Origin of the sequence: Chenggangzhangella methanolivorans, from assembly GCF_042648545.1 — a bacterium.
GTDB classification, from domain to species: domain Bacteria; phylum Pseudomonadota; class Alphaproteobacteria; order Rhizobiales; family Methylopilaceae; genus Methylopila; species Methylopila methanolivorans.
This window is the reverse complement of record NZ_JBHRXS010000006.1, coordinates 57,043-110,403: the sequence shown is the minus strand read 5'-3', so window position 1 is coordinate 110,403 and position 53,361 is coordinate 57,043. Positions and strand designations below refer to the sequence as shown.

The following is a 53,361-nucleotide window of genomic DNA, read 5'->3' as shown; positions in this document are numbered from 1 at the left end:
CCCGCCGCAGAGTGGGTCAGCCCTTGGCCCGCGCCTTCAGCGTCGCCTGCGCGGCGGCGAGGCGCGCGATCGGCACGCGGAAGGGCGAGCAGGACACGTAGTCGAGCCCGACCTCCTCGCAGAACTCGATCGAGGCAGGGTCGCCGCCATGCTCGCCGCAGATGCCGAGCTTGATCTTCGGGCGCACCGTATGGGCGCGCTCGATCGCGATCGAGACCAGCTCGCCGACGCCGTCGCGGTCGATCGTGACGAAGGGGTCGTAGGGCAGCAGCTTCTTGTCGACGTAATGCGACAGGAACGGCGCCGCGTCGTCGCGGCTGATGCCGAGGCCCGTCTGGGTCAGGTCGTTGGTGCCGAAGGAGAAGAACTCGGCGGTCTCGGCGATCTCGGCGGCGCGCAGCGCCGCGCGCGGCAGCTCGATCATGGTGCCGACCTGGTAGACGAGCGTCTCGCCGCTTTCCTCCTGCACCGCCTTCGCCATGGCGTCGATGCGCGCTTTCACGAAGTCGAAGTCGGCGCGGCCGACGACGAGCGGCACCATCACTTCGCAGACGACTTTCTCGCCGGTCGACTTGCCGGCCTCGACCGCCGCCTCGAAGATGGCGCGGGCCTGCATCTCGGCGATCTCCGGGAAAGCGATCGCCAGACGACAGCCGCGGAAGCCGAGCATCGGATTGAACTCGGACAGCTCCTGCGCCCGACCTTTCAGCTTCGCGGGCTCGGCGCCCATCGCCTCGGCGACTTCGGCGATGTCCTTGTCGGTGTGCGGCAGGAACTCGTGCAGCGGCGGGTCCAGAAGTCGGATCGTGACCGGCAGCCCCTTCATGATCTCGAACAGCTCGCGGAAATCGTCGCGCTGGAACGGCAGGAGCTTGGCGAGCGCCTTGCGGCGGCCGGCTTCGTCGTCGGCCAAAATCATCTCGCGCACAGCGACGATGCGGGCCTCGTCGAAGAACATGTGCTCGGTGCGGGAGAGACCGATGCCTTCCGCGCCGAAGCTGAGGGCTGCGCGCGCGTCGGCGGGCGTCTCGGCGTTGGCGCGGATCTTCATGCGGCGGATCTCGTCGGCCCAGGCGATCAGTTCGCCGAAGTCGCCCGAGAGCTCAGGCTCGATCATCGCGACCGAGCCCTCGAGAACCTGGCCGGTGGAGCCGTCGATCGTGATGACGTCGCCGGCCCGGTAGGTCTTGCCGCCGACGGTGAGCGTGCCGGCCTTTTCGTCGATGCGCAGCGAGCCTGCGCCCGAAACGCAGGGCTTGCCCATGCCGCGCGCGACCACGGCCGCATGGCTGGTCATGCCGCCGCGCGTCGTCAGAACGCCCGCCGCCGCATGCATGCCCGAGATGTCCTCCGGCGAAGTCTCGACGCGAACGAGGATAACCTGCTTGCGGACCTTGTCCTCGTCGGGCTTGCCGGCGATCTCTTCGGCGGCCTCCGACGAGAACACGATCTCGCCGCGGGCGGCTCCCGGCGAAGCAGGGAGACCGGTCGCGATGATCTTGCGCTCCGCCTTCGGGTCGATGGTCGGGTGCAAGAGCTGGTCGAGCGAGGCCGGATCGATGCGCGCGACCGCCTCCTCCTTGGTCAGCACGCCTTCCTTCACGAGGTCGACCGCGATCTTGATCGCGGCCTTTGCGGTGCGCTTGCCGTTGCGGGCCTGCAGCATCCACAGCTTGCCGCGCTCGACCGTGAATTCGAGGTCCTGCATGTCGCGGTAATGCGCCTCGAGCTTGTCGGCGGTCGCGACGAATTCGGCGAACACCTCCGGCATCTTGGCTTCGAGCGAAGGCGCCTCGACCTTGCCGGCCTTGCGCGCGGCTTCGGTGATCGGTTGCGGCGTGCGGATGCCCGCCACCACGTCCTCGCCTTGCGCGTTCACCAGGAACTCGCCGTAGAGCAGCTTGGCGCCGGTGGACGGATCGCGCGTGAAGGCGACGCCGGTCGCGGAGGTCTCGCCCATGTTGCCGAACACCATGGCCTGGACATTGACCGCCGTGCCCCAGTCCTCGGGGATGCGGTTGAGCTTGCGGTAGGTCACCGCGCGATTGTTCATCCAGGAGGAGAACACCGCGCCGATGGCGCCCCAGAGCTGGGCGAGCGGATCCTCGGGAAAGGGCTCGCCGAGCTCCTCCTCGACCTTCTTCTTGTAGACCTTGACCAGACCCGCGAGGTCGTCGGCGTCGAGGTCGGTGTCCTCATGGACGCCCTTTTGGTCCTTCAGGCTCTCAAGCTGCTCCTCGAAGACATCGTGGTCGAGGCCGAGCACGACGTCGGAATACATCTGAATGAAGCGGCGATAGCTGTCATAGGCGAAGCGTCGGTCGCCGGCGTTGTCGGCGATGGCCTGCGCCGTGCGGTCGTTGAGGCCGAGATTGAGGATCGTGTCCATCATGCCCGGCATCGAGGCGCGCGAGCCGGAGCGCACCGAAACGAGCAGCGGGTTCTCGGCGTCGCCGAACTTGCGGCCGGTGAGCTTCTCGACATGGGCGAGACCGTTCGTGACCTGCGCCTCGAGCTCTGGCGGCAGCTTGCGGCCATTCGCGAAGTAATAGGTGCAGGCCTCGGTGGTGATGGTGAAGCCGGGAGGAACGGGCAGGCCGATATTCGCCATCTCGGCGAGGTTCGCGCCCTTGCCGCCCAGAAGCTCGCGCATCTCGGCGCTCCCTTCCGCCTTGCCGCCGCCGAAGGTCAGCACCCACTTGGTCATCGAGCCGGTCTCCTGAAGTCTCGGCCCGCCTGCGCGTCTGGCGCGCAGCGGACGGCTCGTCACGTGGCACGCTCTGCCGCAACGCACAAGCGCCCGGCAGCGGAGCAGGCGCCTTGGCGACGTGTGGACACGCGGACATGCGCGCATGTTAGAAGGCGGCCTGAGTCCTTTCGGCGGAGAACGACCAGCCGGTGACCGAGCCCGCGGATATCGTCACGACCTCAATTCTCGGAGCGTCGATCCCGAGATCCGGCCACCACCACCTCTCGCGGCTGCTGAAGGGCTATTTCGGCGCGCAGCTGAAATATTGCTCGACCTACGACATCGCCGACTGCTGCCGCGCCGCGCCGTGCGTGAAGACGGAAGGCCGGAAATTCGTCTATCAGAAGAGCCACGACTTCGCGTTCCGCCTGCCGACTGACGTGGCTGGCGCGCTCTATCTGGTGCAGCATCGCTCGCCGGTGGCCAACGCCATTTCCGGCGCCGAACTCCGCCGCAAGCGATCCGGGATGCGCCCAGCCCGGGACGGGATTTCGGCCAGGGCAAGGTTCTACGACTTCCTCGCCCACCGCCTCGCCTACTACAAGCGCTTCCACGACAAGTGGATCGTAAAGCCGCCGGAACGCTCGGTCCTCATCGCCCACGAGGCGCTTGAGAGCGATCCGGCGCACGAACTTCGCAGGATCGTTTCGGCGGCCGGCGTTCTGCTCGACGAGGCGCGGATCGAGGCGACGGCGAACGAGCTGAAGGATCGCGGCAGCCGTCGCTCGACTTACGCGCCGCGCGTGGTCGAGGACAGCGACTTCTTCGACCGCAGCGCGCTCGGAGCCTATGAGGCCGCCGTCATCGACCAGTGCCCAGCCTTCGGCTACGCGCCGACGCTCGGGGGAGGCTACCGCACGCATCCGGTCTGGATCCTGGCGCGCCTCCGCCATGGTTTCGGCCAGCCTTTCCCGCGCGGGCTCGGGGACGAGTTCGAATAGCGCGCGGACCGCGGCTGCACTCCCAAGCTTGAACCGACGACCGCCGGTCCGCCCCCAACCGGGACCGTCGATCCGTCACGCTCCAGTCCCGGCCCCTGCGACGTCTCGAAGCATCCCGCATCGCAAAATCGCTTTTGCGAACCACTTGCAAAAATCTCAGTTGCGAACGAAACTCAGAAGCGATCCAAAACAATTGGGGTTCGATGGCCCGCCCGCTCATGTCCGACGTCGCAGCTTCTCCCTCGTCTCCTTTCTCCGGCTGGCGCGGCCGACCCGGCGAAGCCTCGCTCGCCGAGGTGAACGCCTCCGTGCGCGTCGGGGGCCGCTCGAACCTGCGACGGTTTCTCTCATTCTTCGGGCCCGGCTATCTGGTCGCGGTCGGCTACATGGACCCGGGCAACTGGGCGACCTCCCTCGCGGGCGGCTCGCAGTTCGGCTACGCGCTGATGGCGGTGGTCGCCCTGTCGAGCCTGATGGCGATCCTGCTGCAGGCGCTCTGCGCGCGGCTGGGGATCGCGACGGGCCGCGACCTCGCCCAGGCCTGCCGCGACGCCTTTCCGAAGCCGATCGCCTTCTGCCTCTGGGTGCTGGCCGAGGCCGCGATCTGCGCCACTGACCTCGCCGAGGTGATCGGCACCGCGATCGGCCTCAACCTGCTGTTCGGCATCCCGCTCGAGATCGGCGTGGTCATCACGGCGCTCGACGTCTTCCTCGTGCTGATGCTTCAGCGCGTCGGCTTCCGCTGGATCGAGGCCTTCGTAATCGGCCTCTTATTGGTGATCGCCGCCTGTTTCGCGGTCCAGCTCGCGATGGCCGATCCCGATCTCGGCGCGATCATCAAGGGCCTCGCGCCCACAACTGAACTCGTGAGCAATCCCGCGATGCTCTACATCGCGCTCGGCATCGTCGGCGCGACTGTGATGCCGCACAATCTCTACCTGCATTCGTCTGTTGTGCAGACCCGCGCCTATGGCCGCGACGACGCCGGCAAGCGCGAGGCGATCAAATGGGCGGTGACCGACTCCACCATCGCGCTCGGCTTCGCGTTCCTGATCAACGCCTCGATCCTGATCCTCGCGGCCGCCGCCTTCCACGCCAACGGCAAGACCGAGGTGGCGGAGCTCGGCGAGGCCCATACCCTGCTCGGGCCGCTCCTCGGCGGCGCGATCGCGGCCACAGCCTTCGGCGTCGCGCTGCTGTGCTGCGGCCTGAACTCCACCGTGACCGCGACGCTCGCCGGGCAAGTGGTTATGGAGGGCTTTCTTCGCATCCGCCTCGCGCCATGGCTTCGGCGGCTGATCACCCGCGCGATCGCCATCGTGCCGGCGATCTTCGTCACGCTCTGGTACGGCGAGAGCGGCACCGCGAAGCTGCTCGTCCTGAGCCAGGTGGTTCTGAGCCTTCAGCTTCCCTTCGCGGTGATCCCGCTGGTCTGGTTCACCGCCAGCCGCTCCAAGATGGGCGACTTCGTCGCCCCGCGCTGGATGTCGGCGCTCGCCGCGCTGGTCGCGCTCACGATCGTGGTGCTGAACGTCAAGCTGGTGGTGGATTTCGTCAGCGGCGCGTAAGGCCTCCGCGCTTGTCCCGGACTTGATCCGGGACCGAGAACCGACACGCCCGGAATCAAGAACCTCGACGGCGGCGCCTCTTCCTGAAAGGCCATCGGTTCTGGGTCCCGGATCAAGTCCGGGACAAGGGCGCTTTCGTTTCAGCCGCGCCGCGTCGGGGCCGCGCCCGGCGGGATCTCGGAGCCGGCTGGCTTCGGAGCCGCCGGCTTGCGCCTCGCCACCACGACCGGCGCGCCCTCGTCGCTTTTCGTCTGGACTTCGTCGAGCTTCACGAACCGCGCGCCCGACGCCGCGAGCGCCCGGACGCCGTCGGCGACGCCCTGCCCCGCCGGCCGCCCCGGCTGGTTGATGTGCGCGATGACGACGTCGCCGGACCGCGCCGCCGCCATCCGCCGCGCCACGGACGCCGCAGGAAGCGACGCGCCCATGTCGGCGTTGAGCGAATAGCCTGCGACCTTCATGCCGAGGCTTTGCGAAAGCTCCATCGCGTCGCGGCTGTAGCGGGCGGTGGCGCCGCGATACCAGCTCGGCCGCTTCCCCGTCGCAGTCTCGATCGCCTTCGCGCCGCCCTCGATCTCGGTCCGCACGCCCTCGATCGTCGCGGCGGTCCGGATGCCGAACATCGTCGCGGCGTCGGTCACGGCCGGGACGTGGTCCTTGCCGTGGTTCTCGATCTCGAACAGGTCCGGCCGCGCCTTGATCTCGGCGAGCGCCGCGGCGTTCTTTTTCAGCCAGCGTTCGGTGACGAAGATCGTTGCCCTGGCGTTCGCCGCGATCAGCGCGTCCATCACCCGCCTGTCGAAGCCCCCGGCGCAGGCGTCGAACGTCAGGGCGACGGTCCGCGGGCCGGCCTCCGCCGCGAAGCTCAACCGGGGCTCGAAGTCGCCAGCCGCGGCGGGCGCGGAAGCGAGCGCCAGAAATCCAAGGGCGATCAGCGCTGCGTGCTTCACTGGCGTTCGTCCATAAGTGGGTGCGCGACCGTGAGACGCGCCCGCATTCCGGCCAAAGCATGACATGCGGAACTTTGGTGCGCTTGGCGACGCAGGCCGCGGGCTCTAGCCTGCCGCAGCCATCGACGCCGCACGACGCTTTGCGGCGAGGAGACGCGTTTCGTGGTGAACGCCAGGTTAATTCTCGGTTCCGTGCTGGCGCTCGCGATCTTCGCCTGCGGCGCGGTCGCGGCCGACCGGAGCGAGGATTTCTGGGCGATCGGCCGGCCGAAAACCGAGCACGGCTACCGCCTCGCGCCGGTGTCCGCCTTCCCGGTGCCGACGCCCGCCGACCAGCTTCCGATCGGGAAGCTTCGCGCCCCGGAGGGCTTCAAGGTCGAGGTGTGGGCGAGCGACGTGCTCGACGCCCGCATGATGCGCGAGGGCGCGCGGGGCACGCTGTTCGTCTCGTCGCTGTTCGTCGCCAACAAGGTCTACGCTGTCGTCGACAAGGGCGGCCGCCGAGAGGTGAAGACGGTCCTCGACGACACGCCGCTCGCCAACGGCGTCGAGTTCCGCGACGGCGCGCTCTATGTCGCGACGCCGCGGCGCATCCTCAAATTCGACGACATCGAGAACCGGCTGGATGACCCGGGCGAGCCCAAAGTGGTGTATGACCGCTTCGCCGTCTCCCCGCAGAACGGCTGGAAATCGCTTCGCTTCGGCCCCGACGGCAAGCTCTATGTGCCGGTCGGCGCGCCCTGCAACATCTGCGCGCCCGGCGACCGCTACGCCCGTATCTTCCGGATGAACCCGGACGGCACCGGGCTTGAGACGGTCGCGACCGGGATCCGCAACTCCGTCGGCCTCGACTTCGATCCGCGCACCGGCGATCTCTGGTTCACCGACAACCAGCGGGACTGGATTTCCGACGACATGCCGCTCGACGAGCTCAATCACGTCACCCGGCCCGGCGAGAACTTCGGCTTTCCCTATTGCCACTCGGGGCTGATGGCGGATCCCGAATTCGCCGGCGCGCGGCAATGTTCGGAATTCGCAAGGCCGGCGGCGCTGCTCGGCGCGCACGCCGCCCCGCTCGGCATGCGTTTTTACACGGGCGCGTCGTTTCCCGAGAAGTATCGCGGCGCGATCTTCATCGCCCGGCACGGTCCCTGGAACCGCGCCCGCAAGAACGCCGACGTCGCGGTCGCCTTCCTGAACGATCGCCGCGAGGTCATCACGGTCGAGCCGTTCCTGACCGGCTTCGTGCAGGATGACGACTATGTCGGCCGTCCGGTCGACGTCCATGTGATGCGGGACGGCTCGCTGCTGGTCTCCGACGACCACAACGGCGCGATCTACCGCGTCTCCTACGTCGGCGGCTGATCCCGGAACTTCCGGCCCGCCGTGCGGACCACGATGGTCGGCGTCGCGTCGGGAGCGCCCGCCACGCAATAGCGGTCGCGGCCGCCGTGCTTGGCCTCGTAGAGCGCCTGGTCGGCGAGTTTCATCGTCTCCTCGAGCGAGCGCCCGAAGCGGTGCGTCGCGCAGCCGACGCTGATGGTCAGCCGAAGCTCATGGTCGGCGACGACCGCGCCCGCCTCGCGCATCGCGGCGCACACCGCGGCGGCGGCGGAGGCGCCTCTCGCCTCGTCCGCCCCGACCAGGAACACGCCGAACTCTTCGCCGCCGAGGCGTCCGATCAGCGCGTCGGGACCGAGCGCCGTGCGGAGCGCGCTCGCGACCGCCTTCAGCGCCTCGTCGCCGATGTCATGGCCGTAGGTGTGGTTGATCGATTTGAAGCGGTCCGCGTCCGCCATCAGGAAGACGCCGCCGACCGCCAGCCGTTCCCGGATCTGGCCAAGAAGATAGGCGCGGCTGAGCACGCCGGTGAGCGGGTCGTAGCGCACGTAGTCGTCGACGCGCTCGATCGTCATCGTCAGCAGGCGCAGCATTGAGAGCGCGAACAACGAGATCGGCGGAGCGATCAGAAGCGGAATGGCGGCCGCGATCGCGAGCGTTCCCCAGAAAGCGCTCGACGGCAGACGCGGCATCATCGCCATCGGCACCGCAAGCGAAAGCACCGGGGCCCCGACCGCGATGAGCGTGATCAGTCCCGTCCAGAGCAGAACGTGGCGGCCGGATTTGACGCGCAGATAGGGAAGCAGACGGTCCATCGTGGCCGCATCACATCACAAAGACCTTAAGAGTCTCAGACCATAGGCCCCGCCGCTGCATGGCGGTAGCCAGATGCGCATCCAGACATTCAACCGTATGGTTGACATACTCGGCATGGCATGACATTAAACCATATGGTTGAAAAACAGCTCGACGCCGTGTTCCGCGCCCTCGCCGACCCGACCCGCCGCGGCATGCTGGCGGCGCTCGCCTTGAGCGAGCGAAGCGTCGGAGAGCTCGCCGCGCCTCATGCGATGTCGTTCGCCGCCGCCGCCAAGCACGTGAAGGTCCTGGAGCAGGCCGGGCTGCTGGCGCGGGAGATCCGCGGGCGCACGCATGTCTGCCGTCTCGCCCCCGAGGCGCTCGCCGAGGCGGAGGCCTTTCTCGCCCCATACCGCCGTTTCTGGGCCGGCAAACTCGACGCGCTCGAGGCGGCGCTGGTCGCCGACGTTGAAACCAACACGACTGGAGACGACACATGACCGCCGCCACGCTCGACGAAACCCGCTTCGGCTCCATCACCGGAGCGCGCGAGATCACCTTCCATCGCATCCTGCCGGGCCCGATCGAGAGGGTCTGGGCGTTCCTGGTCGAGGGCGAGAAGCGCAAGCTCTGGCTTGGCGCAGGCGAGATCGAGCCTCGGGTCGGCGGCGACGTCACGATCATCTTCGACAACGGCTCGCTGACGCCGGCCGGCGAGACGATCCCGGAGCGCTTCCAGAAACACGCCGTCGAGATCGAAAGCCACGGGCGCGTTCTCCGTTGGGAGCCGCCGCATGGGCTGACGTTCAGCTGGTGGGGCGATCCCGGCGACAGCTCCGAAGTCGCGATTGACCTCGCCGAGGCGGCGGATGGAAAAGTCCGCCTCACCCTCGTCCATCGCCTGCTGAAGGACCGCGACGAGGCGCGCAGCGTCTCCGGCGGCTGGCACGCGCATCTCGACGTTCTGGAGGCGGTGCTCGAGAACCGCTCGCATGAGCGGTTCTGGAGCGTCATCGAGGAGGTCGAGCCGGTCTATGACGGCCGGCTCCCCTCCGCCTGAGCCGTCACTCGGCTTCGAAGTTCAGCGCGACGCCGTTGATGCAATAGCGCAGGCCCGTCGGCGGCGGGCCGTCCGGAAACACATGACCGAGGTGGCTGCCGCAGCGCGAGCAGTGCACCTCGGTGCGCCGCATCCCGTAGCTCCTGTCCTCGGTCGTCTCGACCGAACCGTCGACCGGGGAGGAATAGCTCGGCCAGCCTGTGCCGCTCTCGAACTTGTCGCCGGAGCGGAACAGGGCCTGGCCGCAGCCGGCGCAGCAGAACGCGCCCTGGCGCTTTTCCGAGAGCATGACCGCGCAGGTGCCGGCGCGCTCGGTGCCGTGCCGGCGCATGACGTCGTACTGTTCGGGGGTGAGCAGCTCGCGCCATTCGGCCTCGGTGCGGGTCACCTCATAGGCGGCGTCGGTCGTGCTCATCGGCTTCTCCCTCTACTTCAACCCGAATATGGGGCGGCTGAACCGAAGCGGCAGGGGTCAGGCCGGCAGAGCGGCGCGGGCGGGCCCGAGCTGGGCCGAGGCGGCTTTGGCCGCGCGGCAGAGCTCCACCGCGTCGCCGAGCGACAGCGCCACGGCGTCGGCCCGGGCGGAGGCGCGCTCCTTGTCGATCGCGCGGCGCGCCGCTTCGGCGCTCCAATCGGTCGATTCCGAGCGCCAGCGCGCGACCACGACCTGCGCCTCTTCGCCGGCCCGCTTGATGCGGCGCACGCCGAGCCGCAGCTGAGCGTCGCCGGGATCGAGCGCCACGAGGCACCACACGGGCGGCGCCGCGCCGGCCGTCTGGGGATCGTCTCCCTCGACGAGCCGCGCCGACACCCCGTTCTTGCACAGGATCTGCGCCACGATGACGGCGGCCGCCTGATCGACCGGCGTGCGGGCCCCGACGCAGAGCACCGCATCGGGATCGATCGGCTTCGGCGCCTCGACCGGCGCCGCCGCGCCGAAGCGCGGCCTCGGCAACGCCCAGCCGGCGCGCTTTTCGCTGGCCTCGGAGGCCTCGACGGCTTCGATCGCCTCCACGGCTTCTGGGTCGGTCGCGGTCTTGTCGCTCGTCGGGTCGGCGTCGTCGTAGCGCGCCAGATCGTCGGCGAGCTCGCTCACCGAGTTCCGGAGCGCGGCGAGCCGTTCGGGCTTCAGGATGCCCGCCTCGGCGTCGCGCTGGGCGAGCAGAAGGCCTGGCATCGCGACCTCCTCGTAATAGGCCGACAGAGACTTCTCCCGCAGGAACTCCTCGGCTTTCTCCGAGGTCTCCGCCGGATCGCCGGCGAGCATACGCTGATAGAACAGCTGCGCGGGGGTGAGCGCCGGACGGTCTCCGAGAAGGGTCGCGAGAAAGCCGAGGCTCTCGACATGCCGTCCCAGCACCACGAGACAGACGGTGAGCGGCGTCGCGAGCACGAGGCCGATCGGCCCCCACAGCGCCGTCCAGAACGTCGCCGCCACCACCACGGCGACCGGCGACAGCCCGGCGGAGCGGCCGTAGACCAGCGGCTCGATCACATGGCCGACCACCGGCTCCACAACCGCAAACAGCGCCGCGGTCGCGATCAGCATCGTCCAGCCCGGATCGACCGCGGCGGCGAGCGCCATCGGGAACACCGCGGCGATGACCGCGCCGACGTAGGGCACGAACCGCAGCACGCCGGCGACGATGCCCCACAGCGCGGGGCTCGGCACGCCGATCGCCCACAGGCCGACGCCGATCACGAAGCCGAAGGCCGAGTTCAGTCCGAGCTGGGTGAGGAACAGCCGCGACAGCCGCCGCGCCGCGTCGTCGATGGCGGCGGTGGTGCGCGGGATGTCGCGCGCCCCGGCGAGGCCCATCAGGCGGTTCCGCAGATCCTCCCGCTCGAGCAGGATGAAGATCACGAAGATGACGATGATGCCGAGCGTCGCCATCGGATGGATGAGCGGCGTCACGATGTCCTGCAGGTTCCGTATCGAGCTCTGCGGCGGAGTGACGATCTCGACCGGCGTGGGAGGCGCAGGCTCGTCGGCCTTGGCGCCGTCACGCTCGGGCTTGGCGCCGGGGCGCAGCGTCACGCCGCCGGCCGGCGCGTCGAACTCCTTGCCGAGATTCTGCAGCATGTCTGCGGCCCGCTCGAGCGTGCCGGAGCCGAAGGTCCAGCCGCGCATCGACTGGACCTTCTCGCGCATCGTCGATTGATACTTGGGCAGGTCGCCGGCGAGTTGCCCCATCTGGCCTGCGATGATCGCGCCGAGGCCGACGATCACGCTGAAAGCGAGCGCGACCGCGAACACCACGGCGGCCGAACGCGGGACGCGGGTCCGCTTGGCGAGACTGACGATCGGGGAGAGCACGAAGGACAGAAGCAGCGCGAGCGCGATCGGGATCAGCAGATCCGCGCCGACATAGAGCGCGGTCACCACGCCCATGACGACGATCGTCCAGGCCGCTCCGCGGACCACGCCGCTTTCCGGCAGTTCGCCGCTTGGCGCGGCCGTCCCCCTGCTCACCGGATCATCGCTCGCACAGGCGCGCGGCGGGCCGCGCGCGTCAATCGCCCGGAGAGCCTAACGTCCTGGGACGCCAGCGGTTCCGCCGCGTCCTAATCTTCTTCGTTCTTGGAGTCGCCGACCTCAGGCGCGGACCGCTTCGGCACGAAGCGCTCGAGCTCCGCGACCGCGCCCTGGTCGGCCTGGCCTCGGTTCGTCTTGTCGAGCAGGTTGGTCCACTCCCACGGATCGACGCGGTGGTCGTAGAGCTCCCGGGAACCGTCGCCGTAGACGATGAGCCGGTAGGTCTTGTCGCGCACGGCGAAGTGCCGGTGCGCGTTCGCGCCGCCGCCCTCCTTGAGGTCGAGCGACCAGGTCGACAGCACGTGGTCGCGCGGCTCTCCGCCCTTGCCGCGCAGATATTTCGCGAACGACACGCCGTCGAGATGCTTGGGCGCCTCGCCCACGGCCAGCTGGGCGAGCGTCGGATAGAGGTCGATGCTGGAGATCAGCGTGTCGGACAGGCCCGCCTTCAGGCCCGGACCGCCGATCAGCATCGGCACGCGGGTGGCGCGCTCCCACAGGGTGAACTTGCGCCAGGCGAGCTTCTCGCCGAGCTGCCAGCCGTGGTCGGACCAGACGCAGATGATCGTGTCGGCGGCGTTCGGCCCCTTCTTAAGCCCGTCGAGCACGAGGCCGACGGCGTGGTCGGCGAGCGAGATCGCGGCGAGATAGGCCTGGATCGCGGACTTCCAGCCCTTGCCCGCGATGATGCGGCGGTGATCCTTCACGTGCTGTTCGATCATCGCCCGTCCGGCGTCGGAGAGATCGCGCACGTCTTTGTTGCCCCGGATGCCGGTGTGCTCGACGTCGAGCGCGCCCAGCGGATAGTCGAGCTTGTTCTCAGGATAGCGGTCGAACCACTCCTGCGGCACGACCCAGGGCATGTGCGGCTTGCGCAGCCCGAAGGCGGCGAAGAACGGCTTGCCGTGGCGTTTCGACAAGACGTTGTCGACGAGCCACTCGGCGCGGCCGACGTCCTCGGTCTTCTCGGTCTTGCCCTCGGGCCCCCATTCGAGGATCTCCTTGCCGCTCTGGATCAGCTCGGTCAGCGGCTCGAACTCGGTCCAGGCGTCGGGATCGTTGCCGCGCGGCTCGTCGCCGTTGTGCCGCCAGCCGCCGTGGAACAGCTTTCCGGTGCCGATCGTCTTGTAGCCGGCGTCGCGGAAGAACCGCACGATCGAGGGCTTGTCGGCGAGATCGCTCTGCCACCAGTCGCCGCTGTCGTTGGTGTAGACGCCGCTCTTGTGGGGCTCGACGCCGAACAGGATCGAGGCGCGGCCGGGCTTGCAGGCGGGCGCCGGCGTATAGGCCCGGGTGAAGCCGGTCGCGATCTTGGCGAGGCGGTCGAGGTTCGGGGTCCTAACGCCCGGATAGCCGCCGAGGAACCCGGTCCAGTCGTTCAGGTCGTCGATCGCCACGAACAGCACGTTCGGGCGCTTGCCGCCGCCCCCGCCCTTGGCGGGCGCCGCCAGATCGCCGCCGACGGCGGCCTGCGCCGGTCCGGCCAGAGCCCCACCCCCGAAAGCGACGGCCGCGCCGGCCGCCAGAATCTCACGTCTCGAAACGTCTCGCGCCATGTCCGATTCAATCCCCGCAATCGCTGGACGACGGACTTGGCCTCAATAAATCGACTCTGTCTATATAATTTATCGATTGATGACGGGAAGGTGATGAGAAATCTCAAAATTACGCTTGTTTCCATGGACTTATAACGACATCCGGACAAGCGGCATCGGCGCATTGCGGCCCCTCCGAAACCGCATGGCTTGAGGTCACCCGATCACTTTCGACCTTCTGGGCCACTTCGCCGCTCTCCCGACAGAAGGCCGACAGGATCGCCCCCGGACCCGCGAAAAGGCGCCGCCAAGGCGCCGGACCGGACTCCCGACGGGCCGTCGAACGACCCTGCGAACGGGCGCCTGCGCGACGCTTTCGGGCCGCGCCGCCGCCGCTCCGTCGCCCTCCCCCGCGACGCGCAGACGCCGCGGGTCGCGCCGCCGCGCCAAAACCCTCCGGGGCCCGGATGGGCGGCGAAGCAACGGCGGGTCGCGGGGTCAGAGAGCGCAGTTTTCGAAACGAAACCGTCGGTCAGGATACGGAAGGGCGCGGGACGCCGGGCCACCGTACATGCCGTAGTTCTGGGCTGACCGGTCGCCCGGCGCCCCGCGCACGGCGTCTTAGCGCTCGCGGCGGTCGACTCTCGAACGGTCGCGACGCTCCCGGATCCTTCTGGCCCCCGGCTCGTCGAGCACGGGGCCGTCAGGTCCTCGGACAGCCCCGCGGCGTTCCGGGATCTCGCGATCCCGAAGGCCGGAGAGGGCCGCCGCCGCCCGCCCTTACGCCTGCGCTAGGCGCACCGGTCATCGTGCCGGCTGGTCTCGACATCAGGCCGTCCCGCCTCGTCTCCAGCCGGATCGGCCGGGGATCGCGCGCGACGACGGACGCCGCCGTCAATGCGCCCCGGGAGCCGGGAGATCCGGTCCTCCCAGCCCGCGGGCGCCGCCCCCTTCCCCGCACGCCCGGCCGGTCCAGACACGCCTTCCGTGTGGGAAAAGGCCGAAAGAGGAGAGCATGGGACGAGGCGGATGCCAAGGAATTTTATCCTAAGCACACCATCCGGGTCTAATGCCGCGGGCCAAGCGCGCGACCGCCGAAAGGCCGAAGCACCCGAAAAGTCCGGTCAAGCTGCGCGGTTCGTTACACGCCTGCGCCAGTCGCTGGCCGGCGGAATCCGCAGTGCGGGCGCGGATGGCGGACGGCGCCTATCACGGGCTCATGGCGCGGGGCTTAGGCGAGCTCGGCGATCGCGTCTGCGCTCACGCCGCAAACTCTTCGAAGTCTTCGAAGGCGTCGGGTGACGTTCTCCACGAAGGTTTCGGCCGCCGCGCCCTCGGCTAGGATGATCTCGTGGCCTTCGGGTCTCGCTGTGGAAGACGGCCAGCCCCGCTCGAATCTCCATTTGGCTAAGCCGCAAGATGGGCAGGCGAACCTCCGCGCTCCCATTCGCGAGCGAGCGCGACACGTCACATATGTCTTCATGGAAAGGCGCTTCGACAGACAGATCCGCCGCATCCACCCTAAGGTTTCAGCGGGCGCGGCAGGCGCAATTCCAACTCAGACCGCAGCGGTCACAAGCGCTCCCGCGGCAAAACTTCAGCCGCACGCTTGCTCGATCAATCCAGCAATTGGCGCTCCAGCGCGCGCTCAAAGAGCTGCGCGCGAGCAGACCGACGCTCTGCTTAGCCTCTCACCCCACCGCCTGCTTCTTCGCCGCCGCCTTGCGGGGCGCGGCCTTCTTGGCGGCGGGGGCCTTGGCGGGAGCGGCCTTGGCCTGCGCAGCTTCTTCGGCGTCGCGGGCGAGGCGAAGGGCCTTGAGGCGAGCGGTCTTGGCGTCCCGCTCGTTCCGTTCCTTGGTCACGATGTCCTGAAACGCCTTGTTCGTCTGGGCTTCACGCGACGTGGCGGCTGTTCTCGAGACCATGGCTCTCTCCCCTGCGAGCGGGAGCTCCATTGGCTCTCAGCCGCCGGCGCCCGATACGCAATGCCGACGATGCTGAGGATATGGGGCGCGCGGGCGGATTTTCAATCCGGCACGGCGCGGGTCCGGCCCGCCTCGCGCCGCCCTTCCCTCTCCGTTCCCGCCGCCTAACTCCCCGCGCCTCGCCCGCCATGGAGGCGCTTTCATGAACTACGAGAAATTCGGCCGCACGGGCCTCGACGTCTCGAAGATCTGCCTCGGCTGCATGACCTATGGGGACGCCGGCCGCGGCGCGCATCCGTGGACGCTCGACGAGGAGACGAGCCGCCCGCTCATCCGGCAGGCGCTCGAGGCCGGGATCACTTTTCTCGACACCGCCAACGTTTATTCGCTGGGCTCGAGCGAGGAGATCGTGGGGCGGGCGATCCGCGACTTCGCCAAACGCGACGAGATCGTGCTGGCGACGAAAGTGTGCCAGCGCATGCGGCCGGGCCCAAACGGCGCGGGGCTGTCGCGCAAGGCTATTCTTTCAGAGCTCGACGCCAGCCTGAAGCGGCTCGGGACCGACTATGTCGACCTCTATCAAATTCACAGATTCGACTACGGCACGCCGATCGAGGAGACGCTGGAGGCGCTGAACGACTGCGTGCGGGCCGGCAAGATCCGCTATATCGGCGCCTCGTCGATGAGCGCCTGGCGGTTCGTGAACGCCGTGCATGTCTCGCGCAGCCATGGCTGGGCCGAATTCGTCTCGATGCAGAACCACCTCAACCTGATCTATCGCGAGGAGGAGCGGGAGATGATCCCCTTCTGCCGCGAAGAGGGGATCGCCGTGATCCCGTGGTCGCCGCTCGCCCGCGGGCGGCTGACGCGCGACTGGGACGAGGGAAGCGCGCGCGCCGACACCGACGAGTTCGGCAAGACGCTCTACGTGCCCTCCGACCGAGAGGTGGCGGAGGCGGTGGGCCGCGTGGCGGCCGCCCGCGGGGTTTCGCGGGCGCAGGTGGCGCTCGCCTGGGTGATCCAGAAGCCGGGGATCACCGCGCCGATCATCGGGGCGTCGCGGCCGGGCCATATCGAGGACGCGGTGGCGGCGCTGTCGCTGAAGCTGACCGAGGACGAGATCGCGACGCTCGAGGCGCCCTATCAGCCGCATGCGGTGGCGGGCTACGCGTGAGCGGACCGCTTCGAAGGGCGTGACCGACGCCGTCGCCGCAGGCGGCTAAATAAAGCGATCGTGCTTTGACGCGCGACGGATTTGGCGTCGGCGGTCGCAAAAGTCGAATTTCGCGCGTGCTATGGCGCGTCCGTGTTCCGAACGAGCGGCGCCGCCCGATGGCCGGCATCCAAGGGGGTCTTGCATGTCCGTCGGTCTGATCGCGTTGCTCGACGACGTCGCGGCGCTCGCCAAGGTCGCCGCCGCCTCGCTGGACGACGTGGCGGGCCAGGCGGCGAAGGCCGGCGCCAAGGCCGCAGGCGTCGTGATCGACGACGCCGCCGTGACGCCGCGCTACGTGGTGGGCTTCGCGGCCGACCGCGAGCTGCCGATCGTCGGGCGCATCGCGCTCGGGTCGCTGCGCAACAAGCTGCTGATCCTGCTCCCGGCGGCGCTCGCGCTCAGCCTGCTGGCGCCGTTCCTCATCACCCCGCTGCTGATGCTCGGCGGCGCGTTCCTCTGCTACGAGGGCGCGGAGAAGATCTACGAAAAGCTGTTTCCCCACGCCGCCCACGCGCACGAGGCCGCGATCGCCGACCCGGCCGACGCCAAGGCGCTCGAAGACGCCAAGATCGCGGGCGCGATCAAGACCGACTTCATCCTGTCCGCCGAGATCATGGCCATCACGCTCGCGGCCGTGCCGGACGGCGGGTTCTGGACCAAGGCCGCGGTGCTGGCGGTGGTGGGCCTCGGCATCACGGTCGCGGTCTACGGCGTGGTGGCGCTGATCGTGAAGGCCGACGACGCCGGCGTCGCGATGGCGAAGTCGCAGGCCGGATCCCTGGTGCGCGCGCTCGGCCGCGGGCTCGTGGTCGGCATGCCGGTTTTCCTGAAGGTTCTGGCGATCGTTGGCACCGCCGCGATGGTGTGGGTCGGCGGCGGCATCGTGGTGCACGGGCTCGAGGAATACGGGCTCGGCGCGATCGCTCACGCGATCCACGATTGGGCCGTGGCCGCGGGCCATGCGGTTCCCGCCGCCGCGGGCTTCGCGGAATGGGCCGTGGGCGCGGCCGCCGCGGGCGCGATCGGGCTGGCGATCGGCTTCGCCATCATCCCGCTGGTCGGCTATGCGCTCGCGCCGGCTTGGGACGCGCTCCGCGGCCTCTGGGCGAAACCCGCCTGATTTTCGCGCCGGCGCCGTCGCACGTCCGGACCGACGCGCCTATATTCGGCCCATGCCGAAATCGTCCCGAAAGTCCGGATTCGCCGAAGCCCCGCAGGCCGCCTTCGAGGGCGCGCCGCTCGAAGACGTCACGGCCGACGCAGCCCTGCTGAAGGCGCTCGGCCGGGGCCCCGACGCCGCCGCCAAGGCCGCGGCCGCCAAGCCCAAAGGCAAGCGTCGGCAGATCCAGGACCACGAGCCGGCGCCCGATCCCCAGAAGGCGCCGCGCGGCTTCGGGGCGGTGAACGAGACCGACGTCGGCGCGCTGCCGGCCGATTTCGATCCGTCCAAGGGCGTATCTGCCACCGTTGCGGCGCTCGAGCAGCTGATCCAGCACGGCCGGCCCGAGCTTCAGGGCAAGCCTTGGGTGCCGCATCGGCCGGAGCGGCCCGCCAAGCTCGAAAGCGGGCAGACGTTTCACCTGAAGAGCGAGTACGAGCCCAAGGGCGACCAGCCGACCGCGATCTCAGAACTCGTCGACGGCATCCGCCGGCAGGAGCGCGACCAGGTGCTGCTCGGCGTCACCGGCTCGGGCAAGACCTACACGATGGCGCAGGTCATCCAGGAGACCCAGCGTCCCGCGCTGATTCTCGCGCCCAACAAGACGCTGGCGGCGCAGCTCTACGGCGAGTTCAAGTCGTTCTTCCCCGACAACGCGGTGGAGTACTTCGTTTCCTACTACGATTATTATCAGCCGGAAGCCTACGTCGCGCGATCCGACACCTATATCGAGAAGGAAAGCTCGATCAACGAGCAGATCGACCGCATGCGGCACTCCGCGACGCGGTCTCTGCTCGAACGCGACGACGTCATCATCGTGGCGTCGGTGTCCTGCATCTACGGCATCGGCTCGGTCGAGACCTACACCTCGATGACCTTCGTGCTGCAGGTCGGCGAGCAGATCGCGCAGCGCCAGCTGATGGCCGACCTCGTGGCGCTCCAGTACAAGCGCGCCGACGTGAATTTCGTGCGCGGCACCTTCCGGGTTCGCGGCGACACGATCGAGATCTTCCCGGCCCATTACGAGGACAGGGCGTGGCGCGTCGGCCTGTTCGGCGACGATATCGAGACGATCCAGGAGTTCGACCCGCTGACGGGCCAGAAGTACCAGGACCTCAAGGCCGTCAAGATCTACGCCAATTCGCATCACGTCACGCCACGGCCGACGCTCAACCAGGCCATCAAGGGCATCAAGGACGAGCTGAAGAACCGCCTCGTCGAGCTCACCAAGATGGGCCGGCTGCTGGAGGCCCAGCGGCTCGAGCAGCGCACCCAGTTCGACCTCGAGATGATGGAGGCGACGGGCTCCTGCGCGGGCATCGAGAACTATTCGCGCTGGCTGTCTGGCCGCAAACCCGGCGAGCCGCCGCCCACTTTGTTCGAATATCTGCCCGACAACGCGCTCGTCTTCACCGACGAGAGCCACGTCACCATCCCGCAGATCGGCGGCATGTATCGGGGCGACTTCCGGCGCAAGGCGACGCTCGCCGAATACGGCTTCCGGCTGCCGTCCTGCATGGACAACCGGCCGATGCGGTTCGAGGAATGGGACGCGATGCGGCCCCAGACCGTGCACGTCTCGGCGACGCCAGGCTCCTGGGAGATGGAGCAGACCGGCGGCGTCTTCGTCGAGCAGGTCATCCGCCCCACGGGCCTCATCGATCCGATGATCGAGCAGCGCCCCGCCCGCAGCCAGGTCGATGATCTGCTGGGAGAAGTGCGCGAGACCGCGGCCAAGGGCTATCGCTCGCTCGTCACGGTGCTCACCAAGCGCATGGCCGAGGACCTCACCGAATACATGCACGAGCAGGGCATAAGGGTCCGCTACATGCACTCCGACATCGACACGCTGGAACGCATCGAGATCATCCGCGACCTGCGGCTCGGCGCCTATGACGTGCTGGTCGGCATCAACCTGCTGCGCGAGGGCCTCGACATCCCCGAATGCGGGCTGGTGGCGATCCTCGACGCCGACAAGGAGGGCTTCCTCCGGTCGGAGACCTCGCTGGTCCAGACCATCGGCCGCGCGGCGCGAAACGTCGACGGCAAGGTCATCCTCTACGCCGACAAGGAGACCGGCTCGATGGCGCGCGCCATCGCGGAGACCGACCGCAGGCGCGAAAAGCAGCTCGCCTACAACGAAGAGCACGGCATCACGCCCGAAAGCGTGCGCCGCGAGATCGGCGACATCCTGAACTCGGTCTACGAGCGCGACCGCGTCACCGTGGACAAGGGGTTCTCCGAGGACACGCCGGGCGCCGGCCACAACATGAAGGCGACGCTGGCCGACCTCGAGACCCGCATGCGCAAGGCCGCGGCCGACCTCGAATTCGAGACCGCCGCGCGGCTGCGCGACGAGATCAAGCGCCTGCAGCAGACCGAACTCGCGCTCGCCGACGACCCGATGGCGCGGCAATACGCGGTGGAGGACCGCGCCGGCTCTTATGGCGGGGACCGCAAATACGGGCGCTCGGCCAACACGCCGCCCAAGTCTTCGACAAGCCAGTCCAGGGTGGCCAAGCCGAGCCTCGACGACATGGGCCCCGGCACCGACCGCGTGACCCCGCTCCACGACGACGACGCCCCGCGGCGCGAGAAGCCCGACATGATGACGAAGAACTTTCGGCCGGGCGGAAGGCGACAGGGGCCGAAGCGGCGGTGACGGCGCAGGCCCGGCTTCGCACGCTGACGCGCGACGGCGTCTCTCTCGCCTTCGCCGAGACGCCGGGCGACGGACCGCCGGTCCTGCTCGTCCACGGCTGGTGCTGCGACCAGTCCTATCTCGCGCCGCAGGCCGACCATTTCGCGGCGCTCGGCCGGCGCGTGGTCGCGGTCGACCTGCGCGGCCACGGGGCGAGCGACAAGCCCGTCCAGCCCTATCCGATGGAGGCGTTCTCAGACGACCTCGCCTGGCTGTGCGGAGAATTGGGGCTGGAGCGATCCCTCGTCGTCGGCCACAGCATGGGCGGCATCGTGGGCTTCGACCTTTCGGCGCGCCGGCCGGACCTCGTCGAGGCGCTCGTCATGATCGACGCCGCAGTGGCACTGCCGGCCGCGGCCCGCGTCGCGATCCCGGCCTTTCTGGAAAAACTGCGCGGCCCGGACGGCGCCGCGGCGCTGCGCGCTTATGTGGGCGCGGCGCTCTTCATCCCGACCGACGACCCGGACCGGCGCGACCGCATTCTCGACGCCATGGCGGCCGCGCCCCGGCATGTGATGGTCGCGGCCTTCGAGGGCCTGCGCGACTACGACCCCGCCACCGCCACGGCGCGCCTGCGCACGCCCGCGCTCTACGTCGCGGCCGACGAGCCGACCCCGCGGACCGATCTTGCGCGGCTGCGCGAACTCGCGCCCGACATGCTCTACGGCCAGACCGTCGGTTCGGGCCATTTCTGCCAGCTCGAGGTCCCCGATCAGGTCGACGCCATGATCGAGCGTTTTCTTCGCGTCGCCGTTCCGCGCTAGGACGTCCGCCGAAACCGACGCATGGGGCGACAGATGACGAGCACGACGTTCCGACCGCGAGGCCTCGCTTTCGCGGTGGTCGCGCTGCTGCTCGCGCCTTTCGCCGCGCTCGCCGACGACGCCGCGGTCAAGGCCGCGTGCGACAAGGCCGCAAAGCTCGGGCTGCCGAAGCCCGGCTCCGCCGGACCGTCGCCGAAGGGATGCGACGCGCTCGACCTCTATGACGGCGTCGGCGCGGCCCCCGCCTACGGTCCGGCGCGCGCCTGCGCGCTGAACGCGACCGGCGAGCCCGACATCGCCTTCCCGCCGGCCGCGATCCTCTCGATGATCTACGCCAACGGCGACGGCGCGCCCCGCAACGACGACCTCGCGATCGCCTACGCCTGCGCGGCCGGCGGCGCGCCGGCCGAGATCTCCGGCCGCGTCGAGCATCTTCTGGAGCGCAAACGCCAGGGCGCCGCGGTCCCCGACCGGTTCGACTTCTGCGACGACATCACCTCGGGGATGATGATGGGCTTCTGCTCCTCGCGCGCCGCGAAGAAGGACGCGGTCGGCCGAGACGCGGAGCTGACGCGCCTCGCCGCCCGGCTGACGCCGCCGGCGAGCGCCGCCTACGCCAGACTGCGCAAGGCCTTCACGGCCTATCGCGACGCCGTCGGGGAGAACGAGGTGGACCTCTCGGGCACCGCCCGCGGCGCCATGGTGACGGGCGCGAAGGAGGACGAGGACGAGGCGTTTCTCGCGACGCTCCGCGCCGCGCTCGGGACCGGCCCGCTCGACGTCAAGACCGCGCTGTCGACCGCCGACGGCGCGCTCAACGCCGCCTACAGGACGGCGCAGGCCGAGCCGGACGAAAGCCGCTGGGGCACGGTGACCAAGGCCGGCATCAAGACCACGCAGCGCGCCTGGCTCGCCTATCGCGACGCCTTCACGGCGTTTGCGGCCGCCGCCGGCTCCAAGACGTCCTCGGACCGGCTTGCGGCCGCGCTCACGACCCGGCGCACCGAGAACCTCCGCTCGTTCGCGGAGAACTGACGCGGCCTCGCCGCAGCGTTGAGCGGCGATTGAAATCCATATATCCGATCGACTGACTTCTCTTTGATCGGAGCCGCTGATGTCCGCCGAACCCGTGCGCCGCAAGGTCACGCTCAACGCGCTGCGCCGGAAGAAGGCCGCGGGCGAGCGCATCACCTCGATCGGGGTCTACGACGCGCCGATGGCCGCGATCGCCGACCGCGTCGGCTTCGACCTGCTGGTGGTCGGCAACGCCGGGCCGATGTCGCTGCTCGCCCATCCCGATCCCACGACGGTGACGTTCGAGGAGCAGCTCTTCCTCACCCGGGCGGTGAGCCGCGTGGCGCGCTTCGGTCTCGTGGTCGGGCACCTGCCGTTCGGCAGCTACCACGCTTCGCCGGCTCAAGCTGTCGAAAGCGCCGTGCGCTTCGTGCGCGAGGGCGGGGCCAACGTGGTGAAATGCGAGGGCGACCGGCGCATCGCTCCGCATGTGGCCGCGATCGTGGCGGCGGGCGTGCCGGTCATGGGCCATGTCGGCATGCAGGCCTCGCGCCGAGTCGAGCAGAGCGGCTTCGGGATCAAGGGCCGCTCGGCCGAGGAGGCGGCCGCGATCCTCGACGGCGCCCGCGCCTTCGAGGAGGCCGGCTGCTTCGCCTTCATCGCCGAGCAGATTCCGACCGAGCTCGCGGCGCGCCTGACCGCCGAACTCTCCGCCCCCGTGGTCACGCTCGGCGGCGGCCGGGTCAATGACGGCGTCTATCACATCAGCGGCGACCTCGTGGGTTACTCCGCCTTCCCGATCCCGAAGAACCGCGGCGCCTACGCCAATGTCGGCGCGATCATCGAGGACGCGCTGACGCGCTATCGCGACGACTGCGTGGCCGGCGCCTATCCGGCGGCCGAGAGCGACGTCCATATGCCGCCCGAGGAGCTGGCGCGGTTCGAGCGTCTCGCGGGCGAGAAGAGAGCCGGGAACGAGCCGAGCGACCCTGCAACCTGATCGCGCCCACGCCCGCGCAGAACACGTATTGATTGTTATTTTAACATACCTCTATCTTCGGTTGCAGAAGGTTGGGGGATCGGCATGACCGGCAGGAGTCTCGCGTTCATCTGCATTCTCGCGCTCGGCGTCGCGCCGGCCGTGGTCATCGCCTCCCAATTCGCAGAAGTGCCCGGCGGGCATGCGCTCGGCCTTGGCGGCGCGGCCGCCAAGGCGATCTCCGCCGCCGCTCCCGCCATCGTCTCGGACGCCGCATTGGCCGGCGTATCGACCCCGGTCGCGCTTGCGGCGGCGCTCGCCTTTCTCGCGCCCTCCAAGGACAAGAAGACGCTGTTCAACGCCTCGATCGCGATCTGCCTCGTGGGATGGGCGTCCTATCTCTGGATGGACGCGGTGCTCTCGCAGGACGTCGCGCGCGACGCGCTGATCGCCGTGCTCGACCAGGGGGAAGCGGCCAAGACTCAGACCGCGGTCGCCCATGTCGCGAATTTCGCGGTCGCGGGCCGCATCGCCTATCTGGCGCTCGCCGCGGCCCTGCTCGGGATCAAGCTGCGGGACGGCGTCGCCGCGACCGCCGTCGCCGCCGCCCTTCTGCTCGGCGCGTCCGGCGGGGCGCAGGCGGGAACGCTGAAGATTTCCGGGGACTCATCGGCGTTCGAGTGGAAGGTCGGCACGCGCGAAGACCCTTTCGCCGATCCGGTGTGGCTCGCGGCGTCCGACGGCGTCTACGCCTTCGCCTACGACCGGTCCCTGTTCACGTCGGGCGCCTATGTCGAGCGGATCGTGGTGATAGGCTGGAGGCCGAAGGCGATCGACGTCCCGGCCTCGAACGTCGACGCCTTCAGCGTCGAGGTTCCGCTGGTGCTGCGCAAATGGCGCGCCGACGAGACCCGCAGCGTCGAGGCCAACCCCTTCACCGGCGTCGGCGAGGGCGCGTTGCGCGCCTATGAGCGGATGCGCGAGCCGATGCGGCGCTGGACGCGGTTCCTCGCCTCGCTTCAGCAAGCGGCGCACTACGCCACTCTGGTCTCGCCCGAAGCGCCGATGACGCGGCGCGCGCTGAACACGGCCGTCTCGGCGCTCACCGATCTCTCGAAATCCGGCTGGGTGCTGCCGCCGGAGGATCTGCGCGCGCGTCTCGCCGAGTCCTTCACGTTCAGCGACCCGAAGAAATACGCCGAGCTTTCGACCGCGCTCGACCATGTTGAGAGCGTGTTGTGGACGGACCTCAACTCGATCGAGACGTCTCTGACCGGCGAGAGCTGCCACGATGTCGAGAAGACGTTCGACTATCTCAACCTGAGAAGGAAGAGCAACGAACGCGCCTATGCGATCCAGGTCGGGGCCGCGAAAGACCTGATCGACATCAAGCGCGCGGCGGCGCTGAAGGCTTGCGCCGCCGCGGGCGGACCGCCCGTCTCAGCCGACGGCCAGTGACGCGCGGTCCGGTCTCCCATGAGCGCCGAACACTTCATCGCCCGCTGGTCCGGCCGCGAGGGCGGGGCGGAGCGGGCCAACTACCAGATGTTCCTGGCCGAGCTCTGCGACGTGCTGGGGGTCGCGCGGCCGGACGTGGCCGGGGCCTCGGCCGCGCGCAACGACTACGCGTTCGAGCGCGCCGTCCGCCCGCGCGAGACCGACGCGGGCGGGCCCAAGCGCATCGATCTCTACAAGCGCGGCTGCTTCATCCTCGAGGCCAAGCAGTCGCGGCTCAAGGGCGCGGGCAAGGCCCCGCCGGGCGCGCCGGCGCCGGGCGAGGCGGGCCCGCGTGGCGCGCGCCACTGGGACGCGATGATGGCCAACGCCCGCCGGCAGGCCGAGCACTACGTGTTCCTGCTCGACGCCGACCACCCGGCCCCGCCCTTCCTGATCCTGTGCGACGTCGGCCACTGCCTCGAGCTCTACGCCGACTTCACCGGCACGGGCCGCGCCTACCGCCATTTTCCGGACCGCCGCGGCTTTCGGGTCTATCTCGACGAGCTCGGCGACGCGCCGACCCGTGAAAACCTCGCGAGGATCTGGAACGACCCGCACTCGCTCGATCCGGCGCGCGAGGCCGCCAAGGTCACGCGCGCGATCGCGGCGCGGCTCGCGGAGGTCTCCAAGGCGCTCGAGGCCGACCACCCGGCCGAAGAGGTGGCGCATTTCCTCATGCGCTGCATCTTCACGATGTTCGCCGACGACGTCGGGCTGCTGCCGAAGGACAGCTTCAAGACGCTGCTGGAGGATTGCCTCGCGTCGCCGAAGAGCTTCGCGCCGCTCGTCGAGGAGCTCTGGCGCAAGATGGACGAGCCGGACGCGTCGAAGCGCTTCTCGACGTCGCTTCGCGCCCACGTCCCCTACTTCAACGGCAACTTCTTCCATGAGGCGCGGGTGTTCGCTCTCGGGGCGGCCGAGATCGCCGAGCTGATCGCCGCCGCCAGGGCCGACTGGCGCGAGGTCGATCCGGCGATCTTCGGGACGCTGCTCGAGCAGGCGCTCGACAAGGCCGAACGCCGCCGGCTTGGGGCGCATTACACGCCGCGCGCCTATGTGCAGCGCCTCGTCGAGGCGACCGTGATGGAGCCGCTGCGCGCCGACTGGCAGGCCGCGCTCACCCGCGCCGAGGCCGCGACCGAGGCCAGAAATCCCAAGCGCGCGGTGGCGGCCGTGCGGGCGTTCCACAAGACGCTCTGCGCGACGCGCGTGCTCGACCCGGCCTGCGGCACCGGCAATTTTCTCTACGTGGCGCTCGAACTGATGAAGGCGCTCGAGGGCGAGGTGCTGGAGACGCTTTCACGGCTCGGCGAGACCGAGACGCTCGGGCTCGAGCGCGAGACCGTCGACCCGCACCAGTTTCTGGGGCTCGAGCTCAATCCGCGCGCCGCCGCCATCGCCGAGCTCGTGGTCTGGATCGGCTATCTGCAGCAGCACTACCGGACCCGCACCGGCCATCCCGGCGAGCCGATCCTGAAGGCCTTCGCCAACGTGAATTTCGGGACCGGGCGCCCTTACGACGCGGTGCTGACCTGGGACGGATTTCCGAACCCGCGCGTGGAGCGGCGGGACGGGAAGAGCGTGGAGACTTTTCCGAACGCCCGGCGGCCGGACTGGCCGGACGCGGAGTTCATCGTGGGGAACCCGCCGTTTATCGGCGGCAAGGATCTGCGGTCCCGCATGCGGCCCGGCTACGCCGAAGCCCTCTGGCGCGCCCATCCCCAGATCAACGAGAGCGCCGACTTCGTGATGTATTGGTGGGATCGGGCCTCTGAGGAATTGGCGACCGAAGACTCGACGCTGCGCCGTGTGGGCTTGGTGACGACGAATTCGATCAGCCAGCTGTTTCAGCGCCGCGTCATGGAACGCTCGCTCGACGCCGTTCTGCAGGTTTCGCTCATCTTCGCCGTACCTGATCACCCATGGACGAAGGCGGCCGACGGTTCGGCGGCCGTGCGGATCGCCATGACCGTCGTCGAGGCTGGATCACGCGCCGGCGTTCTAGCCACTGTCATCGCCGAAACCGGCCTCGACACCGATGAACCCGTCATCGCGTTTGCGATCCGTGAGGGCCGGATAAACTCCGATCTCACGATCGGCGTCGATGTGACGAAGGCCGTCCCGCTGCGCGCCAACGACAGGATTTGTTCGCCGGGCGTGAAACTGCATGGATCAGGGTTCTTGGTGACTCGACAGGACGCGAAGCGCCTCGGCCTCGGCAGGACCGCCGGATTGACTGAGCACATCCGACCATTCCGCAACGGACGTGATCTCGCCCATTCTCCCCGTGACCTCTTCGCGATCGACCTCTTCGGCCTGGAAAGCGAAGACGTAAGACAGCGCTTTCCAGCCGTCTTTCAGCACCTTGTCGAAACCGTAAAGCCCGAGCGAGACGTCAATCGCCGCGATGTTTATCGCTTGAGATGGTGGCTGTTCGGAGAGCCGCGACGGGAGCTTCGCCCAGCGCTGGCCACGCTCAATCGGTACATCGTCACGATCGAGACGTCGAAACACCGAAGCTTCCAGTTTCTCCCCGAGGACGTGCTGGCGGACAACATGCTTGTGGTGATCGCCTCCGCCGACGCCTTCCACCTCGCCGTCCTTTCGTCGCGCCCGCATCTCGTCTGGGCGCTGGCGGCGGGCGGGTGGCTCGGGGTCGGCAACGATCCGCGCTACTCCAAATCCCGCTGCTTCGATCCGTTCCCCTTCCCCGAACCCTCGCCTGCCCTGCGCGCGAAGATCGCCTCGCTCGGCGAGGAGCTCGACGCGCTGCGCAAGGCGGTGATGGAGGAGCATCCGGACCTCACCGTCACCGGCCTCTACAACGTCCTCGAAAAGCTGCGCGCCGGCGCCGAGCTTTCGGATAAGGACGAAGACGCCAAGCGCCGCGGGCTCGTGCTCGTCATCAAGGAGCTGCATGAGGAGATCGACCGGACGACGCTCGACGCCTATGGCTGGCCGAGAAGCCTCGGCGACGAGGCGATCCTCGAGCGGCTGGTCGCGCTCAACGCCGAGCGGGCGCGCGAGGAGCAGTCGGGCGAGGTGCGCTGGCTGCGGCCGGAGTTCCAGGCGCCGCGCTTCGGCGGGGAGGCTGCGAGGCGCGCGCCCCCGCGGACGCCGGCGCAGGCGCCGGCCGCGGAGGTTCCGGCCGCGGCGCGCCCCGTCTTCCCGCGCGACCCTTACGAGCATCCGCTCGCGGTGGAAGCCGCGCTGGCTGCGGCGGGACGGCCGCTCGCGCCCGACGACCTCGCGCGCGCCTTCGAAGGCCGGGCGAAGGGCCGGCGCGACAGCGTCGGGCAGGCGCTCTCGACGCTTGCGCTTTACGGCCGGGTCGCGGCGCTCGCCGACGGCCGCTTCGCGGCGCTGAGGGTCCAATGACGCCGCGCGCGCCGAACGTCTTCCTGAACCGCCCTTCCCCGCCCCTCGCGCCCGGATCGAAACCATGACGCGCCGCCCGATCGCCGCATGTCTCGCCGCCGCCTCTGCGCTCTGCGCCGCGACTGCGCTCGCCAGAGCCGAACCGCTGACGCCGCTGAACGAGCGGCCTCAGGCGCTCGAAGGCTCGTTCTTCTCCGGCGACAAGCAGAAGAAGCTGCGCCGTTCGGCGAGCGGGATCGCCTGCGCGGACGCACGAAGTTGCGTCGTCGTCTTCGACGAGGGGATCGAGGCGCGGCGGGCGGAGCTTTCGCCGAAAACATATGCGGCCGGCGCTCCGGTCGCGCTTGTTCCGGACGGCGAGGAGGCGGACGCGGAGGGCGCGGCCTTCGCCGACCGCCGCTTCTACGTGACCGGCTCGCACGCCGTGAAGCGCGATCCGATCCACAAATGCGCCGGGAACCCGACCGCCCGCTTCGTGGCGCGGATCGAGCCGGACGGGCGGGCGACGCCGGGCGTCATTCAGCCGGCGATCGACGCTGCGCCGGAGCTCAGGGCGGCCGACAGGCAGTGCCTGACCGACGGCATGGGGCTCGACATCGAGGGGCTGGCGGCCTCGGGCGGCCATTTGTGGTTCGGCTTCCGCGGGCCGAAGGCGCCGGACGGGGCCTATGTGCTGCGGGTCGACGCCGACGCCGTCTTTTCTCAGGGCGACCAGAAGCCCGCGCTGCTCACCGCCCATGTCGGCGCCGGCCGCACGATCCGGGACATGCAGGCCGTCGGCGATCGGCTGCTGCTGCTCGCCGGCCCTCCCCGGGGCGTCGACGATCCCGTCGGCTACGCGCTCGTGCTGTTCGATCCGGCGACGCCGGGCGAGACGGGATCGCGCACGCTCGGGACGCTCGACTTCTCAGGCGTGAAGCGCCGCAAGCTCGAGGGCTGCAACGACGAGAAGAGCCTCGCCGACGTGAAGCCCGAAGGCCTCATGGTCGAGGACGTCGACGCCAATCCCTGGAGGGTCGCGATCCTGTCCGACGGCCTGTGCGACGGCGGCCCGCTCTGGTTCGAGGTCGCGCGCTGAGCAGGCTCCGCGCGCCTATTTCGAGCAGGCGCCGTTCACCGGCGGCTTGCCGTCGTCGCAGCGGCCGATCATGCCCGTGCCTTCGGGCGAGGTTCCTTCGAGCCGCTGCTCCTTGGTGACGTCGGGCGGCGTCGTGGCGGGCTTGTCGCCCGGGCCCTTGGACGTTCCCATCTCGGTGTTGTCCTGCCCCATGCCGCTGCCGTCGCCGCGGCCCGGGGCTCCGGTTCCGCGGTCGCCTTCGGCGGCGGCCGCAAGGCCGAGCGTCGCGGCGAGCGCAAGCGCTCCAAGCGTCGGAGCGGCGATCCTTCTGGCGATGGTCATCGGGCGCCTCCCAGCGTCGTGTCTGTGAGATCCGAACACGCGCGGCCCGCGCATCGTTCCCCGCGCGACCGCGACGCGGCCTCTGCTATAAGGGCGGCGGGAGCCCCGACGGCGGGCTCGCGGGGGCCCGAAACACCATGATCCGCAGCCTTTTCGCGGCCGTCGCCGCGACGGCGATCTTCGCTTCGTCGGCGTCGGCCGAGACCGACGCCATTTCCTGCGCCGGGCCCGTGAAGGCCTACAGCACGCCGGCCTCGCTCATGAAGGAGCTCGGCAAGGGCGTCGCCGCGACCGCGCAGGTCGACGGCTCCGAGGGCGAGACGATGGAGGCCGTGGTCATCCGCGCGAGCGACCCTGCGCGCCGGATCGAGGTGGTATGGAGCGCCGACGACCAAAAGTCCGGCGCGCAGGCGATCGTGCGCGGCGACAGCCGCGTCTCGGTCGCGGGGCTCTCGCTCGGACAGGACCTCGCCGCGGCTGAGGCGGCGAACGGCAAGGCGTTTTCGCTGTCGGGCTTCGGCTGGGACATGGGCGGCAACGTCACCGACTGGAAGGGCGGACGGCTCGCCAAGCTTGCGGGCGGATGCTTCCTCTCGGTCCAGTTCGGCTACGCCGAGGACGCGCCCGAAAAGGCGATCGACAGAGTGAGCGGCGACAGGACGTTCTCCTCCGCCGACACGGCGATGCGGGCGGTGCGGCCTGTCATCCAGTCGCTCACCCTCGGCTGGCCGGCCAAGGAGTGAGGTCGATCGCATGATCCGCGTCACCGACACGCTCTCGATCGACGAGGAGGAGCTGGAATTCACCTTCGTGCGCGCCTCCGGCCCGGGCGGGCAGAACGTCAACAAGGTGTCGACCGCGGCGCAGCTGCGCTTCGACGCGCGTCGTTCGCCCTCGCTGCCCAACGACGTCGCCATCCGCCTGATGCGGCTTGCGGGATCGAAGCTCACCAAGGACGGCGTGATCGTGATCACCGCCCAGTCGCGGCGCACGCAGGGCGACAACCGCGACGAGGCGCTGGAGCGGCTGGTCGAGATGGTCGCGGAAGCCGCCCAGAAGCCGAAGCCTCGGGTGGCGACGCGCGTCTCCAAGGGCCAGAAGGCCAAGCGCGTCGACGCCAAGACCAAGCGCGGGACGATCAAGTCGCTTCGAAAAACGATCGTGCGCGATTGAACCTTCGGCGACCTTGCGGCGTTACTGACACACCAGCCATGCGATCCGGCGAAATCCCGCTGAATCCCGTTGCATTTTCAGGCCGCTGGGACTATCTCACCGATCATCCGAAACAATCAAAGGCCCGCATTCTTCATATGATGAAGGAAGACACCTTCCGTACCCGCCAGGACAACGCCCGCGACGCCAAGCAGAAGCTGCTGGAGCGCTTCCGTACGATCGCCAACGATCCCGGACTGGAGCAGCGTCGCGCCGAGCGCGCCGCGGTGACGGCGGCCCGCGAGGAGCGCGCCGCGGCCAAGGCCGCCGAGCAGCGTCGCATCGCCGAGGCGAAGGCCGCCGAGGAGGCGCGCATCGCCGCCGAGAAGGCCGCGGAGGAGAAGCGCATCGCCGACGAGAAGGCGGCCGAAGAGGCCCGTCTCGAGGCCGAGCGTCTCGCCGCCCGCCCGAAGATCATCGCGGCTTCGAAATACGCCCTCGCGGCGAGCGCCATCGCCGGCATGAACATGCCGCGCGACCGCAACCAGCAGCGCAAAGCCTCCTAAGGCTCTTTCGCTTCTCTCGAGAATTTGAAAAGCCCGTCGGCGGATTTCGCCGGCGGGCTTTTCGTGTTTTCGCTCTGCCGTCATCCCCTGGCTTGTCCGGGGGACCCACGGTTGATCATCGAGCGCCGCTCGGCGGAGCCGTGGACGCCCCGGACAAGCCGGGGCGTCACGAAGCGCCTTGTTAGGCCGCCTTGCGGTTCACGCCGCCTTCGGCGAGGCCGTTGAGCTTGCTGTCAGCGGCCTTCTCCTCCTTCAGCGTCTTCTCCAGCACCGCGGCGCAATCGGCGCGGCCGAGCTGCTTGGCCCATGCGATCAGCGTGCCGTAGCGCGTCATCTCGTAGTGCTCGACGGCCTGCGCCGAGGCGATGAGGGCTGCGTCCAGAACCTGCTTGTCGTCGATGTCGCCCGCGACCTCGTTGGCTTCCTGGATGATGCCGTTGATCGCCGGGCACTTGGCTGACTTCTTCTCCGCGCCGTGCATCTCGAACACCTGCTCGACCCGGCGCACATGCTCCTCGGTCTCCTTGAGGTGATGCTGGAACGCGCTCTTGAGCTCGGGCGCGGTCGCCTTCTCGATCATCTTCGGGAGCGCCGAGAGAATCTGCTGTTCGGCGTAGTAGACGTCCTGCAGCTGATGCACGAAAAGATCGTCGAACGTCTTGATGTCTTTGGTGAAAAGACCCATGGCGTAAAGCCTCCTGATGTGTGGCGAGGCCGTCGTCGATGCGCGGCCCCTTGCTGAATCCAACAGAACCGGCGCCGCTTCGTTCCGCGTCCGCGGGCGATTTTCGGCGTCGCCTGCGCCCCATCGCCGACGCAATGTTCAGGGATCACCGCAGGCGGGCGCGTCGAGCCGCGGGCGCCCCGTCTGGACCCGACGACGCGGCGAGGATCGCGACCCAATGAAGCTCTTCGCCGCCGCCCTTCTCGCCGCCGCCGCGCTCGCCTCTCCGGCTCTCGCCGAGCCGCAGCCCAAGCCCCGGAGCGTCACGGCCACCGGAGAAGGATCGATCTCGGCCGCGCCGGACCTCGCGATCGTCTCGTCGGGCGTCGTGACGTCCGCGCCGGGCGCGGCGGACGCGCTCAAGGCCAACGCCGAGGCGATGACCAAGGTGTTCGCCGCCGCCAAGAAGGCCGGGATCGAGGACCGTGACGTCGCGACCTCCGGACTCTCGGTGCAGCCGCAATACGATTATGGCGACGGCCAGCGGCCGCGCGCGCCCAAGCTCACCGGCTACGAGGCGCGCAACATGGTGACGATCCGCGTGCGCCAGATCGACAAGGCGGGCGGCCTCGTCGACGCGCTGGTGGCCGCGGGTTCGAACCAGATCGAGGGCTTCAGCTTCGAAATCTCGGACCGCGACGAGAAGCTCGACGCCGCGCGCGGCGAGGCGGTCAAGGACGCGCGGCGCAAGGCCGAGCTTTATGCGGCGGCCGCCGGCGCGAAGCTCGGCCAGGCGCTCTCGATCGAGGAGGCCGGCGACGTCGGCGAGCCGGCGCGCCCCTTCGCGATGCGCGCCAAGGCCATGGACGCCGCTCCGACCCCGATCGCCAAGGGCGAGCAGGAGCTGACCGCCCGCGTCACGGTGCGCTGGAAGCTTGAGGACTGAGGCGCGCGAGTTCGGCCGCGCGCAATTTTCCGGTCATTACGCGTTAAGCCTGTGGTGAAATACTCGCGCCCGGAGAAGGAGCACGTCAGGCGGCTCCCGGGAAACGAGCGAGACACCACCCATGACTTTCGGATTCGGGCGCGCAGCGACGTCGGTCGTCAAAGCGGCTGAGGCGGGCCCGGCCGCGGAGGCCGTGGCGCTCGACCAGATGCGTCTCGTCGCGGCGCTCGACGCCATGAAGCGCGGCGCGGAGCCGGCCGAATGGCCGGAGGGCGACGCGGGCGCGGCGCTGAGGGCCTTCGCCGACGCGGTCTCCCGGCGCGGCCGCGACGATCTCGGCGCGCTCGTCTCCTTCGCGCGCGACGCCTCGGCGACCGGGCTCGGCGTCGGCTGGGTGACCCACGACGTGCGCCAGGTCGCCGAAAGCACCTCGACCATCGCCGGCGCGGTGGAGGAGCTCGCGAACTCGATCTCGGAGCTGTTCTCGATGAGCAGCTCCGGCGCGGCCGACGCCACCTCCGCCCGCGAGGAGACGGGCCTCTGCCTTCAGGAAATGGGCGCGGCCTCCTCGTCGATGGACGCGATCCGCGACCGGGTCGGCGCGATCGCGGCGCGCATCGGCGTGCTCGAGGACGCGGTGCGCCAGATCGCCGACATGGCGGGCGCGATCGAGGCGATCTCCAGCCAGACCAATCTTCTGGCGCTCAACGCCACGATCGAGGCCGCGCGCGCCGGCGACGCCGGCCGGGGATTTGCGGTGGTGGCCAACGAGGTGAAGTCGCTGTCGGGCCAGACCGCCAAGGCCACCGAACAGATCCGCGCCCGCATCGCGACGCTGATGGAGGAGACCGACGCCATCAAGCGCGCGACCGGCGAGAGCGCGAGCGCCGTCGCCGACGGCGAGGCGACCATCCGCGCGACCGGCGACAAGGTGGAGGCGGTCGGCCGCCACGTCTCGCTGATCACGTCGAACATGCATGCGCTGTCGGACGTGCTCGGCCAGCAGCGCGCGGCCACCAATGAGATCTCTGAGAATGTCGGGCGCATCGCCTCGACCGCGTCCAAGACCCGCGGCGAGATCGACGCCGTACTCGGCAAGCTCGTGGCCGCGGAAGAGACCGCGATCGCCGGCGTCGACGGCGCCGCCGGCCGCGGCCTTCGGGGCTTCGAATGCCTGCGCTTCGCCGCCGAAGCCGGCCAGCTTCACCGCCGCCTCGGCGCGATCCTCATCGGCGCGGGGTCGGCCGAGCTCGACGCCGGCGTCTTCGGGGCGCGCCTCGACGCGCTGCCGGCGGACGAGCGGCCCGAGGACGCGATCCGCGCCCGCGACGTCGTGCGCCGCGAGGCGGCGGCGATGCTCGCTCATGTGCGCGCGCAGGACTGGAGCGCCGCCTCGGACTGCTTCACCCGCGCCGAGGCCGCGCTCGAGGAGGCCGTGAAGGCGGCCGAGCGCGCCGCCCGCCGCTAGAGGCGCGGCGCGCTCGACGGCGTCACTTCTCGAACGCGCCCACCACCGTGACCGTGACCTCGTCGGAGACGACGGGGACGAAGGCGCTGAGGCCGAACTCGCTGCGCTTCAGCTTGGTGGAGCCCGAGAAGCCGACCGTCTCGGCCTTGCTCATCGGATTGATCCCGGCGCCGTGAAACGCGACCGCGAGCGTGACCGGCCGCGTCACGCCATGGACCGTGAGGTCGCCCGTGACCTTGGCCTTCTGGCCCGAGACCTCGACCGAGGTCGAGCGGAAGGTCGCGGTCGGGAATTTCTGGGCGTCGAGCAGCTCGGCGCTCTTCAGATGCGCGTCGAACTTCTCCGACGTGACCGCCAGGCCGGAGATCGGGAATTCGATCTCGAGCTTGGCGTCTGCCGGGTTCTTCGGATCGAGGCTCAGCTGGCCCTTGGGCTGGCCGAACATGCCGAACAGGGTCGAGAAGCCCATATGGTCCACCGACCAGGCGACCTGGGTGTGGTTCGGATCGACCTTGTAGGTCCCGCCCGAGACGAGCGCGACGTCGGCCTTGCCGGGCATTTCCTGCGCGAGCGCGGGCGCGGCCGAAAGCGCAAGCGATGCGGCCAAGAGTGCGGACGAGAACAGCTTCATGTGGGGGCTTCCTTCTGGAGATCGCCGCCCTTCTGATCGATCGGCCCGGCAAGATGAAGGCGCAGGATTTCACGCCTTCGTTTGCGCCGGCGCCGCGAAACGACGTCAGCGCGCCTCGCGGCTGTGGCGGACGCGCAGGATCACGACGGTCTCGCGCTCGCGATCGACGCGATAGGCGCCGCGGCCGAAGGGAACGGTAAGGCGGCGGGAGGCGCGCCCGTGAATCGTCGGAGCGAGCGCGGGGAACGCCAGCAGATCGTTCGCGGCGGCCCGGATCCGGCGCAGGGCCTCGACGGACGCGCGTGGATCCTCCTGCGCCAGAAACACCTCGAGCCGGTCCAGATCCAGCTCCGCGACCTTGAGCATTCGCAGCTTCAACCGCGCGACGCCCCCGACGTCTGGCGGAGACGAGCCTCTGCTCGATCGATCAGGCGGTCAAAGACCTCCTCCGCCGAAACGTCGTCTCGGTCGCGCTCCCAGTCGGCGACGCGCTCGTCGAGTTCGGCCAGTTCTTCCCGCGACAGCGCGACGGTTCCGGCGTCAACCGCAGAAACGTCCGACAGGAACTCAGCGAGCGTGACCCCGCGCTCGGCCGCGCGCTGCTCCAGCGCGACGGCCACGTCTTCGTCCACTTCGATGGAGCGTCGGCGGCCTTCCATCGGGTCAGCCTAGCCGAGCTTCAGTTGTCGAGGAAGCTCCTGAGCTTCCGCGAGCGGCTCGGGTGCTTGAGCTTGCGCAGCGCCTTCGCCTCGATCTGGCGGATGCGCTCGCGGGTCACCGAGAACTGCTGGCCGACCTCTTCGAGCGTGTGGTCGGTGTTCATGCCGATGCCGAAGCGCATGCGCAGCACGCGCTCCTCGCGCGGGGTGAGCGAGGCAAGCACCCGCGTCGTGGTCTCGCGCAGGTTCGACTGGATCGCGGCGTCGATCGGCAGGATCGCGTTCTTGTCCTCGATGAAGTCGCCGAGGTGAGAATCCTCCTCGTCGCCGATCGGGGTCTCAAGCGAGATCGGCTCCTTGGCGATCTTGAGGACCTTGCGGACCTTCTCGAGCGGCATCGCGAGCTTTTCGGCGAGCTCTTCGGGCGTCGGCTCGCGGCCGATCTCGTGCAGCATCTGCCGGCTGGTGCGGACGATCTTGTTGATCGTCTCGATCATGTGCACCGGGATGCGGATCGTACGCGCCTGGTCGGCGATCGAGCGGGTGATCGCCTGCCGGATCCACCAGGTGGCGTAGGTCGAGAACTTGTAGCCGCGGCGGTACTCGAACTTGTCGACCGCCTTCATCAGGCCGATGTTGCCCTCCTGGATCAGGTCCAGGAACTGCAGGCCGCGGTTGGTGTACTTCTTGGCGATCGAGATCACGAGGCGAAGGTTGGCCTCGACCATCTCCTTCTTGGCTTGCCGGGCTTCGCGCTCGCCCTTCTGCACCATCTGGACGATGCGGCGGAACTCCTGGATCTCCAGGCCCGTCTCGGTCGCGAGATTGTGGATGTCGCCGCGGATGTCCTTGATCAGGTCCTTCTCGGAGCCGACGAAACCCTTCCAGCCCTTGGTGCCGAGGCCCGCCACGCGGCGGATCCAGTTCGGATCGAGCTCGTAGCCCTGGTACTGCTTCAGGAAGTCGACGCGATCGACGCCGTAAGAGTCGGCGAGCCGCAGCAGCCGGCCCTCGAGCGCGACGAGCCGCTTGTTGATGTCGTAGAGCTGCTCCACCAGCGCGTCGATGCGGTTCTGGTTGAGCGACAGCGACTTCACGTTGACGACGATGTCGTCCTTGAGCTTCTTGTACTTGCGGTCCTGGGCCGGCGAGAGCGTCTTGTTCTGGAGACGGTTCTCGACGTTCTGGTCCTGCAGGCGGCGAAGCTTCTTGTAGTCGTCGGCGATGGCGTCGAAGGTCTCGAGCACCTTCGGCTTCAGCTCGGTCTCCATGGCGGAGAGCGAGACGTTGTTCTCCATGTCGTCGTCGTCGAGATCGCCCTCGGGCGCGTTCTCGCTCTCCGACTCGCCCTCCTCGCCGCCTTCGGACTCCTCGCCCTCGGCGGCGGGCTGGCCGGCGTTGTTCTTCGCGTCAGGGCCGGCGTAGGTCGCCTCGAGGTCGATGATCTCGCGCAGCAGGATCTTGGCGTCGTTCAGTTCGTCGCGCCAGATGATGATGGCCTGGAAGGTCAGCGGGCTTTCGCAGAGGCCCGCGATCATCGCCTCGCGGCCGGCCTCGATGCGCTTGGCGATCGCAATCTCGCCCTCGCGCGAGAGCAGCTCGACCGAGCCCATCTCGCGCAGATACATGCGCACCGGATCGTCGGTGCGGTCGGTCGGCTCGGACTTCTGCGTGACCGTGACGGCCTGCTGGCGCGGAGCCTCGACGATTTCGCCGCCGCTCTCCTCGGCGTCGTCGTCGCCCTCCTCGCGCTCCTTGTCCTCGGCGTCCTCGGACTCGATCACGTTGATGCCCATCTCGTTGAGCATCGACATGATGTCTTCGATCTGGTCCGCCGTGTTCTGGTCGGAGGGAAGAACCTCGTTCAGCTCGTCGTTGGTGACATAGCCGCGCTTCTTCGCGGCCTTGATCATCCGGCGGACGGCCTGGTCGTTCATGTCGAGCAGAGGACCGGCCTCGGTCTCCGGGGCTCCGGTCTCGGCCTCGTCCTTCGCTTGCAGCTTCGTCGCCATTCGTTATCGTCTCCGGGCCGGAGCGCGCGTCCGACCCCCGTGCCTAAATCACACCATGCGGGCGGATCGCCGCTCGTCCGGCGCCGCCCCATCCAATCCAGTCAGCTACCGCGGATTCGCGTTACGCCCGCGTTAACCATGCGGCCGATTTGCGGCGGCCAGCCCAAACACCGTGCTTACGGCCGACCGTTTTGGTTCGACGGTCCCGCTCGACAACCCCTCACATCGGCCGGACGGCTCGGCCCGAAGCGCCGCCGAACCCTTCGATCGAAGCCTCGGCCCCCTCGGCCGTCGCCAACTGGCGCTGGATTTCGACGATTCGGAGAAAGTTTCCGTCCGTGAAATCCCGACCAAAATCAAGCTCGGCCTCGCGGAGCTCCGTATTTAGCGCCCGCACCTTGATGTGCAAGGCGGAAGCGTGCCTCCAAGCCACGGAGACGTCGGCCGGATCGGCCTCCTCGCCCACCCACCAGTCGCGCGCGCCAGATTGAAGCGCGGCCTCGGCGCGCTCCAGCGCGCCGCGTTCGCCGCCGTCGAAGATCGCGGCGCGCACCGCGTCGCGGTCGGACGCGCCGCTGACATAGGCCTCGAGCGCGGCCCGGCGCAGGCGGTCGAGCTCGCGCGCGCCGAACTCCAGCTCGGCGAAGGCCTCGGCGAGTTCGTCGAGCAGAACCGGGTGGTTGACGATGGCGACGACGAGCGCGACTTCGCGGCGGAGCAGCTTGCCGGCGCCGGACGACACCATCGGGCTCTGAAGCAGCGTCGCGGTGGGGGCGAGCGGCGGAGCCTCGGAGCCGCCGCGCCAATCGCCGCGACGGCCGCCGCCGTTTCGCGGCGCAGGCCGCCCCGCCCCGCGCCGCGCCTGCGGGCGGTCGGGCCGGCCGAAGCGGGAGAGCCGCCCGTCGATCGCGATCTGGTAGTGGCGCTTCACGGTCTCGTCGCGGATCGAGCCGAGCGCGTCGCGCAGGCGCCGTTCGAAGGCCGCGGCTCGCTCGGGCGTGTCGGTCGGGCCGGATTCGAATTCGCGCGACCACAGCATGTCGACGAGCGGGACCGCGGCCGCGAACGCCGCCTCGACCGCGCCGCGGCCCTCTTTCCGCACGAGGTCGTCCGGATCCTGCCCCTCGGGCAGGAAGGCGAAGCGCAGCGACCGGCCGGGCTGGAGCAGCGGCAGCGCGGTCTCGATGGCGCGGAAGCCGGCGCGGCGGCCCGCCTTGTCGCCGTCGAAGCAGAGGATCGGCTCCGGGGCCATGCGCCAGAGCAGCTCGAGCTGTTCGGGCGTCAGCGCCGTGCCGTTCTGGGCCACGACGTTGGTTACGCCTGCCGCCGTCAGCGCGATGACGTCGACATAGCCCTCGACAGCCACCACGGTTCCGGCCGTGTGCGCGGCCGCGCGGGCGCGGTGGTGGTTGTAGAGCGTCGCGCCCTTGTGGAAGAGCGGCGTCTCGGGAGAGTTCAGGTACTTCGCCGGCACGTCGGCCTGCATCGCCCGGCCGCCGAAAGCGATGACGCGGCCGCGCACGTCCTCGATCGGGAACATTACGCGGTCGCGGAACCGGTCGAACGGCTCGCGCACGTCCTCGCCGGAGATCAGCAGCCCGGCCTCCACCATGTCGGCGACCGAGACGCCCTGCCCCGCAAGATGCTTCCTGAGCGCGGTGCGATCGTTCGGCGCGTAGCCCATGCGGAACTGCGCCTGCGTGGCGGGTCCAAGCGCCCTGCCCGCCAGATAGCCGCGCGCCGAGGCGCCGATCCGGTCCTGAAGCTGCGCCTCGAAGAACTTCGCCGCCATCTCCATGACGTCGATCAGTGAGGCGCGCGCCTCGGCGCGGCGCATCTCTTCCGGATTGTCCTTCGGCATCGGCACGCCCGCCATCTCGGCGATGCGCTCGACCGCCTCGGGGAACGTGACCCCTTCGGTCTCCATCAGGAACTTGAACACGTCGCCGTGCTTGCCCGACGAGAAGCAGTGATAAAACCCCTTCTGGTCGTTGACCGTGAAGGACGGCGTCTTCTCCTTGTTGAAGGGCGAGAGGCCGGCATATTCGCGCCCCTGCCGCTTCAGCTTCACGCGCCGGCCCACGACTTCCGAGACGGGAAGCCGCTGGCGCAGGTCGTCGAGGAAGGAGGGCGTGAATCGCATGTGCGGGCGCGAAAATCCGGACGGAGAGGCGGTCGATCGGATTTTATATAAGATCGAACGAGCCGGCGGGAGTGGCCGAGACGTCACGTCGAGAGCCGGCCTGGGCCCGGCACCCGCTATTCACAGGCCCTCAGGCGATCGCCGAGAGCCCCGCCCTCAGCACGTGCGGATCGGCGAGCTTCGCCTCGACCGCCTTGTGCGTCCGCTCCCAGATCGGGGTGGCGGCGTCGAGCAGGCTGAGCCCCTCTTGCGTCAGCGACAGGCGCCGGCCTCGGCGGTCTTTCGGATCGACCTCGCTCCTCACCAGCCGGCGCCGCTCAAGCGGCTTCAGGTTCGCGGTGAGCGTCGTGCGGTCCATCGCCAGAACGTTCGCCACCGAGCCGATGGTCGGCGGATGCTCGCGGTTGAGCGAGGTCAGCAGCGAGAACTGCCCGCTGGTGATCCCGACGGGCTTCAGCGCCTCGTCGAACAGGCGCGACAGCGAACGCGCGGCCCGTTGGGACGCGAGACACAGGCAGTTGTCGCGGATGAACAGCGTCGTCTCGTGAGAGGCGGCGAGCTCGGCCATGGGCGCCCCGCCCTGCCGGCCCGCGCCCTCCATCTCCCCGGTCGCTTCTGACGGACGCGTGATCATGAGGATTTCTAGCCCGTTTGACTCCCGCAATATAGGTTGATATCAACATATAAGTCAAGAACACGACGAGGGAGGACTGGCCATGCCGCTCGACCCGACGGCCGCCATCGAGATCACCGCGTTCAACTGGGTTCCGGATTTCGCCAAGGGCAACGTGCGCGACCTCCGGGTGCGCTGGGCGCTCGAGGAGGCCGGGCTCGCCTACCGGGCCCGCCTGTTCGACGCCAAGGACGCCCGGCCCGAAGGCTATCTGCGAGAGCAGCCCTTCGGACAGGTGCCGGCCTATGAATGCGGCGACGTGCGGATGTTCGAGTCGGTCGCGATCGCGCTCGAGATCGCCGAGGGCTCCGAAGCGCTGATGCCGCGCGACCCCATGGGCCGCGCACGCGCCAGGACCTGGGCCATCGCCGCGATCAACAGCGTCGAGATCGCGATCAACGCGCTGATCGACGTCGACGTGTTCCACGCCGGCGAGGACTGGGCGAAGGCGCGCCGCCCGCAGGCCGAGCAGGAGGTTCGCCGCCGGCTGACGCTGCTGTCCGGCTGGCTCGGCGACAAGGACCATCTCGAGGACCGTTTCACCGTCGGCGACCTTCTGATGGCCTCGGTGCTTCGCGCGCTCCGTCACACGGACCTCGTAGCCGAGCACGAAAACCTCAAAGCCTATCTCGCGCGCTGCGAGGCGCGGCCGGCCTTCGCCCGCGCGCTCGCCGACCACATGGCCGCCTTCGAGCGGCCGCGCGAGGCGGCCTGAGCGCCGCCCGCCCCCTATCAGACCCGAAACGAAGGAATTTTGAGATGTCCTATGTCGAAGGTTTCGTGCTCGCCGTCCCGACCGCCAAGAAGGACGAATATCTGCGCCACGCGGCCAACGCCGCGCCGCTGTTCAAGGAGTTCGGCGCCCTGCGTCACGTCGAGGCCTGGGGCGACGAGGTGCCGGACGGCGCGGTCACCGACTTCAAGGGTGCGGTGCAGGCCAAGGACGACGAGGTCGTGGTGTTTTCGTGGTTCGAATATCCCGACCGCGCGACCCGCGACTCCGCGAACGAAAAGATCATGTCGGACCCGCGCATGGACGCGATGGGCCAGGAGATGCCGTTCGACGGCAAGCGCATGATCTACGCCGGCTTCGCGCCGATCCTCGACGCCGGAAAGAAGGGCGCGATGGGCTACATGAACGGCATGGTGGTCCCGGTTCCCTCCTCCAACAAGGAGACCTACAGGGCCTTCGCCGAGACGGCCGCCGAAGTGTTCCTCGAGGCCGGCGCGAGCCGCGTCGTGGACGCCTGGGGCGACGACGTGCCGGCGGGCGAGGTCACCGACTACGCCCGCGCCGTGAAGGCGCAGGACGACGAGACCGTCGTGTTCTCCTGGGTCGAATGGCCCTCCAAGGCCGAACACGACGCCGGCTGGGCGAAGATCATGGCCGACCCCCGCATGCAGCCGGGCGGCGCGCCCCGGCCGTTCGACGGTCGACGCATGATCTATGGCGGCTTTTCGCCGATCCTCGACGCGTGAGGCTCAAGGCTCCGCTGTCTTGCGATTGACATGCGGCCCCTCTCCTTCTAGAGAACCGCCGACCGCGCGGGGTTAACAGCCCCGCGCGGCTCGTTTTACGCACCCGCGATCCGGCGTTCTCGCGACGACCGGATCTGTCGTCTCCCGACAGGGAGAAGCAGGAGGGCGCGTTCCTCGAAACTCAAAATGGAGGACGCGATGTCGAAGCGACACGCCTCGAAGTACAAAATCGATCGCCGCATGGGCGAGAACATCTGGGGTCGTCCGAAGTCCCCGGTGAACCGCCGCGAATACGGCCCCGGCCAGCACGGCCAGCGCCGCAAGGGCAAGCTCTCCGACTTCGGCGTGCAGCTGCGCGCCAAGCAGAAGCTCAAGGGCTACTACGGCTCTATCTCGGAGAAGCAGTTCCGCCGCGTCTACGCCGAGGCGACCCGCATGAAGGGCGACACCTCCGCGAACCTGATCGGCCTGCTCGAGCGCCGTCTCGACGCCGTCGTCTACCGCGCGAAGTTCGTGCCGACCGTGTTCGCCGCGCGCCAGTTCGTGAACCACGGTCACGTCACGGTGAACGGCCGCCGCGTCAACATCCCGTCCTACCTCGTCAAGGTCGACGACGTGGTCGAGGTGAAGGCCGCGTCGAAGCAGCTCGCCATTGTGATCGAGGCCGCGGCCTCGGGCGAGCGCGACGTGCCGGACTTCCTCGAGGTCGACCACAACAAGATGACCGCCAAGTACGTCCGCGTGCCGGCGCTCACCGAGGTGCCCTACCCGGTGCACATGGAGCCGAACCTCGTGGTCGAGTTCTACTCGCGCTGAGTTCGGACTGATCAGAATTTCGGGAAGGCCGCCTCCGGGCGGCCTTTTTCGTTTATGGTCGCGACCGCGCCGCTCTTCGATCGAGGAGGGAAAACCGCGATGACGCGCCTGATCTACAAGATCGTCGAGCACGACGGCGGATGGGCCTACCGCCTGGGCGAGGTGTTCTCCGAAACCTTCGCGACCCGCGAGGACGCCCACGACGCGGCCGTCCAGGCCGCGCAGGAGCAGCGCCTCAAGGGCGAGGACGAGGACATCGAGTGGGAGGACGCCGCCGGCCAATGGCACGGCGAGCATTCCGACGGCCGCGACCGGCCCGAGACCGGCGTCGAGGACTGAGCCCCTAGAGACCCGTCGGCGCGGACGCGTCCTCCGCCGCGAACGCCAGCGCGCCGCCGACCGCATGGACCCAGCGCGTCGCGGGGCCGCGGTTGTCGAAGAGGGTCCATTCCGGGTCGCCCTCGGCCGTCATGAACGAGACCACGTCGCGCCCGCCCGACAGCGCGAGCCTCACCTCCGGCAGCCGCCCGTAGAGCGCCACGCTCTCGACCCTGCGGCCGACGCAGCCGTAGAGCGCCTCCTCGATCACGGGCGCGTCGCTGAAGCTGCCGCCGAGGATTTTGGTTTCGCCCTCGATCCGCCAGCTCCATTCCAGCATCAGCGTGAAGGCGCCGGTCCGGCGCTCGTCCGAGCGGTCGGCCGAGAGGTTGGGCCCCTCGCCGAATTCGAGGAAAATCGCCGTCCCCGCCCCGCGCCAGACGGAGCTGACGGACAGGCCGTGAAGCGGGGCCGTGAAGCGCTCGAAATCGGTCATCGCCCTGCGCGCGCGCTCACGCCGCGGCGATCGGCCGGCCGAGCCGCACCATCAGGACTTCGGGCGGCACGCCGAAGCGGATCGGCAGCCCCGACATGCCGATGCCGCCCGACACGATGAGATGGCGGCCGTCCTCGACGATGTGGCCGTAGCGGTAGCGGTCGCCGTAGCCTGAAGGGATCCAGGGCGCGGGCAGGCCCGGAATGTAGACCTGGCCGCCATGGGTGTGGCCCGACAGCGTGAGCGACACCCGCGGCGGCATCTCGGCGAAGATGTCGGGCTCGTGCGCGAGCATCAGCACCGGATCGTCGGTGCGGATCTGCGCGAGCGTCCCGGGAAGGTCGTCGCGGCCGTGGAACGAGCCGCGCCCGAGCCGGTAGGCGATCTGGTCGCCGAGCCCTGCGATCCAGAACCGGCGCGCGCCGTGCTCGAGCAGCTCCGCCTCGTTCTCGAGCACGCGGATATGCGCGTCGTCGAGCGCGCGGCGGATCTCGCGCGAATTGTTCCACCAGTCGTGATTGCCGAGCACGGTCCAGAGCCCGAGCGGCGCGGCAAGATCGGCGTAGGCCGCGGCCCACTCGCGCGGGGGCACGCGCCGCTTGACGAAGCGGTGTGTCGCCTCGTGATCGCCGAGATGGACGATCATGTCCGGCTTCAGCCCGTTCGCGATCTCGACGATGCGCTTGACGCGCGACATCGGCGTGTAAGGCTCGTTGACATGGACGTCGGAGATCACCGCGACGTTGAGCAGCAGGTCGTCGGGCCAGCCGGGGGGCGTGAGCTCGTAGGTCGTGACGCCGAGCATCATCGTCGGCTCGACCACGCCCGCATAGGCGCCGCCCGTCGCTGAGGCGACGAAGCCTGCGGCGCCGGCGGCGAGGAACGTGCGGCGAGTGATGATCGTCATGTCGAGGCGGTCGTTCCAGGAAGGCGTGACGGGCCCGAGATGGCCCCGGCGGCCGCCGACGTCGAGCCCCAGGCCTCGAACGTGGTTAGGCCTTTGCTCCCTGCGCCTCGATCGCGTCGAGGTGATGGCGCGCGCTCTTTTCCGAGAAGCAGCAGAACACCACGCGCTTGACCGAGGGCGAGCCATCGAGCCCGTTCAGCGTCGCTTCGATCGCGATCTCGGCCGCGCGGTCCGGCGGAAAGCCGTAGACGCCGGTCGCGATCGAGGAGAAGGCGATGGACGACAGGCCCGCCTCGCCCGCGAGCTTGAGCGAGCTCGCGTAGCAGCCTGCGAGCTCGGCCTCCTCCTTGCCGTGGCCGCCGTGCCAGATCGGCCCCACCGCGTGGATGACGTGCTTGGCCGGCAGCTTGTAGCCGGCCGTCATCTTGGCGCCGCCCGTCTCGCAGCCGCCGAGCGACTCGCATTCGGCGCGCAGCTCCTTGCCGGCCGCGCGGTGGATCGCGCCGTCGACTCCGCCGCCGCCGAGCAACGAGCGGTTGGCCGCGTTGACGATCGCGTCGACCTCGAGCTCGGTGATGTCGGCGATCAGAACCTCGACCGCCCGGCCGCCGAACTCGAACGCGACGCTGGTGTCGCCGCGGGCGGTCACGCGGTCTGCTTCGTCTCGACGCCCGCGCCCTTCAGGTGGGTCTGCAGCTCGCCCGCCTGGAACATCTCGCGGACGATGTCGCAGCCGCCGATGAACTCGCCCTTGACGTAGAGCTGCGGGATCGTCGGCCAGTTGGAGAATTCCTTGATCCCCTGGCGCATCTCGTCGGAGGCGAGCACGTTCACGCCCTTATAGGGCACGCCGAGATAATCGAGGATCTGCACGACCTGGCCGGAGAAGCCGCACTGCGGGAACTGCGGCGTGCCCTTCATGAACAGCACGACGTCGTTGGTCTCGATCGTGGAGGCGATGTCGTCCCTGGCGCTCATTTCGTTTTCTCCTCGGAGCCGCTCAACCGGCGTCCGTCTGTGCGACCGGCCCGGCGCTGGTCTGAAGCGCGAGCGCGTGGAGCGCGCCGCCCATCTGACCTTTGAGCGCCTGATAGACGATCTGGTGTTGCTGGACGCGGCTCTTGCCGCGGAAGCTTTCCGACACGACCGTGGCGGCGTAGTGGTCGCCGTCCCCTGCAAGGTCGCGAATGCTCACCTGCGCGTCGGGAAGGGCGGCGCGGATCAGTTCCTCGATCTCGCGGGCGTCCATCGGCATCGCAGATCTCTCCTTGGCCTACTCGGCCGCCGCGGCGTCGACCGCGGGCCCGGCCATGAAGCGCGGGAACCATTCCTCGTGGGCCTCGCGCATCTCATCCAACAGGATGGGGGCTTCGTCGCCCGGAATCAATCGGTCGCCGCCGGTCGTGCCGATCCGCGCGGCCGTAATGCCGGAGCCGGCTGCGGCGTCGATCACGGTGGCGGCGTTCGCCTCCGAGACCGTCACGACGTAGCGCGCCTGATCCTCGCCGAACCACCAGCCATGGGCCGGAACGCCCTGCGGCGCGCCGTGGAGCCGCGCGCCGATCTTGCCGGCGAGCGCCATCTCGGCGAGCGCGAGCAGCAGGCCGCCGTCCGAGACGTCGTGCACGCCCGTCGCGACGCCTGCGACGATCATCGAACGCACGAAGTCGCCGTTGCGCTTTTCCGCCGCAAGGTCGACCGGAGGCGGCGCGCCCTCTTCGCGGCCCGCGACCAGCCACAGCCAGCAGGAGCGGCCGAGCCAGCCCTTGGCGTCGCCGATCACGATGATCGCCTCGTTCTCGCGCTTGAACGCGATCGTCGCGCTTTTCGCGACGTCGTCCACGAGGCCGACCGCGCCGATGGTCGGCGTCGGCAGGATCGCGCGCCCCTGCGTCTCGTTGTAAAGCGAGACGTTCCCCGACACGACCGGGAAATCGAGCGCCTTACAGGCCTCGCCGATGCCTCTCACGCAGCCGACGAACTGGCCCATGATCTCGGGCTTCTCGGGATTACCGAAGTTGAGATTGTCCGTCACGGCCAAGGGCTTGGCGCCGACCGCTGTAAGATTGCGCCAGGCTTCGGCGACCGCCTGCTTGCCGCCTTCGAACGGGTCCGCCTCGCAATATCGCGGCGTCACGTCGGCGGTGACCGCAAGACCCTTCGGGCCGCCCTCGACGCGCACAACTGCGGCGTCGCCGCCGGGCTTCTGCACGGTTTCGCCAAGAATGATGTGGTCGTACTGCTCCCAGACCCAGCGGCGCGAGGAGAGTTCAGGCGAGCCCATCAGCGTGAGCAAAGCGGCGCGGGTGTCCTCCGGCGTCTCGACGCTCGCGGCCGAAATCTGCTGCTGCTTCGCGCTTTCGACCCAGGGACGCTCATATTCGGGCGCCTGGTCGCCGAGCTCCTTGATCGGCAGGTCGGCCTTGAGCTCGCCGTTCAGGTAGACCTTGAAGCGCAGATCATCCGTCGTGTGACCGACGACCGCGAAGTCGAGTCCCCACTTGGTGAAAATCGCCCGGGCCACATCCTCCTTCGCGGGATCCAGCACCATGAGCATGCGCTCCTGGCTTTCCGAGAGCATCATCTCGTAGGCCGTCATACCGGTCTCACGCACCGGCACGTTCTCGAGATCGAGCCGGATGCCGAGGTCGCCCTTGGCGCCCATCTCGACCGCCGAGCAGGTCAGCCCCGCCGCGCCCATGTCCTGAATGGCGACGACCGAGCCCGACGCCATCAGCTCGAGGCAGGCCTCAAGCAGCAGCTTTTCGGCGAAGGGGTCGCCGACCTGCACGGTCGGACGCTTCTCTTCCGACGCGTCGTCGAATTCGGCCGAGGCCATGGTCGCGCCGTGGATGCCGTCGCGGCCGGTCTTCGATCCGAGATAGACGACCGGCAGCCCCACGCCCGTGGCCTTGGCGTAGAAGATCGCGTCCGCCTTCGCGAGACCGACCGCCATGGCGTTGACCAGGATGTTGCCGTCGTAGCGGGAGTGGAAACCTACGAGCCCACCGACCGTCGGCACGCCGAAGGAATTGCCGTAGCCGCCGACGCCCGCGACGACGCCCGACACCAGATGCCGGGTGCGCGGATGGTCGGGCGATCCGAAGCGCAGGGCGTTGAGCGCCGCCACCGGACGCGCGCCCATGGTGAAGACGTCGCGCAGGATGCCGCCGACGCCGGTCGCCGCGCCCTGATAGGGCTCGATGAAGCTCGGGTGGTTGTGGCTCTCCATCTTGAAGACCACGGCGTCGCCGTCGCCGATGTCCACCACGCCCGCGTTCTCGCCGGGTCCCTGGATCACAAGCGGGCCCGTGGTCGGCAGCGTCTTCAGCCAGACCTTCGAGGATTTGTAGGAGCAGTGCTCGTTCCACATCGCCGAGAAGATCCCGAGCTCGGTGAAGCTCGGCTCGCGACCGATAAGAGCGAGGATCCGCTCGTATTCGTCGGGCTTGAGGCCATGGCTCGCGACGAGTTCGGGCGTGATTGCGGGTTCGGCTGAGGACATCGGACTCGTGCGTTTCGGCGGCGCCGGGCTTTGCTACGCCATAGGCGCGCGCGATGCTAGGGCGCAGGACGCCGCGAGCGGCGCCGAGATCCCCCTCCCGCGGCAAAACCGAAAACAGGACGGCGTTCGACGCCTGAAGCCGCGGTTTCCGGCCGAGCGCCTTAACCGCGCGTTCAATTCCCAGCGGGTAGCCTCGTCCGCAGGTCACTGCTGACGAAGTCATGACGTCCCTGGTCTCCATCGCCCTCAACTTCGGCCTCGCGGTCGTCGCGTTGTCGGCCGCCGCGCTTGCGCCGAAGCAAGGCGCGCTTGTCGCGATCGTGGTTCCGCCCTTCGCGGAAGCCGGCGCGGCGGCGCGCGTCGCGACGCTGGCGGGAGGCGAATTGATGGCACCGGGGCGCGCGGACTGGATCGTGGTGGCGCGGTCGGACGACCCGAATTTCATCTGGAAGGCCTATGGCGCAGGCGCCCTCGCGGTCGTCGACGCCGCAGGCGCGGCCCGCTGCGGGTCCTGACGACGCCCGAGAAGGGACTGCATGAGCGACCTGAACCACATGCGGCTGCTGTTCGGGAGGGCCTTCATGGCCTTCCTGTGGCTCAACGTCGCCCTCGTGTCGGCAACCGCCTATGCGGCGTCGAACGGCGTCCTCGTGCCGGTCGCCGCGGTCGCGATGACGGCGAGCGCCACGCTCGCCTGGCGCACGAACCCGACCGGGGTCGAGACCCGCGTGATCACCGGCGTCGCGGCCGCCGGGCTCGTCGCGCTGCTGATCTTCTCGTTCGCCGGGCATCCGCTCCAGAGCGACATGCACATGTACTTCTTCGCGATGCTCGCGGCGACCGCATGTTGGTGCGACTGGCGCCCGCTCGTCGCCTTCGCGGCGGTGACGGTGTTCCACCACCTCATCCTGAACTATATGAACGTCGCGGCCGTGTTCCCGTCCGACCAGCCGGACATCTGGCGCGTCGCGCTGCATTCGGCGATCGTCTTCGTCCAGACCGCGATCCTTGCGGTGGTCTGCATCCAGGCCGAACGGCTGTTCGCGCGTAACGCCGAGGCGCTTGAGAGCGCGCAGTCCGCCGAAGCCCGCGCCGAAGCGCTACTCGGCGAGCGGACGATATCGGCGAAATCCGACGAGAAGCGCCGCAAGTCGCTTGAAGGCCTGCTCGACATGTTCGGCGCGGAGGTGTCGCAGCTGCTGTCGGCGCTTCGCAGCCGCTCGACCGACCTCGACAGCCGTTCGACCGACCTCGCCCGGCTGACCTCCGACGCCTCGACGAGCGCCGCCGAGGCGGCCCGCCGGGCGGAGAACGCCTCCTTCGACGTCGAGGCGGTGGCGGGCGCGACGAGCGAGATCGCGACCTCGACCGACGAGATGAGCCGGCAGATCGCCGCGACCTCGCAGCTGATCGGCTCGGCTCGGAGCTCCGCGCTCAAGACCTCGCAGGCGATCGAGATGCTGGCCGGCGAGGCCCGCAGCATCGCGGAGGTCGTGGACATCATCCGCGGCATCGCCGACCAGACCAACCTGCTCGCGCTCAACGCCACCATCGAGGCGGCGCGGGCGGGCGAGGCCGGGCGCGGCTTCTCGGTGGTGGCGACCGAGGTCAAGAGCCTTGCCGACCAGTCGAGCCGCGCGACCGAGGACGTCACCCGCCGCATCGACGCGGTTTCGCGCGAGATCTGCGCGGCGGTGGACGCCATCGACAGTTTCTCCTCGCGTTTCAACGAGATGAGCACGCTCGGCGAGGCGGTCGCGGCGGCGGCCGAACAGCAACAGGCCGCCACGCGGGAGATCTCGCGCAGCGCCTCGAGCGTGGCGACCGGCACCCGCGCGGTGTCCGAGATCTCGCGCGGCTCCGAAGGCGTCGCGCAGCAGACCAGCGTCGCGGCGGATCGCATCAGGACCGACGCCGCCGACGTGCTGCGCGCGACGACCGAGCTCGAGCAGCGCATCCGCGGCTTCATCCGCGACGTCGCGGCCTAACTGGCGGCCCGACGTCAGGGCCTGAGACGAAACACCGTGCCGGAGCCGGTGGCGTTCCCGCCGTCGCGGGTCGAGCCGTAGAAGTCGCCGGTCGCGCCGTCGAGGATCAGGCCGTCGAAGGGCACGCCACCTTCGCCGCCGGAGCCGGTGAAGGCGCGCACGATCTTCTCGCTCCACGCCCCGTCAGGCTTCCTGGGCGGGGTCAGATTGAAGATCACGCCGACCGACGGGTTCGGCCCGCCGCCGGGCGTCGCGCCCCAGAGCGCGCCTGCGCCGTCGGCCACAAGGCCGGCGCGCGGAGAGGCGCCGTCGCTCTGGCCGCCCGTGAAGCTGTGGATCGTCTCCTTCCTCCAGCCCTTCGCGGCGCGCAGGGCGAGGCGGAACACCGTCCCGCATCCGCCGAAGCAGGTTCCGCCGCCGCCCAGCGACGTCGCGCCGTAAAGCGCGCCGTCCCGGTCGAAGGCGAGCGGACCGGTCGGCTGCTCGCCGTCGGGGCCGCCCGTGAAGCGGTGGAGAAGCTTGGCCTTCCACAGGCCGGAGGCCGACGAGCGCGCCAACCGATAGACCGTCCCCCTGTCGCCCGAGACGGCGCCGCCGACGCGCGTCGTTCCGTAGAGCATGCCGTCCGGGCCGAACACGACGCCGGCGTCCGGGAACCGGCCGTCGTCCTTTCCGCCCGCGAAGCTGTGAAGGATCTTCTTCTTCCAGCCGCTCTTGGCCTTTCTCAGCGAGAACGCCGTGCCCCTGTCATAGGCGCCGCCGGCCGCGGTCGTCCCGTAGAGCGCGCCGTCATCGTCCATCACGAGCCGCGACGAGCTTCGCACCCCGTCGGCCACTCGCTTGAACCGGTAGATGACGTCATAGGCGAAGCTTCCGTCGCCCTTGGGCGCGAGCTCGTAGACCACGCCGCAGCCGCCCGAGCACTCGCCGCCGCCGCCCGCCGAGGTCACGCCGTAGAGCGCGCCGGAGGGGCCCATCGCCAGCCCCGCGATCGGATCCGCGCCGTCGCGGCCGCCCCGGAACTCATGCAGAGCCTTGTATTTCCATGGCTTGCCCGCCTCTTGCGGCGTCAGCCGGTAGACCACGCCGTCATCGCTCGCCCCGCCGTCGATGGTCACGCCGTAGAGCGCGCCGTCCGGCCCGAGGATCGGCGCCGCCCAGGGATGCTCGCCGGTGACGCCGTCCGTGAAGGCGAAGAGGGTGGTGAGTTCGGGCGCGGCCGAAGCGGCGCCCGCGAAACCCAAAATGGCCGTTGTCAACGCCGCCGCGAGCGCCCCCGAGAGCGCCGAGAGCCGGCCGACGCGACGCCTGATCGCCGCCATGCCGAAAATCCTCCGCGTGATCGTCGCGCTTCGGCGACGCCGGCGGCCGCGGCTGTCGAATCGAGGACGCGGCCGGATGCGATGCGGACGCAACCGTCCCGACGCGAAGCATCGGGACGCCCGGAAGGGTAGCGCCGGGCCGGCCGGCGCGGCCATCCGTAAAGTCACCTATGAGGGTAGCGGGCGGGCGTTCGGGCGGACAAAAATTTCAGCGGCCCGCGCGCTCGATCAGCGCCATGGCGCCGGCGGGATTGCGGACCTTCGCGCCCGAGATCAGGAAGCAGTAGACGTCGCGCGGCTTCGCTACAGGCGTGTCGCCCTTCAGCGTCGGCAGGTCGCCCGGAACGCCGCCCGCCGCATAGGTTTTTAGCCGCGACGCCCAGGCGTCGAGCTCATCCTCGGGATAGCCGGTCTCGACGTCGTCGCGGCTGCGCTCGAGACGCAGATAGACGAAGTCGGCCGTGACGTCGGCGATGGTCGGATGGTCCGGATCGTCGAGGGTGACCGGCGCGACCTGCGCCTCGGCCTCGCGCAGCAACTCGACGAAGGCGGGGTCGGCGAAGCTCTCGTGGCCGGCCTCGATGACGTGGCGCAGTTTTACGCCGTCATGGCTCGCCGGCAGCAGCTTGAGGAAAGCCGCGATGTCGTCCCTGTCAAAGCGCTTGGTGGCGGGCAGTTGCCACAGGATGGGGCCGAGCTTCTCGCCCATGGCGGTCGGTCCGGTGTCCCAGAATTTCTGAACCGACTCCGCGCCCTCGGCGAGCACGCGGCGGCTGGTGCAGAAGCGCGAGGCCTTGAGCGGAAACTGGAAGCCGTCCGGCGCGGCGTCGGCCCACTTCCGAAACGTCTCGGGTTTCTGGCCGCGATAGAAGGTGCCGTTGACCTCGATCGCGGTCAGGCGCTCGGCCATGTAGGCGAGTTCGTCGTCCTTCTTCAGTTTCGCGGGATAGAACGCCCCGCGCCACGGCTCGAACGTCCAGCCGCCGACCCCGATGCGGATGCGGCCGGGCGCGGCCGACATCACGCCGCCTTCGCGAGCGCCGTGAAGAGCGCCAGACCGTCCACGCCGCCGACCGCCGCGTCCACGAGGTTCTCGGGATGCGGCATCATTCCGAGCACGTTGAGGTTTTCGGAGTAGATCCCCGCGATGTCGTTGATTGAGCCGTTGGCGTTGGCGTTGCCGCCGACGTTTCCGGCCGCGTCGCAGTAGCGGAACGCGACCCGCCCCTCGCCCTCGAGCCGCTCGATGGTCTCGGCGTCGGCGAAGTAGTTGCCCTCGCCATGGGCGCAGCAGACCTCGATGACCTGGCCTTCCGAATACTGGCTCGTGAAGGCGGTGTCGGCGCGCCCGACCTTGAGGTGCTGCGACTTGCAGATGAAGCGCAGGCCCTTGTTGCGGGTGAGGATGCCGGGCAGCAGGCCGCTCTCGACCAGGATCTGAAAGCCGTTGCAGATGCCGAGCACGAGGCCGCCGCGGCCGGCGTGGGCGCGCACCGCGTCCATGGCCGGCGCGCGCGCCGCGATCGCGCCGCAGCGCAGATAGTCGCCATACGAGAAGCCGCCGGGCAGCACCACGAGGTCGGTGCCCTCGGGCAACGCGCTTTCGGCGTGCCACACCATCGCGGGGGCCTGGCCCGTGGCGCGCTGCAGCGCCTTGGCGACGTCGCGCTCGCGATTGGATCCGGGGAAGACGACGACGGCGGCTTTCATGAACGGCTTTTCCTTACGGCGCGGCTCGAACGTCAGAGCGTCCGCAACGTCGCGATGAGGCTTTCGAACTTAGGCTTGTTTTCGTCCCATTTCGCCGTCGGCGAAACGCAATTGAAGGCGACGAGGTGCTTTTCGGCGTTGGTGAGGAACAGGCCGAAGCGCAGCGAGCCCGGCTCGCCCTCGGCCTTGAGGTCCGCCCAGCGGCCGGGATGGGGCCCGAAGGTCTTCTCGCTGAAGGGCGTGACGTAGTCGGCCGCCATCTCCTTCGGGGAGTTCCTGATCACGCCCGCGCCGAACTCTTCGGCGGCCGCCTGCGAGACCGGCTGGCCGGCCTTGGCGTCTTGCGCGCCGCGCACCTGGATCAGGCAGAACACGCGCTCGGAGCCGCAGGCCTTG

50 protein-coding genes (1 of these 50 only partly in view) are annotated in these 53,361 nt (G+C 69.2%); 25 read left to right on the top strand and 25 right to left on the bottom strand.

Features of this window, described 5'->3' with window-relative positions:
• Positions 1-16: 16 nt before the first annotated feature.
• Positions 17-2,707, bottom strand: a complete 2,691-nt coding sequence (gene ppdK, locus ACFOWB_RS11730; protein WP_378147433.1) for a pyruvate, phosphate dikinase — start codon at positions 2,705-2,707, stop codon at positions 17-19.
• 191 nt (positions 2,708-2,898) lie between these two features.
• Between ppdK and ACFOWB_RS11725 the strand changes: the two genes are divergently transcribed.
• Together ACFOWB_RS11725 and ACFOWB_RS11720 are read left to right on the top strand one after the other, a co-directional pair.
• Complete coding sequence (locus ACFOWB_RS11725) at positions 2,899-3,690, top strand: sulfotransferase (protein WP_261402431.1); 792 nt, start codon at positions 2,899-2,901, stop codon at positions 3,688-3,690.
• 218 nt (positions 3,691-3,908) lie between these two features.
• Positions 3,909-5,258, top strand: coding sequence for an Nramp family divalent metal transporter (locus tag ACFOWB_RS11720; protein WP_378147430.1), 1,350 nt, complete (start codon positions 3,909-3,911; stop codon positions 5,256-5,258).
• A 140-nt stretch (positions 5,259-5,398) separates the two neighbouring features.
• Here ACFOWB_RS11720 and ACFOWB_RS11715 read toward each other — a convergent pair whose 3' ends face one another.
• The gene (locus ACFOWB_RS11715; RefSeq protein ID WP_378147427.1) at positions 5,399-6,208 is read right to left on the bottom strand and encodes a polysaccharide deacetylase family protein; all 810 of its coding nucleotides are present in this window, start codon (positions 6,206-6,208) and stop codon (positions 5,399-5,401) included.
• A 165-nt stretch (positions 6,209-6,373) separates the two neighbouring features.
• Here ACFOWB_RS11715 and ACFOWB_RS11710 point away from each other — a divergent pair, with 165 nt between their 5' ends.
• Entirely contained in the window at positions 6,374-7,573 is a 1,200-nt protein-coding gene (locus ACFOWB_RS11710) for a PQQ-dependent sugar dehydrogenase (protein ID WP_378147425.1), read from the top strand.
• Here ACFOWB_RS11710 and ACFOWB_RS11705 read toward each other — a convergent pair.
• Entirely contained in the window at positions 7,558-8,364 is an 807-nt protein-coding gene (locus tag ACFOWB_RS11705) for a GGDEF domain-containing protein (RefSeq protein ID WP_261402428.1), read from the bottom strand. The two genes, ACFOWB_RS11710 and ACFOWB_RS11705, sit on opposite strands and share 16 nt — an antisense overlap.
• 135 nt (positions 8,365-8,499) lie before the next feature.
• Here ACFOWB_RS11705 and ACFOWB_RS11700 point away from each other — a divergent pair, with 135 nt between their 5' ends.
• Entirely contained in the window at positions 8,500-8,847 is a 348-nt protein-coding gene (locus ACFOWB_RS11700; RefSeq protein WP_261402427.1) for an ArsR/SmtB family transcription factor, read from the top strand.
• Positions 8,844-9,407 (top strand): SRPBCC family protein, encoded by a 564-nt coding sequence (locus ACFOWB_RS11695; protein WP_261402426.1) that lies wholly within the window; start codon positions 8,844-8,846, stop codon positions 9,405-9,407. The genes ACFOWB_RS11700 and ACFOWB_RS11695 overlap by 4 nt, the downstream gene beginning before the upstream one ends.
• Positions 9,408-9,411: 4 nt before the next feature.
• On the opposite strand, the gene msrB is transcribed toward ACFOWB_RS11695, so the two are convergent.
• The 4 genes from msrB to ACFOWB_RS11675 form a co-directional block, all read right to left on the bottom strand.
• Positions 9,412-9,822, bottom strand: a complete 411-nt coding sequence (gene msrB, locus ACFOWB_RS11690) for a peptide-methionine (R)-S-oxide reductase MsrB (protein WP_261402425.1) — start codon at positions 9,820-9,822, stop codon at positions 9,412-9,414.
• Between the two features lie 57 nt (positions 9,823-9,879).
• The gene (locus ACFOWB_RS11685; protein ID WP_378147422.1) at positions 9,880-11,880 is read right to left on the bottom strand and encodes an AI-2E family transporter; all 2,001 of its coding nucleotides are present in this window, start codon (positions 11,878-11,880) and stop codon (positions 9,880-9,882) included.
• A gap of 92 nt (positions 11,881-11,972) precedes the next feature.
• On the bottom strand, positions 11,973-13,499 hold the full coding sequence (locus ACFOWB_RS11680; protein ID WP_261402423.1) for a sulfatase: 1,527 nt from the start codon (positions 13,497-13,499) through the stop codon (positions 11,973-11,975).
• A 1,670-nt stretch (positions 13,500-15,169) separates the two neighbouring features.
• Positions 15,170-15,403, bottom strand: coding sequence for a hypothetical protein (locus ACFOWB_RS11675; RefSeq protein ID WP_261402422.1), 234 nt, complete (start codon positions 15,401-15,403; stop codon positions 15,170-15,172).
• A 202-nt stretch (positions 15,404-15,605) separates the two neighbouring features.
• Between ACFOWB_RS11675 and ACFOWB_RS11670 the strand changes: the two genes are divergently transcribed.
• From ACFOWB_RS11670 to ACFOWB_RS11630, 9 genes are all read left to right on the top strand, one after another.
• A complete protein-coding gene (locus ACFOWB_RS11670; protein ID WP_261402421.1) occupies positions 15,606-16,577 on the top strand; it encodes an aldo/keto reductase in 972 nt (323 codons plus the stop codon).
• Positions 16,578-16,761: 184 nt separating this feature from the next.
• Positions 16,762-17,739 carry a DUF808 domain-containing protein gene (locus ACFOWB_RS11665; protein WP_261402420.1) on the top strand — a complete coding sequence of 326 codons (978 nt, stop codon included), beginning with the start codon at positions 16,762-16,764 and terminating at the stop codon, positions 17,737-17,739.
• A 52-nt stretch (positions 17,740-17,791) separates the two neighbouring features.
• Complete coding sequence (gene uvrB, locus ACFOWB_RS11660; protein ID WP_378147419.1) at positions 17,792-20,440, top strand: excinuclease ABC subunit UvrB; 2,649 nt, start codon at positions 17,792-17,794, stop codon at positions 20,438-20,440.
• Positions 20,437-21,243, top strand: a complete 807-nt coding sequence (locus ACFOWB_RS11655; protein ID WP_261402419.1) for an alpha/beta fold hydrolase — start codon at positions 20,437-20,439, stop codon at positions 21,241-21,243. The genes uvrB and ACFOWB_RS11655 overlap by 4 nt, the downstream gene beginning before the upstream one ends.
• Before the next feature lie 33 nt (positions 21,244-21,276).
• Entirely contained in the window at positions 21,277-22,278 is a 1,002-nt protein-coding gene (locus ACFOWB_RS11650; RefSeq protein WP_378147417.1) for a lysozyme inhibitor LprI family protein, read from the top strand.
• A 79-nt stretch (positions 22,279-22,357) separates the two neighbouring features.
• Positions 22,358-23,257 (top strand): 3-methyl-2-oxobutanoate hydroxymethyltransferase, encoded by a 900-nt coding sequence (locus ACFOWB_RS11645; RefSeq protein WP_378147415.1) that lies wholly within the window; start codon positions 22,358-22,360, stop codon positions 23,255-23,257.
• A gap of 84 nt (positions 23,258-23,341) precedes the next feature.
• Positions 23,342-24,694, top strand: a complete 1,353-nt coding sequence (locus ACFOWB_RS11640; protein ID WP_378147413.1) for a hypothetical protein — start codon at positions 23,342-23,344, stop codon at positions 24,692-24,694.
• Between the two features lie 18 nt (positions 24,695-24,712).
• Positions 24,713-28,111 carry a class I SAM-dependent DNA methyltransferase gene (locus ACFOWB_RS11635; RefSeq protein ID WP_378147411.1) on the top strand — a complete coding sequence of 1,133 codons (3,399 nt, stop codon included), beginning with the start codon at positions 24,713-24,715 and terminating at the stop codon, positions 28,109-28,111.
• A gap of 64 nt (positions 28,112-28,175) precedes the next feature.
• Complete coding sequence (locus ACFOWB_RS11630) at positions 28,176-29,189, top strand: DUF3616 domain-containing protein (protein WP_261402410.1); 1,014 nt, start codon at positions 28,176-28,178, stop codon at positions 29,187-29,189.
• Positions 29,190-29,204: 15 nt separating this feature from the next.
• Here ACFOWB_RS11630 and ACFOWB_RS11625 read toward each other — a convergent pair whose 3' ends face one another.
• A complete protein-coding gene (locus ACFOWB_RS11625; protein ID WP_261402409.1) occupies positions 29,205-29,510 on the bottom strand; it encodes a hypothetical protein in 306 nt (101 codons plus the stop codon).
• 137 nt (positions 29,511-29,647) lie between these two features.
• On the opposite strand from ACFOWB_RS11625, the gene ACFOWB_RS11620 reads away from it, so the two are divergent.
• The 3 genes from ACFOWB_RS11620 (at position 29,648) to ACFOWB_RS11610 (ending at position 31,228) form a co-directional block, all read left to right on the top strand.
• Positions 29,648-30,253, top strand: a complete 606-nt coding sequence (locus ACFOWB_RS11620; RefSeq protein WP_261402408.1) for a hypothetical protein — start codon at positions 29,648-29,650, stop codon at positions 30,251-30,253.
• 10 nt (positions 30,254-30,263) lie between these two features.
• Positions 30,264-30,683, top strand: coding sequence for an alternative ribosome rescue aminoacyl-tRNA hydrolase ArfB (gene arfB, locus ACFOWB_RS11615; RefSeq protein WP_378147408.1), 420 nt, complete (start codon positions 30,264-30,266; stop codon positions 30,681-30,683).
• 137 nt (positions 30,684-30,820) lie between these two features.
• A complete protein-coding gene (locus ACFOWB_RS11610) occupies positions 30,821-31,228 on the top strand; it encodes a DUF6481 family protein (protein WP_378147406.1) in 408 nt (135 codons plus the stop codon).
• 181 nt (positions 31,229-31,409) lie between these two features.
• Here ACFOWB_RS11610 and ACFOWB_RS11605 read toward each other — a convergent pair whose 3' ends face one another.
• A complete protein-coding gene (locus tag ACFOWB_RS11605) occupies positions 31,410-31,913 on the bottom strand; it encodes a YciE/YciF ferroxidase family protein (RefSeq protein WP_261402406.1) in 504 nt (167 codons plus the stop codon).
• Positions 31,914-32,130: 217 nt separating this feature from the next.
• Here ACFOWB_RS11605 and ACFOWB_RS11600 point away from each other — a divergent pair, with 217 nt between their 5' ends.
• The gene (locus ACFOWB_RS11600) at positions 32,131-32,838 is read left to right on the top strand and encodes an SIMPL domain-containing protein (RefSeq protein WP_261402405.1); all 708 of its coding nucleotides are present in this window, start codon (positions 32,131-32,133) and stop codon (positions 32,836-32,838) included.
• Positions 32,839-32,959: 121 nt separating this feature from the next.
• Positions 32,960-34,306 (top strand): methyl-accepting chemotaxis protein, encoded by a 1,347-nt coding sequence (locus tag ACFOWB_RS11595; RefSeq protein ID WP_261402404.1) that lies wholly within the window; start codon positions 32,960-32,962, stop codon positions 34,304-34,306.
• 22 nt (positions 34,307-34,328) lie between these two features.
• On the opposite strand, the gene ACFOWB_RS11590 is transcribed toward ACFOWB_RS11595, so the two are convergent.
• The 6 genes from ACFOWB_RS11590 to ACFOWB_RS11565 all read right to left on the bottom strand — a co-directional run bounded on the left by ACFOWB_RS11590 (position 34,329) and on the right by ACFOWB_RS11565 (position 40,319).
• On the bottom strand, positions 34,329-34,937 hold the full coding sequence (locus tag ACFOWB_RS11590; protein WP_261402403.1) for a YceI family protein: 609 nt from the start codon (positions 34,935-34,937) through the stop codon (positions 34,329-34,331).
• Between the two features lie 105 nt (positions 34,938-35,042).
• On the bottom strand, positions 35,043-35,303 hold the full coding sequence (locus ACFOWB_RS11585; RefSeq protein WP_261402402.1) for a type II toxin-antitoxin system RelE/ParE family toxin: 261 nt from the start codon (positions 35,301-35,303) through the stop codon (positions 35,043-35,045).
• A gap of 8 nt (positions 35,304-35,311) precedes the next feature.
• Positions 35,312-35,596, bottom strand: a complete 285-nt coding sequence (locus tag ACFOWB_RS11580; RefSeq protein WP_378147402.1) for a hypothetical protein — start codon at positions 35,594-35,596, stop codon at positions 35,312-35,314.
• Between the two features lie 20 nt (positions 35,597-35,616).
• Positions 35,617-37,608 carry an RNA polymerase sigma factor RpoD gene (gene rpoD / locus ACFOWB_RS11575; protein WP_261402400.1) on the bottom strand — a complete coding sequence of 664 codons (1,992 nt, stop codon included), beginning with the start codon at positions 37,606-37,608 and terminating at the stop codon, positions 35,617-35,619.
• A gap of 220 nt (positions 37,609-37,828) precedes the next feature.
• Entirely contained in the window at positions 37,829-39,751 is a 1,923-nt protein-coding gene (gene dnaG / locus ACFOWB_RS11570) for a DNA primase (protein ID WP_378147399.1), read from the bottom strand.
• 130 nt (positions 39,752-39,881) lie between these two features.
• On the bottom strand, positions 39,882-40,319 hold the full coding sequence (locus tag ACFOWB_RS11565) for a MarR family winged helix-turn-helix transcriptional regulator (RefSeq protein WP_261405816.1): 438 nt from the start codon (positions 40,317-40,319) through the stop codon (positions 39,882-39,884).
• Positions 40,320-40,467: 148 nt separating this feature from the next.
• Between ACFOWB_RS11565 and ACFOWB_RS11560 the strand changes: the two genes are divergently transcribed.
• From ACFOWB_RS11560 to ACFOWB_RS11545, 4 genes are all read left to right on the top strand, one after another.
• A complete protein-coding gene (locus tag ACFOWB_RS11560; protein ID WP_378147397.1) occupies positions 40,468-41,139 on the top strand; it encodes a glutathione S-transferase family protein in 672 nt (223 codons plus the stop codon).
• 44 nt (positions 41,140-41,183) lie between these two features.
• The gene (locus ACFOWB_RS11555; RefSeq protein ID WP_378147395.1) at positions 41,184-41,903 is read left to right on the top strand and encodes a DUF1428 domain-containing protein; all 720 of its coding nucleotides are present in this window, start codon (positions 41,184-41,186) and stop codon (positions 41,901-41,903) included.
• 198 nt (positions 41,904-42,101) lie between these two features.
• Entirely contained in the window at positions 42,102-42,719 is a 618-nt protein-coding gene (gene rpsD / locus ACFOWB_RS11550; RefSeq protein ID WP_378147393.1) for a 30S ribosomal protein S4, read from the top strand.
• 99 nt (positions 42,720-42,818) lie between these two features.
• On the top strand, positions 42,819-43,058 hold the full coding sequence (locus ACFOWB_RS11545; protein ID WP_261402397.1) for a DUF2188 domain-containing protein: 240 nt from the start codon (positions 42,819-42,821) through the stop codon (positions 43,056-43,058).
• Between the two features lie 4 nt (positions 43,059-43,062).
• On the opposite strand, the gene ACFOWB_RS11540 is transcribed toward ACFOWB_RS11545, so the two are convergent.
• From ACFOWB_RS11540 to purL, 6 genes are all read right to left on the bottom strand, one after another.
• On the bottom strand, positions 43,063-43,533 hold the full coding sequence (locus tag ACFOWB_RS11540) for a hypothetical protein (RefSeq protein WP_261402396.1): 471 nt from the start codon (positions 43,531-43,533) through the stop codon (positions 43,063-43,065).
• Between the two features lie 16 nt (positions 43,534-43,549).
• Positions 43,550-44,440 (bottom strand): metallophosphoesterase, encoded by an 891-nt coding sequence (locus ACFOWB_RS11535; protein ID WP_261402395.1) that lies wholly within the window; start codon positions 44,438-44,440, stop codon positions 43,550-43,552.
• An 85-nt stretch (positions 44,441-44,525) separates the two neighbouring features.
• Entirely contained in the window at positions 44,526-45,089 is a 564-nt protein-coding gene (locus ACFOWB_RS11530; protein ID WP_261402394.1) for an O-acetyl-ADP-ribose deacetylase, read from the bottom strand.
• Positions 45,086-45,418 (bottom strand): Grx4 family monothiol glutaredoxin, encoded by a 333-nt coding sequence (grxD, locus tag ACFOWB_RS11525; protein ID WP_378147389.1) that lies wholly within the window; start codon positions 45,416-45,418, stop codon positions 45,086-45,088. Before grxD ends, ACFOWB_RS11530 begins: the two co-directional genes overlap by 4 nt.
• Positions 45,419-45,440: 22 nt before the next feature.
• Positions 45,441-45,695 carry a BolA family protein gene (locus ACFOWB_RS11520; protein WP_261402393.1) on the bottom strand — a complete coding sequence of 85 codons (255 nt, stop codon included), beginning with the start codon at positions 45,693-45,695 and terminating at the stop codon, positions 45,441-45,443.
• A gap of 18 nt (positions 45,696-45,713) precedes the next feature.
• Positions 45,714-47,945: a phosphoribosylformylglycinamidine synthase subunit PurL gene (gene purL / locus ACFOWB_RS11515; RefSeq protein ID WP_378147388.1), complete on the bottom strand. Its 2,232-nt coding sequence runs from the start codon at positions 47,943-47,945 to the stop codon at positions 45,714-45,716.
• A 221-nt stretch (positions 47,946-48,166) separates the two neighbouring features.
• On the opposite strand from purL, the gene ACFOWB_RS11510 reads away from it, so the two are divergent.
• Positions 48,167-48,460, top strand: coding sequence for a hypothetical protein (locus tag ACFOWB_RS11510; protein WP_261402391.1), 294 nt, complete (start codon positions 48,167-48,169; stop codon positions 48,458-48,460).
• Between the two features lie 21 nt (positions 48,461-48,481).
• Positions 48,482-49,933 (top strand): methyl-accepting chemotaxis protein, encoded by a 1,452-nt coding sequence (locus ACFOWB_RS11505; protein WP_378147386.1) that lies wholly within the window; start codon positions 48,482-48,484, stop codon positions 49,931-49,933.
• Between the two features lie 14 nt (positions 49,934-49,947).
• Here ACFOWB_RS11505 and ACFOWB_RS11500 read toward each other — a convergent pair whose 3' ends face one another.
• The 4 genes from ACFOWB_RS11500 to ACFOWB_RS11485 form a co-directional block, all read right to left on the bottom strand.
• Positions 49,948-51,255: a choice-of-anchor tandem repeat GloVer-containing protein gene (locus tag ACFOWB_RS11500; RefSeq protein WP_378147383.1), complete on the bottom strand. Its 1,308-nt coding sequence runs from the start codon at positions 51,253-51,255 to the stop codon at positions 49,948-49,950.
• A gap of 208 nt (positions 51,256-51,463) precedes the next feature.
• A complete protein-coding gene (locus tag ACFOWB_RS11495; RefSeq protein ID WP_261402387.1) occupies positions 51,464-52,276 on the bottom strand; it encodes a DUF72 domain-containing protein in 813 nt (270 codons plus the stop codon).
• Positions 52,276-52,965, bottom strand: coding sequence for a phosphoribosylformylglycinamidine synthase subunit PurQ (gene purQ / locus ACFOWB_RS11490; protein WP_378147381.1), 690 nt, complete (start codon positions 52,963-52,965; stop codon positions 52,276-52,278). Before purQ ends, ACFOWB_RS11495 begins: the two co-directional genes overlap by 1 nt.
• 32 nt (positions 52,966-52,997) lie before the next feature.
• Positions 52,998-53,361 carry the 3' portion of a hypothetical protein gene (locus ACFOWB_RS11485; RefSeq protein WP_378147379.1) on the bottom strand. 254 nt of this gene lie beyond the right edge of the window, so 364 of the gene's 618 nt are visible here — the last part of the coding sequence; its start codon lies beyond the right edge, outside the window — the gene reads right to left on this strand; the stop codon is at positions 52,998-53,000.

Bases quoted from the DNA above. Each gene is read 5' to 3' on its own strand.
- rpsD (WP_378147393.1), top strand. From the start codon at position 42,102: ATGTCGAAGCGACACGCCTCGAAGTACAAAATCGATCGCCGCATGGGC.
- ACFOWB_RS11610 (WP_378147406.1), top strand. From the start codon at position 30,821: ATGATGAAGGAAGACACCTTCCGTACCCGCCAGGACAACGCCCGCGAC.
- ppdK (WP_378147433.1), bottom strand. From the start codon at position 2,707: ATGACCAAGTGGGTGCTGACCTTCGGCGGCGGCAAGGCGGAAGGGAGC.
- purL (WP_378147388.1), bottom strand. From the start codon at position 47,945: ATGTCCTCAGCCGAACCCGCAATCACGCCCGAACTCGTCGCGAGCCAT.
- ACFOWB_RS11585 (WP_261402402.1), bottom strand. From the start codon at position 35,303: ATGCTCAAGGTCGCGGAGCTGGATCTGGACCGGCTCGAGGTGTTTCTG.
- ACFOWB_RS11635 (WP_378147411.1), top strand. From the start codon at position 24,713: ATGAGCGCCGAACACTTCATCGCCCGCTGGTCCGGCCGCGAGGGCGGG.
- ACFOWB_RS11510 (WP_261402391.1), top strand. From the start codon at position 48,167: ATGACGTCCCTGGTCTCCATCGCCCTCAACTTCGGCCTCGCGGTCGTC.
- ACFOWB_RS11535 (WP_261402395.1), bottom strand. From the start codon at position 44,440: ATGACGATCATCACTCGCCGCACGTTCCTCGCCGCCGGCGCCGCAGGC.
- ACFOWB_RS11640 (WP_378147413.1), top strand. From the start codon at position 23,342: ATGACCGGCAGGAGTCTCGCGTTCATCTGCATTCTCGCGCTCGGCGTC.
- ACFOWB_RS11645 (WP_378147415.1), top strand. From the start codon at position 22,358: ATGTCCGCCGAACCCGTGCGCCGCAAGGTCACGCTCAACGCGCTGCGC.
- ACFOWB_RS11555 (WP_378147395.1), top strand. From the start codon at position 41,184: ATGTCCTATGTCGAAGGTTTCGTGCTCGCCGTCCCGACCGCCAAGAAG.
- ACFOWB_RS11595 (WP_261402404.1), top strand. From the start codon at position 32,960: ATGACTTTCGGATTCGGGCGCGCAGCGACGTCGGTCGTCAAAGCGGCT.
- ACFOWB_RS11545 (WP_261402397.1), top strand. From the start codon at position 42,819: ATGACGCGCCTGATCTACAAGATCGTCGAGCACGACGGCGGATGGGCC.
- ACFOWB_RS11560 (WP_378147397.1), top strand. From the start codon at position 40,468: ATGCCGCTCGACCCGACGGCCGCCATCGAGATCACCGCGTTCAACTGG.
- ACFOWB_RS11620 (WP_261402408.1), top strand. From the start codon at position 29,648: ATGATCCGCAGCCTTTTCGCGGCCGTCGCCGCGACGGCGATCTTCGCT.
- ACFOWB_RS11505 (WP_378147386.1), top strand. From the start codon at position 48,482: ATGAGCGACCTGAACCACATGCGGCTGCTGTTCGGGAGGGCCTTCATG.
- uvrB (WP_378147419.1), top strand. From the start codon at position 17,792: ATGCCGAAATCGTCCCGAAAGTCCGGATTCGCCGAAGCCCCGCAGGCC.
- ACFOWB_RS11565 (WP_261405816.1), bottom strand. From the start codon at position 40,319: ATGGCCGAGCTCGCCGCCTCTCACGAGACGACGCTGTTCATCCGCGAC.
- ACFOWB_RS11605 (WP_261402406.1), bottom strand. From the start codon at position 31,913: ATGGGTCTTTTCACCAAAGACATCAAGACGTTCGACGATCTTTTCGTG.
- ACFOWB_RS11720 (WP_378147430.1), top strand. From the start codon at position 3,909: ATGTCCGACGTCGCAGCTTCTCCCTCGTCTCCTTTCTCCGGCTGGCGC.
- ACFOWB_RS11700 (WP_261402427.1), top strand. From the start codon at position 8,500: ATGGTTGAAAAACAGCTCGACGCCGTGTTCCGCGCCCTCGCCGACCCG.
- ACFOWB_RS11695 (WP_261402426.1), top strand. From the start codon at position 8,844: ATGACCGCCGCCACGCTCGACGAAACCCGCTTCGGCTCCATCACCGGA.
- arfB (WP_378147408.1), top strand. From the start codon at position 30,264: ATGATCCGCGTCACCGACACGCTCTCGATCGACGAGGAGGAGCTGGAA.
- purQ (WP_378147381.1), bottom strand. From the start codon at position 52,965: ATGAAAGCCGCCGTCGTCGTCTTCCCCGGATCCAATCGCGAGCGCGAC.
- ACFOWB_RS11580 (WP_378147402.1), bottom strand. From the start codon at position 35,596: ATGGAAGGCCGCCGACGCTCCATCGAAGTGGACGAAGACGTGGCCGTC.
- ACFOWB_RS11495 (WP_261402387.1), bottom strand. From the start codon at position 52,276: ATGTCGGCCGCGCCCGGCCGCATCCGCATCGGGGTCGGCGGCTGGACG.
- ACFOWB_RS11670 (WP_261402421.1), top strand. From the start codon at position 15,606: ATGAACTACGAGAAATTCGGCCGCACGGGCCTCGACGTCTCGAAGATC.
- ACFOWB_RS11540 (WP_261402396.1), bottom strand. From the start codon at position 43,533: ATGACCGATTTCGAGCGCTTCACGGCCCCGCTTCACGGCCTGTCCGTC.
- grxD (WP_378147389.1), bottom strand. From the start codon at position 45,418: ATGAGCGCCAGGGACGACATCGCCTCCACGATCGAGACCAACGACGTC.
- ACFOWB_RS11500 (WP_378147383.1), bottom strand. From the start codon at position 51,255: ATGGCGGCGATCAGGCGTCGCGTCGGCCGGCTCTCGGCGCTCTCGGGG.
- ACFOWB_RS11665 (WP_261402420.1), top strand. From the start codon at position 16,762: ATGTCCGTCGGTCTGATCGCGTTGCTCGACGACGTCGCGGCGCTCGCC.
- ACFOWB_RS11675 (WP_261402422.1), bottom strand. From the start codon at position 15,403: ATGGTCTCGAGAACAGCCGCCACGTCGCGTGAAGCCCAGACGAACAAG.
- ACFOWB_RS11705 (WP_261402428.1), bottom strand. From the start codon at position 8,364: ATGGACCGTCTGCTTCCCTATCTGCGCGTCAAATCCGGCCGCCACGTT.
- ACFOWB_RS11650 (WP_378147417.1), top strand. From the start codon at position 21,277: ATGACGAGCACGACGTTCCGACCGCGAGGCCTCGCTTTCGCGGTGGTC.
- msrB (WP_261402425.1), bottom strand. From the start codon at position 9,822: ATGAGCACGACCGACGCCGCCTATGAGGTGACCCGCACCGAGGCCGAA.
- ACFOWB_RS11520 (WP_261402393.1), bottom strand. From the start codon at position 45,695: ATGCCGATGGACGCCCGCGAGATCGAGGAACTGATCCGCGCCGCCCTT.
- ACFOWB_RS11600 (WP_261402405.1), top strand. From the start codon at position 32,131: ATGAAGCTCTTCGCCGCCGCCCTTCTCGCCGCCGCCGCGCTCGCCTCT.
- ACFOWB_RS11625 (WP_261402409.1), bottom strand. From the start codon at position 29,510: ATGACCATCGCCAGAAGGATCGCCGCTCCGACGCTTGGAGCGCTTGCG.
- ACFOWB_RS11680 (WP_261402423.1), bottom strand. From the start codon at position 13,499: ATGGCGCGAGACGTTTCGAGACGTGAGATTCTGGCGGCCGGCGCGGCC.
- ACFOWB_RS11590 (WP_261402403.1), bottom strand. From the start codon at position 34,937: ATGAAGCTGTTCTCGTCCGCACTCTTGGCCGCATCGCTTGCGCTTTCG.
- rpoD (WP_261402400.1), bottom strand. From the start codon at position 37,608: ATGGCGACGAAGCTGCAAGCGAAGGACGAGGCCGAGACCGGAGCCCCG.
- dnaG (WP_378147399.1), bottom strand. From the start codon at position 39,751: ATGCGATTCACGCCCTCCTTCCTCGACGACCTGCGCCAGCGGCTTCCC.
- ACFOWB_RS11630 (WP_261402410.1), top strand. From the start codon at position 28,176: ATGACGCGCCGCCCGATCGCCGCATGTCTCGCCGCCGCCTCTGCGCTC.